General features: G+C 59.0%; 49 protein-coding genes and 1 tRNA gene (2 of these 50 cut by a window edge). 25 read left to right on the forward strand and 25 right to left on the reverse strand.

Features of this window, described 5'->3' with window-relative positions:
- Both coaD and GMO_RS08335 read left to right on the forward strand, forming a co-directional pair.
- Positions 1-350: the 3' portion of a pantetheine-phosphate adenylyltransferase gene (gene coaD, locus GMO_RS08330; protein WP_008851917.1), read on the forward strand. The gene continues 163 nt to the left of window position 1, outside the view; only the last 350 of its 513 coding nucleotides appear in the window; its start codon lies off the left edge, out of view; it ends in the stop codon at positions 348-350.
- Between the two features lie 34 nt (positions 351-384).
- Entirely contained in the window at positions 385-870 is a 486-nt protein-coding gene (locus GMO_RS08335) for a peptidylprolyl isomerase (protein WP_008851918.1), read from the forward strand.
- Positions 871-923: 53 nt separating this feature from the next.
- Here GMO_RS08335 and GMO_RS08340 read toward each other — a convergent pair whose 3' ends face one another.
- Complete coding sequence (locus tag GMO_RS08340) at positions 924-1,310, reverse strand: DUF6525 family protein (RefSeq protein ID WP_050801447.1); 387 nt, start codon at positions 1,308-1,310, stop codon at positions 924-926.
- 186 nt (positions 1,311-1,496) lie between these two features.
- On the opposite strand from GMO_RS08340, the gene GMO_RS08345 reads away from it, so the two are divergent.
- Positions 1,497-1,572 (forward strand) — tRNA-Lys (locus GMO_RS08345).
- 969 nt (positions 1,573-2,541) lie between these two features.
- On the opposite strand, the gene GMO_RS08350 is transcribed toward GMO_RS08345, so the two are convergent.
- The 5 genes from GMO_RS08350 to GMO_RS08370 all read right to left on the reverse strand — a co-directional run bounded on the left by GMO_RS08350 (position 2,542) and on the right by GMO_RS08370 (position 8,789).
- Complete coding sequence (locus tag GMO_RS08350; protein WP_008851920.1) at positions 2,542-3,885, reverse strand: discoidin domain-containing protein; 1,344 nt, start codon at positions 3,883-3,885, stop codon at positions 2,542-2,544.
- Positions 3,886-4,435: 550 nt separating this feature from the next.
- On the reverse strand, positions 4,436-4,687 hold the full coding sequence (locus GMO_RS14190) for a hypothetical protein (RefSeq protein WP_008851923.1): 252 nt from the start codon (positions 4,685-4,687) through the stop codon (positions 4,436-4,438).
- A 662-nt stretch (positions 4,688-5,349) separates the two neighbouring features.
- Positions 5,350-6,132: an aspartyl/asparaginyl beta-hydroxylase domain-containing protein gene (locus GMO_RS08360; protein WP_008851925.1), complete on the reverse strand. Its 783-nt coding sequence runs from the start codon at positions 6,130-6,132 to the stop codon at positions 5,350-5,352.
- A gap of 230 nt (positions 6,133-6,362) precedes the next feature.
- Positions 6,363-7,304 carry an oxygen-dependent tRNA uridine(34) hydroxylase TrhO gene (gene trhO / locus GMO_RS08365; protein ID WP_008851926.1) on the reverse strand — a complete coding sequence of 314 codons (942 nt, stop codon included), beginning with the start codon at positions 7,302-7,304 and terminating at the stop codon, positions 6,363-6,365.
- Between the two features lie 165 nt (positions 7,305-7,469).
- Positions 7,470-8,789, reverse strand: a complete 1,320-nt coding sequence (locus GMO_RS08370; protein WP_050801448.1) for an autotransporter strand-loop-strand O-heptosyltransferase — start codon at positions 8,787-8,789, stop codon at positions 7,470-7,472.
- A 235-nt stretch (positions 8,790-9,024) separates the two neighbouring features.
- Between GMO_RS08370 and guaD the strand changes: the two genes are divergently transcribed.
- Complete coding sequence (gene guaD / locus GMO_RS08375; protein WP_040508740.1) at positions 9,025-10,335, forward strand: guanine deaminase; 1,311 nt, start codon at positions 9,025-9,027, stop codon at positions 10,333-10,335.
- On the opposite strand, the gene GMO_RS08380 is transcribed toward guaD, so the two are convergent.
- The 5 genes from GMO_RS08380 to GMO_RS08400 are packed head-to-tail and all read right to left on the reverse strand — an operon-like array spanning position 10,243 to position 15,017.
- A complete protein-coding gene (locus GMO_RS08380) occupies positions 10,243-11,790 on the reverse strand; it encodes a nucleobase:cation symporter-2 family protein (protein ID WP_008851929.1) in 1,548 nt (515 codons plus the stop codon). The genes guaD and GMO_RS08380 overlap by 93 nt on opposite strands.
- Before the next feature lie 8 nt (positions 11,791-11,798).
- Complete coding sequence (gene uraH, locus GMO_RS08385; RefSeq protein ID WP_008851930.1) at positions 11,799-12,131, reverse strand: hydroxyisourate hydrolase; 333 nt, start codon at positions 12,129-12,131, stop codon at positions 11,799-11,801.
- Positions 12,128-12,655: a 2-oxo-4-hydroxy-4-carboxy-5-ureidoimidazoline decarboxylase gene (gene uraD / locus GMO_RS08390; RefSeq protein WP_008851931.1), complete on the reverse strand. Its 528-nt coding sequence runs from the start codon at positions 12,653-12,655 to the stop codon at positions 12,128-12,130. The genes uraH and uraD overlap by 4 nt, the downstream gene beginning before the upstream one ends.
- Positions 12,652-13,548, reverse strand: coding sequence for an allantoinase PuuE (puuE, locus tag GMO_RS08395; RefSeq protein ID WP_040508819.1), 897 nt, complete (start codon positions 13,546-13,548; stop codon positions 12,652-12,654). The genes uraD and puuE overlap by 4 nt, the downstream gene beginning before the upstream one ends.
- A gap of 23 nt (positions 13,549-13,571) precedes the next feature.
- Positions 13,572-15,017, reverse strand: coding sequence for a SidA/IucD/PvdA family monooxygenase (locus GMO_RS08400; protein WP_040508820.1), 1,446 nt, complete (start codon positions 15,015-15,017; stop codon positions 13,572-13,574).
- A gap of 175 nt (positions 15,018-15,192) precedes the next feature.
- Here GMO_RS08400 and GMO_RS08405 point away from each other — a divergent pair, with 175 nt between their 5' ends.
- The 3 genes from GMO_RS08405 to GMO_RS08415 all read left to right on the forward strand — a co-directional run bounded on the left by GMO_RS08405 (position 15,193) and on the right by GMO_RS08415 (position 19,252).
- Complete coding sequence (locus GMO_RS08405) at positions 15,193-16,098, forward strand: LysR family transcriptional regulator (protein WP_008851934.1); 906 nt, start codon at positions 15,193-15,195, stop codon at positions 16,096-16,098.
- A 172-nt stretch (positions 16,099-16,270) separates the two neighbouring features.
- On the forward strand, positions 16,271-18,607 hold the full coding sequence (locus tag GMO_RS08410) for a TonB-dependent receptor (protein WP_008851935.1): 2,337 nt from the start codon (positions 16,271-16,273) through the stop codon (positions 18,605-18,607).
- Positions 18,608-18,760: 153 nt separating this feature from the next.
- Positions 18,761-19,252 (forward strand): cupin domain-containing protein, encoded by a 492-nt coding sequence (locus GMO_RS08415; RefSeq protein ID WP_008851936.1) that lies wholly within the window; start codon positions 18,761-18,763, stop codon positions 19,250-19,252.
- 321 nt (positions 19,253-19,573) lie between these two features.
- Here GMO_RS08415 and GMO_RS08425 read toward each other — a convergent pair whose 3' ends face one another.
- Positions 19,574-21,712: a protein-disulfide reductase DsbD family protein gene (locus tag GMO_RS08425; protein ID WP_040508742.1), complete on the reverse strand. Its 2,139-nt coding sequence runs from the start codon at positions 21,710-21,712 to the stop codon at positions 19,574-19,576.
- Positions 21,713-22,035: 323 nt separating this feature from the next.
- Between GMO_RS08425 and GMO_RS08435 the strand changes: the two genes are divergently transcribed.
- On the forward strand, positions 22,036-24,573 hold the full coding sequence (locus GMO_RS08435; RefSeq protein ID WP_245528464.1) for a mechanosensitive ion channel domain-containing protein: 2,538 nt from the start codon (positions 22,036-22,038) through the stop codon (positions 24,571-24,573).
- A gap of 64 nt (positions 24,574-24,637) precedes the next feature.
- Here the strand turns inward: GMO_RS08435 and GMO_RS08440 are convergent, their stop codons facing one another.
- Complete coding sequence (locus tag GMO_RS08440) at positions 24,638-25,867, reverse strand: YncE family protein (RefSeq protein ID WP_008851941.1); 1,230 nt, start codon at positions 25,865-25,867, stop codon at positions 24,638-24,640.
- The gene (locus tag GMO_RS08445; protein ID WP_008851942.1) at positions 25,864-26,745 is read right to left on the reverse strand and encodes a creatininase family protein; all 882 of its coding nucleotides are present in this window, start codon (positions 26,743-26,745) and stop codon (positions 25,864-25,866) included. The genes GMO_RS08440 and GMO_RS08445 overlap by 4 nt, the downstream gene beginning before the upstream one ends.
- A 110-nt stretch (positions 26,746-26,855) precedes the next feature.
- Between GMO_RS08445 and GMO_RS08450 the strand changes: the two genes are divergently transcribed.
- Entirely contained in the window at positions 26,856-27,365 is a 510-nt protein-coding gene (locus GMO_RS08450) for a DUF2721 domain-containing protein (RefSeq protein WP_008851943.1), read from the forward strand.
- Positions 27,366-27,651: 286 nt separating this feature from the next.
- Positions 27,652-27,792, forward strand: a complete 141-nt coding sequence (locus GMO_RS14410) for a hypothetical protein (protein ID WP_008851944.1) — start codon at positions 27,652-27,654, stop codon at positions 27,790-27,792.
- Positions 27,793-27,851: 59 nt separating this feature from the next.
- Here the strand turns inward: GMO_RS14410 and GMO_RS08455 are convergent, their stop codons facing one another.
- On the reverse strand, positions 27,852-29,096 hold the full coding sequence (locus tag GMO_RS08455) for a multidrug effflux MFS transporter (protein WP_008851945.1): 1,245 nt from the start codon (positions 29,094-29,096) through the stop codon (positions 27,852-27,854).
- A 144-nt stretch (positions 29,097-29,240) separates the two neighbouring features.
- On the reverse strand, positions 29,241-30,257 hold the full coding sequence (gene pstS / locus GMO_RS08460; protein WP_008851946.1) for a phosphate ABC transporter substrate-binding protein PstS: 1,017 nt from the start codon (positions 30,255-30,257) through the stop codon (positions 29,241-29,243).
- Positions 30,258-30,592: 335 nt separating this feature from the next.
- Here pstS and GMO_RS08465 point away from each other — a divergent pair, with 335 nt between their 5' ends.
- From GMO_RS08465 to GMO_RS08475, 3 genes are all read left to right on the forward strand, one after another.
- A complete protein-coding gene (locus GMO_RS08465) occupies positions 30,593-32,191 on the forward strand; it encodes an OprO/OprP family phosphate-selective porin (RefSeq protein WP_245528468.1) in 1,599 nt (532 codons plus the stop codon).
- Between the two features lie 143 nt (positions 32,192-32,334).
- Positions 32,335-34,239, forward strand: coding sequence for an AsmA family protein (locus GMO_RS08470; protein ID WP_008851948.1), 1,905 nt, complete (start codon positions 32,335-32,337; stop codon positions 34,237-34,239).
- Between the two features lie 71 nt (positions 34,240-34,310).
- Positions 34,311-35,636 carry a UDP-glucose dehydrogenase family protein gene (locus tag GMO_RS08475; protein ID WP_008851949.1) on the forward strand — a complete coding sequence of 442 codons (1,326 nt, stop codon included), beginning with the start codon at positions 34,311-34,313 and terminating at the stop codon, positions 35,634-35,636.
- 45 nt (positions 35,637-35,681) lie between these two features.
- Here the strand turns inward: GMO_RS08475 and GMO_RS08480 are convergent, their stop codons facing one another.
- Together GMO_RS08480 and GMO_RS08485 are read right to left on the reverse strand one after the other, a co-directional pair.
- A complete protein-coding gene (locus GMO_RS08480) occupies positions 35,682-36,215 on the reverse strand; it encodes a hypothetical protein (RefSeq protein ID WP_008851951.1) in 534 nt (177 codons plus the stop codon).
- Between the two features lie 155 nt (positions 36,216-36,370).
- Complete coding sequence (locus GMO_RS08485; protein ID WP_008851952.1) at positions 36,371-37,777, reverse strand: sugar porter family MFS transporter; 1,407 nt, start codon at positions 37,775-37,777, stop codon at positions 36,371-36,373.
- A gap of 259 nt (positions 37,778-38,036) precedes the next feature.
- Here GMO_RS08485 and GMO_RS08490 point away from each other — a divergent pair, with 259 nt between their 5' ends.
- Both GMO_RS08490 and GMO_RS08495 read left to right on the forward strand, forming a co-directional pair.
- Positions 38,037-39,389: an anthranilate synthase component I family protein gene (locus tag GMO_RS08490; RefSeq protein WP_008851953.1), complete on the forward strand. Its 1,353-nt coding sequence runs from the start codon at positions 38,037-38,039 to the stop codon at positions 39,387-39,389.
- A complete protein-coding gene (locus GMO_RS08495) occupies positions 39,386-40,189 on the forward strand; it encodes an aminotransferase class IV (protein ID WP_008851954.1) in 804 nt (267 codons plus the stop codon). Before GMO_RS08490 ends, GMO_RS08495 begins: the two co-directional genes overlap by 4 nt.
- 79 nt (positions 40,190-40,268) lie before the next feature.
- Here GMO_RS08495 and cysC read toward each other — a convergent pair whose 3' ends face one another.
- The 5 genes from cysC to pspF all read right to left on the reverse strand — a co-directional run bounded on the left by cysC (position 40,269) and on the right by pspF (position 45,032).
- Complete coding sequence (gene cysC / locus GMO_RS08500) at positions 40,269-42,149, reverse strand: adenylyl-sulfate kinase (protein WP_008851955.1); 1,881 nt, start codon at positions 42,147-42,149, stop codon at positions 40,269-40,271.
- A 2-nt stretch (positions 42,150-42,151) separates the two neighbouring features.
- On the reverse strand, positions 42,152-42,946 hold the full coding sequence (gene cysD / locus GMO_RS08505; RefSeq protein WP_040508835.1) for a sulfate adenylyltransferase subunit CysD: 795 nt from the start codon (positions 42,944-42,946) through the stop codon (positions 42,152-42,154).
- A gap of 65 nt (positions 42,947-43,011) precedes the next feature.
- Entirely contained in the window at positions 43,012-43,692 is a 681-nt protein-coding gene (locus GMO_RS08510; RefSeq protein WP_040508746.1) for a phosphoadenylyl-sulfate reductase, read from the reverse strand.
- Between the two features lie 74 nt (positions 43,693-43,766).
- Positions 43,767-43,952 carry a hypothetical protein gene (locus GMO_RS14195; RefSeq protein ID WP_139064416.1) on the reverse strand — a complete coding sequence of 62 codons (186 nt, stop codon included), beginning with the start codon at positions 43,950-43,952 and terminating at the stop codon, positions 43,767-43,769.
- Between the two features lie 33 nt (positions 43,953-43,985).
- Positions 43,986-45,032, reverse strand: coding sequence for a phage shock protein operon transcriptional activator (pspF, locus tag GMO_RS08515; RefSeq protein WP_008851958.1), 1,047 nt, complete (start codon positions 45,030-45,032; stop codon positions 43,986-43,988).
- Positions 45,033-45,144: 112 nt separating this feature from the next.
- Here pspF and pspA point away from each other — a divergent pair, with 112 nt between their 5' ends.
- The 8 genes from pspA (at position 45,145) to radA (ending at position 52,174) form a co-directional block, all read left to right on the forward strand.
- The gene (pspA, locus tag GMO_RS08520; protein ID WP_008851959.1) at positions 45,145-45,828 is read left to right on the forward strand and encodes a phage shock protein PspA; all 684 of its coding nucleotides are present in this window, start codon (positions 45,145-45,147) and stop codon (positions 45,826-45,828) included.
- A 26-nt stretch (positions 45,829-45,854) separates the two neighbouring features.
- The gene (gene pspB, locus GMO_RS08525) at positions 45,855-46,091 is read left to right on the forward strand and encodes an envelope stress response membrane protein PspB (protein WP_008851960.1); all 237 of its coding nucleotides are present in this window, start codon (positions 45,855-45,857) and stop codon (positions 46,089-46,091) included.
- Positions 46,088-47,479, forward strand: a complete 1,392-nt coding sequence (locus GMO_RS08530) for a hypothetical protein (RefSeq protein WP_008851961.1) — start codon at positions 46,088-46,090, stop codon at positions 47,477-47,479. The genes pspB and GMO_RS08530 overlap by 4 nt, the downstream gene beginning before the upstream one ends.
- A gap of 2 nt (positions 47,480-47,481) precedes the next feature.
- Positions 47,482-48,825, forward strand: a complete 1,344-nt coding sequence (locus GMO_RS08535; RefSeq protein ID WP_008851962.1) for a DUF4097 family beta strand repeat-containing protein — start codon at positions 47,482-47,484, stop codon at positions 48,823-48,825.
- A gap of 45 nt (positions 48,826-48,870) precedes the next feature.
- Positions 48,871-49,656 carry an MlaE family ABC transporter permease gene (locus GMO_RS08540; protein WP_008851963.1) on the forward strand — a complete coding sequence of 262 codons (786 nt, stop codon included), beginning with the start codon at positions 48,871-48,873 and terminating at the stop codon, positions 49,654-49,656.
- On the forward strand, positions 49,653-50,492 hold the full coding sequence (locus GMO_RS08545) for an ABC transporter ATP-binding protein (RefSeq protein WP_008851964.1): 840 nt from the start codon (positions 49,653-49,655) through the stop codon (positions 50,490-50,492). Before GMO_RS08540 ends, GMO_RS08545 begins: the two co-directional genes overlap by 4 nt.
- On the forward strand, positions 50,489-50,692 hold the full coding sequence (locus tag GMO_RS08550) for a hypothetical protein (protein WP_008851965.1): 204 nt from the start codon (positions 50,489-50,491) through the stop codon (positions 50,690-50,692). Before GMO_RS08545 ends, GMO_RS08550 begins: the two co-directional genes overlap by 4 nt.
- 78 nt (positions 50,693-50,770) lie before the next feature.
- A complete protein-coding gene (gene radA, locus GMO_RS08555) occupies positions 50,771-52,174 on the forward strand; it encodes a DNA repair protein RadA (protein WP_008851966.1) in 1,404 nt (467 codons plus the stop codon).
- 49 nt (positions 52,175-52,223) lie between these two features.
- Here the strand turns inward: radA and GMO_RS08560 are convergent, their stop codons facing one another.
- Both GMO_RS08560 and GMO_RS08565 read right to left on the reverse strand, forming a co-directional pair.
- Positions 52,224-53,861, reverse strand: a complete 1,638-nt coding sequence (locus GMO_RS08560; RefSeq protein WP_245528465.1) for an alginate export family protein — start codon at positions 53,859-53,861, stop codon at positions 52,224-52,226.
- Between the two features lie 175 nt (positions 53,862-54,036).
- Positions 54,037-54,627, reverse strand: coding sequence for an IMPACT family protein (locus GMO_RS08565; RefSeq protein ID WP_040508748.1), 591 nt, complete (start codon positions 54,625-54,627; stop codon positions 54,037-54,039).
- 80 nt (positions 54,628-54,707) lie between these two features.
- Between GMO_RS08565 and GMO_RS08570 the strand changes: the two genes are divergently transcribed.
- Together GMO_RS08570 and GMO_RS08575 are read left to right on the forward strand one after the other, a co-directional pair.
- On the forward strand, positions 54,708-57,296 hold the full coding sequence (locus GMO_RS08570; protein ID WP_008851969.1) for an MMPL family transporter: 2,589 nt from the start codon (positions 54,708-54,710) through the stop codon (positions 57,294-57,296).
- A 102-nt stretch (positions 57,297-57,398) separates the two neighbouring features.
- Positions 57,399-57,671: the start of a VOC family protein gene (locus GMO_RS08575; RefSeq protein WP_008851970.1), read on the forward strand. The gene runs 279 nt beyond the window's last position; 273 of the gene's 552 nt are visible here — the first part of the coding sequence; its start codon is at positions 57,399-57,401; the stop codon falls past the right edge of the window.

The raw sequence follows: 57,671 nt of genomic DNA on the forward strand, positions 1-57,671 counted from the left end.
GGCTGGATGCCATGCGCCGCGAAGTGGCAAAGCTGCCTCATGCCTCACGGATCGAAGTCATCGGGTTCGATACGCTTCTGGTCACTGCCGTACGGCAGGCCGGAGCCGGCACCGTGATCCGTGGCCTGCGTTCGGCCGGAGACTTCGATTTCGAAAGCCAGCTCTCCGGCGTGTTACGTCGACTGGCGCCGGAAATCGAAACAGTTTTTCTGCTGGCATCGGAAACGAACCGTTCGACAGCAAGCCGTATCGTCAAGGAAATTGCCCGACTGGGAGGAGATATTTCTCCTTTTGTCAGCAAAGATGTTGAACGGATTGTCTTGTCGAAACTGGATCGGGAACCGACATAGAGTCCAAGATTATTTTCTGAAAGGTGTTTTCCGCATGTCCGATACCAAGGTACCCGAGGGCAACAAGATTGTTTTCGAACTCAAGAGCGGCAAGGTCGTCATTGAACTGCGTCCCGATCTAGCCCCGCTTGCCGTTGAACGACTGAAAAAACTGGCCAGCGAAGGTTTTTATGACGGGGTGAAGTTCCACCGCGTCATTGAAGGTTTTATGGCCCAGAGCGGTGACCCGACGGGCACAGGAACGGGCGGAAGCTCCTATCCAGACCTGAAGGCCGAATTCACGGACATGGCAAAGTTCGAACGCGGTACAGTAGGCATGGCCCGCACGATGGCACCCCATTCCGCCAACAGCCAGTTCTTCATCATGTTCGACGCCAGTCCGCATCTGAACGGCCAGTACACGATCGTCGGCAAGGTGATCGAAGGCATGGAGCATGTTGACCAGATCAAGCGCGGCTCTGGTGCTGGCGGTGTGGTCAAGGACCCTGACACGATCGTCAAAGCTTATGTCGAAGCCTGATTGCGGCTCCTGACAGACTGTTTTTCCGCTACGCGCCCTGACCGGATTTCCGGTCAGGGCGTTTCTGTTTGTGGTTCCTGACGCAGGATGGTGGCCCGCGCAGCATCATGGGGGTAAAGCGTACCGTACTGCTCCATATAACGTTCCGCAAAAGCCCTGCGTTCCAGTCGTTCGCAATAATCAAGGTACCGGATCAGCGCCCGCTCCGCGCGCGGCGAACGTCCGTGAACGCGTTTGTAATGCTTCCAGAGCATCAGAACATTGACTGACCACGCGTTATAAACATGCTCGTTCAGACGTTGTCGAACAGACAGAGGGAGTTGATCAAATGCTTCCCATTCATCTCCGGAAAAGCGTCGCCAGATCTCATGCCGGATTGTCTGGTCATTGGCCACAACCGCAACGACCGGTTTCCCACTCTGTTCATTCCGATGTGCCATAATGAAAGAAGAGGTGGACATGATGGCCTCCCGAAAAAGAGTATTCAAATTTAGTTATGTTATAACATAATATACAAAATTCTTGAAGCCATTCTCCCAAATCAGCATGACCGAACAAAAGGAGAGACATTTTAGTGGTTTGGAGGTTGACGCCTCCACGGATTGTGGGGTAGCCAGCGTGCGGATGAACCGGTAGCTCAGTTGGTAGAGCATTCGACTTTTAATCGAATGGTCCTGGGTTCGAGTCCCAGCCGGTTCACCAACAAGTCCTGACTTTCTCCAGAAAACAGTTATTTTTGAGAAAATTCTCTAGCCAACACACACTCAAACTTATGTTTGACGCTGAGTTATGGGAAAACATCCGAAAATTTCGATGACATCATCGGTAAAGCGTAATTATAAGAGCCATACTTCAAAAGAATTATTTACTGGAATTATCGTTTAATCTCTTCAGGTAGGACTTGACCCTCTGCTAATGCCTACTAGGCCTTGAATGACAGACTGGGCTGCATGGATGTTTGCAATTAGCATAATGCAGTCTGTTTTTTCTGATCGAAGAAGTCTGGCTAAAGGGAAAAATTCCACCAAAGACCCTTCGACTGATGATATTCGTGATTTTCTGGCACTAGGGGCTGTGTAGTTGTTGCAAACGGCCACAGCAGGGCATTGTCCTTCGTTGTCGTCCGGACAGGTGTACAAAGAACTGCCGTGTGCCCAGGTCCTGCTTGAATTTACTCTCTCCACCGACCTATCTCATCTGGAATTATAGATACGACTCGCACAAATTCCGTGAAGATCTCTGGAGCCGTAGATCTCGTCCTGTTATTCCCCCAAGACAAATGATCCAGAGGTCGCCTATCCGAAATGAGCTTACAGGCACCAGCATCTGGTCGAAAATCTTTGGGTAAGACTCAGGGATTGGAGGGCTATCGCAATACGAGAAGACAACCGCACCTTTCCTCTCCGTCACCCTCATCGCGACCACAGCAGACTATATCAAGACCTAACAGACCCTAGGACTCTATATATCGATAGATCGTTGAACGGACATTCGGCTGAATGATCAGCTTACGTCACTTTGTAAAGAACTACGAATAGCGGATCGACATCGCAGAGGCCATGATCCATATCGCTATGGAAAAACCTTATGCTATGACGAAACGCTTATCCGTAAATCTCCAAAAAATCTCTAATAAATTATAACTAATTATCCTAAATATTTAGTTTTCTTTTAATATATTTCCACACCCCTAAAGTGGAGAAAATTTTCTCCAACAACTTCTATTTTTAAGAATCGTGCATCTATTGGATTTTCCATAAGATTTACTAATAATATGTTTTCATCTCCCCAATTTATATCGGAGATGGAAATCTTGTTTCTCCATTCATCACCGAAATTTGAAAAATAAATAGCTATGTTTTTTATTCTCTCTGAGATTAATACTGAATCGTTTCTATTATATATTTTTATTTCTTTTATTTCTTTTATGGATTCGAGGTCTATCATCCACCAAGGGTTATCTTCGAGAGAGGTATGATTATTATACGCACTCTCTTTTACATCTTCCACTAAAAAAGTTGCATCTTCTTCTAACGAAGAACCTTTGGACCATTCTGATATCGAACTTTGAGTACATTTTTTACCTTTAGAAATAATTACACTTTTATCTCCAATAGTAATTTGAAATGCGCCGCTGGTCTTTTTTCTCCAAAAATCTCGTAGATAAGTATCTTTTACATTGGATAACTTAATTATCTCTTTGTATTTACCACTATCAAATGCATCTTTCCAAATCTTTTGATTGGAAAAAGTCTTGCTTACACTACGTTGCCAACGCCGGATAAAATCCTCATTTGATTTCATGAAATAGTGATTTACCACGGCGACAGATCGTATCTGGTTCGAATTGTTCGATAAATATTTAGCCTGATTTTCAATAAAATTATCGGCATCTCCACCAATTATATCATTTATACTTTTCCCAATAACATTAACGCATTTAAAATTAATTAAGTAATTGCTTATTCCGTGATGAATAGAATCACTTGGATTTTTTTCAATCCACTGATCTGAATATATTTTAGTTTTTGATATTACTTTTGTTAGAGGGTGAAGCGTTTCTTCTCTGTAAAAATAATTTAGCAGAACACTTCCCTCAGGCCTTTTTTCGAAAGAATTTGTCCCAAACATCGACCAATTGAAATAAACAGCATCATCCTCTTGGAATTTAGACATAAAATTCCCGACATTATCCACATTCCTCAGTAAAAAAAACTCATCAATGTCTAGAAAAGTAATCCATTCGGTTTCATTTTTAAATCTTTTCAGAAAATCTAATATCATTCCAGCTTGATTCCCTACCTCCGTGCAATGAATAAATGTCACGTATTTATTTTCTTCAGAAAGAAATGGAATACAATTTGTATATAAATCTCTTGGATCATCATCATTACAGTATATATAAATATGATTGAAACCCAATTCTTTATGGTATGATATCCATTCTGATATATTATTGTATTCCCAACGGCAGCATGTCATAATTGAGTACTTATATTTGTATTGTTCGGTCATTTTTTTCTCTTTTTGGTCCAAATTTGTATGTTTCTCTATTATTATACAACTTCAATGGCTTTCCTAGGGGCCATTTATCACTACAGTTGTGTTTTCAGGTAGGAGGCATAAGCAGTTGCCTAATATGGTCTTCAGAAGCATGGTCAGTGCAGGATGTGGCTGATGGAGATCTGACACTGAGTCAGTTTGAAGATAAGACGCTGAATTTCCTGAATGGACCACCGGATCAAGCTCGTGCCGGACTGGTTGCCTTTGTTTGGGAAGCCTCTCACCTGCGTGCTCCTGCCTGCATGCCAGCCATCAGGGCATAGGCCAGCATGATAAACAACACATGACAATACCAGCTGTGCACGAACCTAGTTTCATTGTGATCGAGGCCGCGTTCATTCTTGGCCTTTCTGAAATCGTCCTTGATCCGCCAACGCATCCCCTCAACCTGGACAAATTTTTCAAGTATTGTCTCTGAAAGGGCACCAGAGATTAAAACACGCGCGATCCCCGTCGGCCGGATTTCGCCGCACGAGCAGTCCTCTGGCCCCAAGCCCTTCTATCATCCGAGTATAGTCTGTCCTCTCGAGTTCGGCGAGCAGGCATCAAGCCAGTCATACTGGCACTCGCCTTTCGTTCCGTGTTCGGTCGACAGGAAGACCGAGACATTTTCCGGAGCGTCCCGAGTGATGTCACGAGCTTCTCCCGCGACCAGTCTTTTTCCCAGCCCCCAACAGTTGAACCAATGGTTTCCTACCACGCCCAGAACGTAACCCTTTGCAGCATGACGCAGACCCATCTCGATCTCACCCACGCCATAAACACTGTCAGCAGCAACCCATTATTTGATAAGGAAAGCCGGCCTGCAGACTGCGCTCGATCATCTGTCAGGCCAGAGTGGACTTAGTCGCAAACGTCACATCCACAGAAACAAAGACTGCGGACAACCGTACCGGATCCGAAGTTCAGGCTTTGGGAAGATACAGGGCGCGATCCACAAAAGCATGACCCCGCGATATGACCACATAGGCCGCAAACAGACTGATCTGACAGTTCGTGATCTTGCCAGCCTAACCCGTGTGATGACGTCCCACATCACAGAATGGCTTGCTTTTCCTGAGAAAGCCAGCCTCACCAATCACGAGAACCGCCTTCACATCACTCAAGGCGCTCCGAACATAACTGCGGACAATGTCGCGCAAACCGTCGACCTCCAGCCCGATAGAGCCTGTTAACGCCAGCGGTCCTCGTTGTCCGCTGCTTATGCATGCTACCAATCCGTCGTGCGTGGCAGATTACCCAGAAATGTCTTTAGATAATGCTCCGTCGAGCCCGCAACCCGCTCCGACAAGACCGCCTTATCCTTCTTAATCAAGGCAGGAGAAACAGAATCACAGAGCACTCCCTTCAGAACTAGTGGGTTTTCGAACGCTCCAGTTGGGTCAGATTATGCCCTGCAACAGTTGATCAGGAGTTTCAAACCGGTTTCTTCTGCCGATGCATTTCATCCAGCTTTTTTCTGATCCGCTGTACGAAGCGTGTATGACGCACGACAAACAGAAAAACCTTCTGGAGAAGTCTTGCTGGCCCCGTACAGGGCCGTTCCACCTGAATCAGCAGAATATACCGGTCTTCATCCGTGTTGTTCCAGACTTCATGAAAATACATGTCATCAAACAACAAGGACTTGCCATCTTCCCAGGACCAGACGATCCGCCTGTCTTTACCCTCGATCTGGATACAACAGTTTTCCCTGTCTTTCGGCACACGCAAGGGCAGATGATAGGTCAGCATCCCTTTGGTCATGCCGTAATGGCGGGGAATCCTTCCGCCCGCTTCCAGAACGGAGAACGTCGCTGTCACGCGATGCGGTATCTGAAGCAGAAGGCCGGTTGTCAGTGGGGCACAAGCGCAGTTTTCCAGCCGCTGATACCCGTAACCTTCAAGGAAAAAAGACTTCCAGCGATGATCGGCTGCAATACGCCCATGCTCCGGGGAAAGGTCTTTAAGCGAGGGAATATCATCACCGCGAAGACGAAGGGCCTCGTCCCGGATGACCTCCCAGTTGTTCTCCAGCATTTCCATCCAGGGAAAAGTAGACCGGTCAAAGACCGGCTGATCTGGCAACAGGGAATGACGCATGATGAAGCGGTCTATGGCCGGCCGCATGTCCTTGCCGATCTGAAAGAGCGTCTTGCCCGTAAAAGGGACCTTCCATCCCGATTGCGCGGCTTGATGGACGTCCCTGATCGTGGCCATGTTTCCCTCCTGCTTTGACCGGACACCGCAATCCGAAAACAGGCTCAGACCGGTATCACGTCTTCTGTATGCGGATATTCATCCAGTACTCCGGTCCAGTCTTATAATCTGTCCGAACCATCTGCAAGAAGAGGGCAGAAGACAGGAAGCATAACAATGCATACATGAAACGTTTTTACAGATAGTTCACCCCGAATATTAGCATATAGGGTCTCTTCAGGCAGACTGGTTCAGTCTTGTCTTTCGCCCAGATGACCCATCCCCCGTGCGAGAGCCAGTTCTTCCTGTCGTTCACGCTCGGCATATCTGTGGCGCTGCTGTTCGGTGCGTTCATCATGGCAATGCGGACAGGACACACCCTGCACATAAAGCGCAGACGCCTTGTCATCCTCGCTGATGGGACGGCGGCAGGCATGACAGATGTCATAACTGCCGATTTCCAGCCCGTGCCGCACCGATATCCTCTGGTCAAACACAAAGCATTCCCCTTCCCAGAGGCTTTCTTCTTCCGGCACTGTCTCCAGATATTTCAGGATACCACCCTTGAGATGGTACACCTCATCCAGCCCTTCCGCCTTGACGAAAGACGTTGATTTCTCACACCGGATACCGCCTGTGCAGAACATGGCAATTCTGGGCATGCGGCCCTGTGCTTCGAGTTCGCGCCGCCGGCTGCGAAACCACTCCGGAAATTCACGAAACGTCCGCGTTCCCGGATCCTCCGCGCCTCTGAATGTCCCGATAGCCACTTCGTAATCATTCCGGGTATCGATCACGATCGTATCCGGGTCGGAAATCAGGGCATTCCACTCCGCTGGCTCAATATACTGACCGACATCCTTGCGCGGATCGATACCCGGCTGCCCCATCGTCACAATTTCTTTCTTGATCCGGACTTTCAGGCGCCGGAACGGCATGGCGGGCGCACGGGATTCCTTGATGTCCAGATCCCCGCAGCCGGGAAGCGCACGGATATGCTCCAGAACACGCTCCATTCCCTCATCCGACCCCGCAATCGTTCCGTTGATCCCTTCCGGCGCAAGCAGAAGAATACCCCTGACGCCTTCACGCTCGCAGAGCGCCAGAAGCGGCTCCCGCAGGGAGGCGCAATCCTCAAAAGGCGTGAAGTTATAAAGCGCAACAATGCGGATCGGCTGGGAAACATCAGACATGGACAAGAACAACCACCAGCATGACAATTACGGCCCGGCAGAGCCGCGATCCTGTGGAACATATGGCCCCGCTATTACCAGAGCCGCACCTGCGATACCAGAAAACGCACTGTCCCGCCTTGATTCAGGGCAGACCGGATGGAATTTTCCGCTCCTTCCGTCTGTTTATTCCTGTTCCTGGGCCTTTGCCTTTTCCCCTTGTCCCGGCAATCCGCGAGTCTCCATCAGCCTGCGGATCACATAGATGACCTGCGTGCCGGTAATCAGGCGGGTACATTCGAATTGCCGCGGTGTATCTTTGTGACGGGGACACCAGAAGAAGTCCTTGTGGTCAAACTGATGTCTCGAGTCATTCCAGCAGGAATTGCAGGTGTGCCAGTTGATGACCCGGTAGGGCGTCGCAAATTCATTATCAGGATGCGTGAAGCCGGAAATCATCACGACCGGCGTTCCAGCTGCATGGGCCAGCCAGGCCAGCCCACTGGAAAGCCCGATAAAGAATGACGCGTGTTTCAGCCATCTGGCCCGTTCCGTCAGAGGCCGGTTTCCTGTTTCGTCCTCCACGCCATGTGGAATGTGATTGTACACATATCCCGTGCCATGAAACGGCTTCTGATCGATGCAGATCACCCGGTAACCCGCATCCTTCAGGAACGCGATGACCTCGCGCCAGCCTCCCGGATTGTTCCAGTACTTGCACTGCGTGCTGGCCTGAGTGGCGATGACGACATATGGTTCTTCGACCGGAGGGCTTGCAACGTCGGAAATGGTGATGGCCGGCGGGTCATCATGCCAGGGATCAATACCCAGGATATAAGCTGCCGTCCGGTGCAGCCCCACATGCCGGAAATCCGTCGGTTGGCGGGTAAAATCCGTATCCTTGAAAAACAGACCCAGATTGTAGGTGGCATAGAACCCCTTAGTAAAACCCGCATCCCGGCGTGCAATCTCGTGGCCGACAAGCGTGATGTCCGGATTGGCGTCCTTCACCAGCGGCAGGATCACATCCGCCACAGAACACGTCAACCGTGCACGACTCTCCCGTGCAAAACGGATGACCGCCGGAAGCCAGGCCAACGTGTCACCCAACGTCCCGACAGGCAGCTGAACCAGAACGGGGCGGTCCGCAAGATGTATGTCATGATGGACCACCGGTTCAGGGTCCGCATCCGGTTTTTCAAGCCAGACATCCACCGTAAACGGCACCCGGTACTTCTTGGTCGAACTGACGGCGCCACCTTTCAGCCGCGCATCAAACAGGATGTTGCCCGTGACATGATCAGACAGCCGGATATGCCACTGCCCCTCCCCGTCAGATAAGGCAGGAACCGTAACGCGCGCACCGTCATTGAAGTCAAAACGCACGCCATGAGGCGCCACAACAACCGGAAGCACTGGCGGTGGGAAATAGGGATGGTCATCCTGACTGCTGACAGGAGACGCCGATGTTCCGTCATCATCGGCACCCGTTCCGGAATCCGTCACAGCATCGACAGGACAGGCTGGCAATTCATCGCTTCCTGCACCGGAAAGGGGAGAAACCGTTCCTTCCGGCTCAATCAACGCCTTTGATACGGATGGCTCATCGCTGGACATCTTCTTCCTGGCCCTTTCCCGGCAAGGGGAACAGAATGATGGACTGTTTCCTAATTCTCAACCCCAGTTCCCATGGTTCCGGTGCCGCTTCCCCAATTCGCGGAACATGCGATAGGCTGTTGGCATGAGCCAGACCACTGCCATTCGTGGCCCTTTCCTGACCTTTCGCGCCGACCCGTTTGAAACCGATCCGATGGAGGCCATCCTTCATGAATCGGATGGCCTGATCCTTATCCGGGAAGGACGGATTGTCACCGCTGGCTCCTGGGACGACCTGCACCATCAGGTTCCGTCTTCCACAGCCGTCACGCACTATCCGGATAAACTGATCTCCGCCGGGATGGTGGACACACACGTCCATTACCCGCAGCTCCCGATCATCGCCTCCTATGGCGAACAGCTTCTGGAATGGCTGGAACAATACGTCTTTCCGGCAGAAGCCCGGTTCGGTGACCTGACCTATGCCCGGGCGGTCGCCCGCACATTCCTGAAGGAACTCCTGCGCGTCGGCACGACGACGGCTGCCGTGTACTGCACGGTCCATCCGCAGTCCGTCGAAGCCTTTTTCGAGGAATCCGAACGGCTCAATACCTGCATGATCGCCGGGAAAGTCCTGATGGACCGCAACGCGCCGGATAACCTGCGCGATACGGCCCAGAGCGGCTACGACCAGTCCGCCGCCCTGATCGAACGCTGGCACGGACGCGGACGACAGCTCTATGCCGTCACGCCCCGCTTTGCACCGACCAGCACACCCGAACAGCTGGATCTTGCCGGCGCGCTCCTTGCCTCGCACGATGACCTGTTCATGCAGACGCATCTTCTGGAAAATCACTCGGAAAACGCCTGGGTGCGCGAACTCTTTCCCGATCGCGCGTCCTATCTGGACGTCTATGACAAGGCCGGCCTGCTGCGCCCGCGCTCCATCCTCGCCCATGCGGTTCACGCACAGGAGGCGGACTTCCAGCGCTGCCACGATACAGGATGCACGATTGCCCATTGCCCGGGATCCAACCAGTTTCTTGGCAGCGGGTCGTTCCCCCTCTTCAGGGCCCTTGATCCGAAGCGGCGGGTCAGGACCGGCATTGGCAGTGACATCGGGGCAGGACCGGCGCTGTCACTGCTTCAGGTCCTCTCCGACGCATACAAGGTCGCGCAGGGGCTGGGAACGAAACTCCATCCGGCACAAGGGCTGTGGCTGGCAACGGCTGGTGGTGCGCAGGCACTGGGCCTTCAGGACAGGATCGGCACGATCGCTCCCGGCTTCCATGCCGATCTGTGCGTTTTCGACCCCGCCGCGACCCCGCTCGGAAAAATCCGCAACCAGACAGCGGAAAGCCTGTCAGATGTCCTTTTTGCCCTGACCATGCTCGGTGATGACCGAAGCATCGCCGCAACTTACGTCGCCGGACAAAGACTCCATACCCGCGACTGAATTACTGCGCGGGTGGTGGCGCCCCAGTCCCGCGCCCGGAGCGTCTTCCGTGCGCGTTCCGGTCAGGATGCTCTCATTCGGCAGGTCATCGGGCGACAGTTCAGCCTCGGACAGGTCCGTCAGCGTCCGGCGCACATTGAACAGCAGATGCAGGCCAATGGCCGCCAGTGATCCCAGCGTGATCCCGCTGCCAAATACGATTTTCGCCCACATCGGAAACGTATCGGCAATATGGGGCTGCGCCGTGGCCAGCATGCCCAGGCCCACACTGGTGCCTACGATGATGACATTGCTCTGACGGTCAAAATCCACCCGTGACAGGGTCTGGATCCCCACGACCGCTACGGTCGCGAACATTGCCAGGGCCGCACCGCCCAGAACGGGCAGCGGAACCGCCGCCACAAGAGCCCCGAGCCGGGGCAGACAGCCCAGCAGCATCATGATGACAGCCGCCGCCGCAACCACCCACCGGCTTTTCACACCCGTCATGCGGACAAGACCGACATTCTCCGCAAAGCAGGTATAAGGAAAGGAATTGAGAATGCCCCCCAGCGTGGTGGCAATACCATCCGCCCGCAGGGTCCGTGCCACATCCTCGGACGTGATCCGTTTTTCCACGATCTCCCCGGTCGCATACACATTCCCTATGGTTTCGATCATGGAGATGGTCATGACAATTACCATCGACAGGATCGAGACCGGATGAAAGCTTGGCATCCCGAAATAGAACGGCCTGGTGACCGAAAAAAGCGGCGCGGTCGCAATATCTCCAAACCGCGCATCCCCCAGGCACCATGCCACAACCGTCCCCAGCGCCAGTCCGATCAGAACGGCAATCGTGGCGATAAAACCCCGGAACAGCCTCTGGATGACGAGGATCGACGCCAGCGTTCCCAGCCCGTAGCAGATGCTTCTCAGAGGAACAGGGTCCTGAATGACAGTCGGCCCGGCGCCAGACACGATATCGTTGGCCGCCACGGGCAGAAGGGCCAGACCGATGATGAGAATGATCGATCCCGTCACGACCGGCGGGAAAAACCGTACCAGCCCGGCAAAATGCCGCGCCATGAGAAAGGTGATGATCCCCGCGACGATGACGGAACCATAAATGGACAGAAGTCCCGGCACCCCACCGCCGACAGCCGAACCAATGGCGATCATCGGGCCCACAGCCGTAAAGGTCACGCCCTGCAGCAGCGGCAGACGCACACCGACCGGACCAATCCCGACCGCCTGTAGCAGCGAAGCAATGCCGCAGGTGAACAGGTCCGCGTCAATCAGGTGAATCAGCGTCTCCCGCGAGAGGTGAAGGGCACCCGCCACAAGAATCGGGACAATGACCGCCGCCGAATAGAACGCCAGGACATGCTGGAAGCCATAGGCTCCCAGCCGCCAGAAGGGCAACTTCTCGTCAACGGGATGAACGGAAGACGGCGCAGAGCGGTCATCTGTCATCAGTTCTCTCAGCTTCCGCGATAGGTGGAATATCCATATGGCGCGGCCAGAAGCGGAACATGCGCGTGCGTGTCCTCCCCAAGACCGAACACGATCGGCACCACATCAAGGAAAGGCGGATCGGACAGCACCTGTCCTTTCGCGCGAAAATAATCCCCTATGGAAAATTCCAGCCGGTACGTCCCTTTGCCGAGCAGGACATTGCGCAACTCGGTGCAACGCCCATCTTCGTTCGTCCGCCCTTCAAACAGGACGGCATCGCCGGCGTAGAGGCGAAACGCCACATGCGCCGCCGGCGTGCCTGCAACGGTGTCAAGAACATGCGTGGAGAGAGAGCTCATGATTCAACCAGATCCTTCAGGCGCAGACCGGCAATGGCGTCAATCTGCAACAAAGCCTCATTCAGTTCGGCATCCGCGCCGCCATTCAGGCGCCGCTCCATTTCGTCCATAATGACCGTTTTGGGCGGACGCCCCTGTGCCGCCACGCGCCGCACACAGATAACGAACGGCATGGCAAATTTATCATGATACAGGTCATTCAGCGCCCGGAACCGCTCATATTCTGCCGGCGTCAGGCGGTCCAGGCCAGCAGATGCCTGTTCGGACGTGGATTCCGCCGTGAGGTCGGGGTCCACGCCAGCCCTGTGACCAAGTTCCGGATGCGACCGCACAAGCGCTTTCTGCGCGGTCGGACCTGCATCCCGCACGGCTTTCGACAGGGCCCGCAGCATAGCATCCACGTCGGCAAAGGGACGAGCCTGCGCAGCCGCTTCCGCTACCCAGGGAGAATGTTCGTAAAGCGCGCCGAACGTCCGGATGAAATCCTCCACAGACAGGGCATTCACATCTGCAATGGACATCATGCCGGATGGACTTTCTGCCAGTGCCGGGCAATGTCGAGGCGCGTGGCGACCCACACATCCTCATGCTTCCGCAGATGCTCGATGAACCGCATCAGCCCCGCCGCCCGGGCTGGCTTGCCCGCCAGACGGCAATGCAGCCCGATCGACAGCATCCGTCCTCCTTCGCGATACAGCACATCGAACGCATCCCGCAGATAGACGAAGAACTGCTCGCCTTCCGTGAAACCGTTGAGGGCCGCAAATTTCATGTCATTCGCATCGAGCGTATACGGCACGATCAGTTGCGGATGCCCACTGCTCCGGTCGTAATACGGCAGCTCATCGGCATAAGAATCGGCGTCATAAACGAAGCCGCCTTCCTCCGCGACCAGACGCGCCGTGTTCGGGCTGGTCCGCCCCTGATACCAGCCAAGCGGACGCTCTCCCACGACTTTCGTATGGATGGCGATCGCCTCGCGGATATGGTCGCGTTCCACGTCTTCCGGGAAATCCTGATAGTCGATCCAGCGCAGACCGTGAGAGGCAATTTCCCACACACTGTCCTTCATGGCCGCCACGGCATCTGGATTGCGTTCCAGCGCCTTTGCCACGCCAAACACCGTCAGCGGCAGTTTCGCTTCATCAAAGATCCGGCGCAGGCGCCAGAACCCGACACGACTGCCATATTCATACAGGCTTTCCATCTGCGCACAGCGCGCGCCAATGATGGATTTCGTACCAATCATTTCAGATAGGAACGCTTCCGATCCTGCATCACCATGCAGGATGGAGTTTTCGGCTCCTTCCTCATAGTTGATGACGAACTGGACGGCGATGCGAGCGCCATTGGGCCATTGCGGATCGGGTGGCGTTGCGCCGTAGCCGATCATGTCACGCGGGTAAGAGCTGCTCATGGGGTCTGCCTTTTCCTGCACTTTCATTCGGTCGGCGGATCAAGGCTGATCAGTTCTTCCGTATCGTAGGACAGAAGACTGTTCAGATGCTTTTCCCCATCCTCAACGAAGAGGTCGCGCGCGATGCCCCGTGTCAGCTTTTCCACACCGAAACGCATTCCGCTGATGGATGCCCCCGAAAGACCCATGCTCGGCATCGCTCCGAACGTGAAGTTGTAGATCGCCGCCAGCATGGGCGCCTTCGGGTCCGACGGATCTTTCGGAAGGAACTCGAAACGGCTGCCAAGATAGGGATGACTGGACAGAAGCTCGCTCTCCTCGCCCTCAGGCGGCGTGAAACAGTCCCGCCACAGAAGGACGGAACCTGCGAAATCCTTCGTTTCCGGACGCTGCGTCAGGTCAATGGAGAAACCCGTCCCGATGATGAGATAGTCGAAGCGCATCTCGCCCTGCGGCGTCGTGACGACAACCTCGTTCCCGTCCATGCGCGTCGCCGTCCAAGGCATACCTGGATGGAAAGCAAAATTCTCATGGCGGCGGCAGCGCCAGAACGTATCCTGCGGCGGAGGCTGGTTCAGGTTGTAGATGCAGCGCATGAAGCGCCAGCGCGTCAGATCCGGCAGTTCGGAGAAATGCGCGAGGAAACCGGCATTCTCCATCCAGCGATATGGGTTGATGGCCGGGATTTTCGCGCGGCGCAGACAGAGATCCACGCGCCCTGCCCCTTTTTCCAGTGCGGTTGCAGCATTGTCGAAGGCGGATGCTCCCGCACCGAGAACACCAATCCGCTTGCCTTTCAGGGCCTCGAAATCAATGTCTTCATGTGTATGGGCATAAACGGATTTCGGCAGCGAACCTGAGACAAAAGATGGAACGTGCCACGTGCCACCGCCCTCGATTCCGGTCGCCAGTACCATACGCCGCGCCCAGCGCCGTGTTTCCTTCCCTGCACTGTCACGGAAGGTCAGGCGCAGAAGACCGTCCTGCCAGTCGGTATGAACCAGTTCCTGATCGTTCGTGACGGGAATCTCCAGAACGTCCCGCAGCCAGTCGAGATAGGCCTGCCAGTCCTGACGGGAAATCTTGTCCAGTTTTTCCCAGGCTTCAGCACCATAACGCGCTTCGTACCAGGATTGCGGCGTCAGGCTGGGAATCCCCAGATCCGGCCCCGTGACATGCTTGGGCGTGCGCAGGGTGATCATACGCGCGAACGTCACCCACGGGCCTTCTCCGCCTCTTTTCGCTTTTTCGAAGACTTCCACATTCGTCACCCCGAGGCGACGCAGGCCGAAACAGGCCGTCTGGCCGCCCTGTCCCGCACCGATCACGGCGACATCGAGAACCTTTTCCCCTTCCCGCTCCAGCGGGACAGACCAGTTGCCGGTTGCATAACGGATCCTGGCCAGATCATCCCGCACACGCGCTGAAAGCGCAGCCAGGGCGTCAGCCGGGGAAGAAGCAGTTGTCATGGTGTCATATCCCAAAGAACCAGCACGGCGTCCCCTCTATCCTGATGGAAATCAAAGGAACTTCCCGTGTGTAAAAAGATCGCGGTGCGACCGGGCGGGATAGTTTCATAGAGCCCTTTCATCGTATATCCCATAAAAGCGTCTTTTCTGTTCGCAAAATAAGAGCGGATGACCCATGCCTGTCTTTTCGCGTTTTCTCCGGTACTTTCTCGCAGTGGCCCAGTACGGCTCGATCCGGAAAGCCTCCGAACATCTCCGGATCGCGGCATCCGCCATCGACCGGCAGATCCTTCACGGCGAGGAAGCCTTCGGCACACCTCTGTTCGAGCGCCTTCCCAGCGGGCTGCGCCTGACCGCCACAGGGGAGCTGCTCTATACCCACGGCAAACGGTGGCGGCAGGACTTCGGAAACCTGCGCACCCAGATCGAGGACATGCGCGGCCTGCGCCGGGGACAGGTAGACATCGCGGTCCCTGATGCACTGGCCCGGGGTTTTCTGCCGCGCCTGCTCAAGAATCTTCGCGGCACGCATCCCGGCATCAGCATCTGCACACATGTCCTGGAGAACAAGAACATCCTGCATGACCTCATCGCCGGAGATGTGGATGTGGCCCTGCTGCTGAATCCGACCCATGCGCGCGGACTGCTCGTGCGGGCCCATGCGGAATTTCCACTCGGCTTCGTCTGCCTGCCGGATCATCCGCTCGCAAAAAAAACCAGCGCACGCTTCAGCGCCTGCGTTGAATATCCGATGATCATGCCCTCCCCTCCACTGGCCCTGCACCGGCAGATCGAAATCCTCGAGATCGACAGCAACCTCAGCGTTCAGCCCGTGACGTCATCGGACAACATCCAGATGATCAAATCCCTCGTCTGTGAGGGAATCGGCGTTGCGATCCTCAGCAAACTGGACGTGATGGATGAGCTAACCCGCAAGGAACTGGCCTTCATTCCGATTTCCAATCGCGAACTGTCTCCCCTGACCCTGGCTCTCTGCGTCGATCATTCCCGACAGCTTTCCGGCGCGGCCCGCCTTGTCATTTCCGAAATCGAAAAGGAATTCCTGGCTCCTCGTTCCTGAAAAACCGCTTCTTTCCGCGATATGCGTACCCACAGGGAAAGGCCATTCTCAAAATAGCAACTCCTGGATGCTATTTTTATCTTTGGAGCGAATAGGCTCTAGCCATTAGATTTATGTTTCGAATAAATACCATTCCCTGAATGAACCTTTTGCGAAACAGGAACCGGGCAGCATGAAAGAAAACCGTTGGTACACGGGATATCGGCGTCGCCTTTTTGCAGTTTCATGTCTGGCAGGCAGTGTCTTTGCCGGCCTTTCCACCTCTGCCCGTGCCGACGACCACACCCGCCAGGCTTCTTCCCGCCATCACGCCAGACCCTCCCGCTCCGCAACGGCTCTTCCCTCTGCCCGCCCTGCTCTTCCACGGCCCGCTACCCGTCGCCCTCATGCCGTTGACAGCCAGGACGACGAGACGGTTTCCGTCCGCTCTTCACGCACCGCCCTGAATGGCGGCGGTGGCATGATGCGCATCGAAACCGCGCCACGCACCGTCCAGACCATCGGCAAGCAGTTCATCGACATGCGCAGCCCGACCAGCACGGCGCTTGACCTCGTCCAGAACCTGCCGAGCCTGAACGTTACCACTCCGGATTCTTCCGGCATGGAAGGCGGCCAGATCCAGTCCCGTGGCCTGACCGACCTTGACATGGGTCTAATGATGGATGGCGCGCCTGCTGCAGCGGCGAAATACCTGACCGAAAACGTCGATTCCGAGAACCTCGAAAACGTCAGCGTTACGCCCGGTTCCTCCGCCACGGACCTTCCGGTGATGTCCGCCGCCGGTGGCGTCATGATGGAAACGACACGCACGCCTTCGAAAAAATTCGGCGGCATGACGGATTTCTCCTACGGCACCAACAACCTGTCGCGTGAGTTCATCCGCCTTGACTCAGGTGAGATCGGCCATAGCGGCGTGCGCGGTTACTTCTCGTTCTCGAACAGCCATGCACGCTCATGGATGGGCGCGGGCATCAACCAGCGCAAACATATTGATTTCGGCCTTCAGAAAGACTGGCAGAACGGCTCGAACGCCAAGTTCTTCCTGTCCTGGAACTCCGAAGATTTCGTCATCGACAACTACCCGACATCCGACCAGTTCTTCCGCTACAAAGACACCGGTCAGGGCTATGGCCGCACCAATGACAAAACCAGCAACAACTACTGGAAAAACAACAACGACCATTGGAACCAGATCTTCCTGACGGCACCCGTCCATATTGTGCTGCCGGCAAAATTCTCTTTCGACATCCAGCCCTATTTCAACTTCGGGCAGGGCTGGGACGCTTCCCCGAACGGATACACGACCGACAGCACGGGCACGACGCGCGGCCTGACCAGTTACTTCCTGCAAAACGAATACCGGCAGGTGGGCGCGGTCACGAAGCTCAACTACCAGATCGATTCCCACAACCTGTTCTCGATCGGGTACTGGTACGAAAACACACGCACCATCCAGTCCTATCCGGAAAGCTACCAGATGGCGAATGGTGCGGCGGCGAGCCCGAACTGGGCACAGTATCTTATCACTGCGGGCGACCAGCAGAATGCCGGTTACGAGATTCACTCCCTTTTCGTGCATGACACCGCGAAATACCTGCACGACCATCTGACCGTGGACGCTGGCTTCAAGTTCGTCATGACAAATATCTGGAACAAGGATTATTACGGCCGTCAGGAAGCGAACAGGACGGCTCCCCTGCCCCAGCTTTCCATCGGCTACCGTTTCGACAACCATCATCAGATCTACCTGAACGTCGAGGGGGACTACCGCCAGCCCAGCGCCGTCGATCTCGGCTGGCTGTACACCAGCGTCGCCATCCCCAAGAACCAATATTCCATCAAGGAAGAACTCGGTTACCGCTATCATGACGACCACATCATCGCAGATGTCTCGTTCTTCAACTATAACGTCACGAACCGCATCGTGGATCAGTATGTCGGCATGAACAGCTACAAGCCGTTCAACATCGGCAACCAGCAGATGCGCGGCTTCGACGTCATGGTCGCCGCACGGCCGATCCATGGCTTCAGCCCCTATGCGTCGGTCGAGTACCTGCACGCAACCCAGGACAGCAACGTGTTCGATCCCTATCTGAACACAATGATCCACTCCAAGGGTACGCAGGCCATCATGGCCCCGCATGTCATCGCGAATTTCGGTCTGACCTATACCTACAAGGGCTTCTTCGCGAACGGCGCCGTCCACTATACCGGCCCGCAGTCAGTCAGCGTGGCAGGAGACCAGCGCATTCCGGGTTACGTCACGAACACACTCTCCCTCGGGTATCACTTCAAGCCGTTCATGTTCGCCAAGTCCCCGACCTTCAAGCTGAACTTCACGAACCTGACCGGCTCCATCGTGCGGACCGGTGCCATGGGCGCAGTTTACAGCGCGAAAGACCCGAGCACCGTCTACAGCGGGAACATGGCGTCCTACACGGGGTACGGAAACTCCTTCATGGTCGCCCCGCGCTTCACCATGACTGGCACGGTTTCCACCGCTTTCTAAGCACCCGGACCGATGGAGCGACCCTCCATCGGTCTCATCACTTTTTCCACATTCCCTCTTTATATGCAGGCCAGCGGGCCTATCCTTCCCTGTCAGACCTTCCGGGGATCAGGACCGGGGTCATAACGGCCTTCATGAAGAGGAATCCGCTGCATGTCTTTCCCGAAAATCCTTTCCGCCGTCACCCTTCTGTCCTGTTGCCTTGCAACGACAGCAGCCCTCGCCCAGACCACGGACAGCTTCGAAGCCTATACCTCTCCCGAAGCCGTAAGCTGGACGGCACCTCCTTCCATGTTCCCAAAAGGCACGCAGTTTTCCGTTCTAACAGGCGACCCCGCGAAACCGGGCCCTTTCGCCATCCGGGTCAGAATGGAACCCGGTGTCTACATCGCGCCCCATACACACAACATGGATGAAATGCTGACGGTCATCAGCGGAGACGTCCAGCATCTGGTGGGCAAGACCTTCAAAGCCTCGCGGGAGCGGGACCTGAAGGCCGGCGGCTTCGTACACCTTCCCGAGGGCGTTCCCCACTCCCTCAAAGCCGGAGCGGAAGGCGCCGTCATTCAGGTGACGGGCGTCGGACCATTCAGCATGACCTACGTCAACCCGGCAGATAATCCGGCCAGTATCAACCGGCACTGACCCACAACGCTTTTTCCATGACGGAGCCCCTGCGATGGGCCTCCGTCATGCCGGGCCGCCTTCCGTGCAGACACCAGCCCCGCTTCAGGACTGCATTGTCCCGGCCCCCATGATCGACGGGCCTGTGCCTGCCAGACATCACCCGGCTCTCTACAAAACCTTCGGCAGACGATCTGATCATGACAGACGCTGCCAGTGCCGGACCTTGGTCTTTCCGGATGTACGTCTTCACCCGGACGAAGCAGAACAGCACAACCATCCGGTAAAGCCTTGCTGCCGATCCGCGCCAGACTCCAGAACCTGTCGCGGATCAGCCTGTCCTCACTGTCCGATAGTCGAAAGAACCAGACCGGGCGTCAGGATCTGAGGCAGGACCTGTTCCGCACCGTTATCGGATGGGTAATACACATACAAAGGAACACCATCCCGGCCATGCGCCTTGAGATAGGCGGCAATGGCAGCGTTGCGGTTTGTCCAGTCCCCTTTCAGATAAGCCACATGCCGGGCACTGAAAGCCGCTTTCACGGACGATACGTCCAGCGCAACGCGCTCATTGACCATGCAGGTGATGCACCAGGATGCCGTCATGTCCACGAAGACGGGGCGGCCCTGACCGCGCAGTTCCGCCAGCCGGGCCTCGGAAAAGGGCTCGATTCCCGCCTCTGCCGTCTGCGCTGTGGTTTCCGGCTCAGGCAGGGACTGGACGTTATGGGCCAGCGCCACGCCGCAGCTGACAACACAGAGCGCCGCCACGAAACGGCAGAACAGGACTTCCCCGAAACCACCGTCACGCATGGCGCGATGCTGGCTGACACCGAAGATCCATGCCGCAAAACCCAATAGAACCAGTCCCCCGGCCGTGATCAGAACCAGATCCGCACCACGCTGAATGGCGGCCACCCACAGCAGCCAGACGCAGGTTGCGAATAGCGGAAACGCCAGAATCTGCTTGAGCATGCCCATCCAGGCGCCCGGCCGCGGCATCCGCGCCGCCAGTCCCGGAATGCCAGCCACCAAAAGATAGGGGGCCGCCAGTCCAAGCCCCATGCACAGAAAGACCAGCATCCCCACGACGGGCGGACCGCCCAGCGCTCCGGCGATCGCCACACCCATAAACGGCGCGGTGCAGGGGGTAGCCACGATCACAGCCAACAGGCCCGTCATCATGTCCCCCAGATGGCCGGTGCCGGTCTGGACCTGTCCCAGCCGTCCGGGCGTGACCTCGAAAACACCCAGCAGATTGAGCCCCATCAGGAACAGCAGCCAGCAGACGGACACGACAAATCCCGGGGACTGGAACTGGAAACCCCAGCCGGCAGCCGAACCCGCCATCCGCAGCCCGATCATGAGAAGCCCCAGAACGGCGAATGCTCCCACTACCCCCAGCGTATAGAACAGGGCACTCTGGATCTGCCGCTGCCGTCCGCTGCCGCCCATTTTCGCCAGAGACAGGGCCTTCATGGCCAGCACGGGAAACACACAGGGCATCAGGTTCAGGATCAGACCACCGATGAAGGCAAAAGCCAGAACCCTCAGCCACCCGGCCATCCCGGCAGGGACGTCAGAATTCTGCGGCACGCTGGCGGGTACTGCCTCCGGTCCTGCCTGTGAAGCGGGAACGGCCGCCGTACCTCCGACCGGTGGCTTCGCCTCGATCTGAAGAGGGCTTTCCTGCCCGGCGGCATCCCGCAGTACGACTATGCCCTTCAGGGGGGCGTCCCGATGGGCCGTTTTCAGGAATTTCAGTCCAAGAGCAACCCGCCCCTCCGAAACCCGCAACGGCTGATGCGCCACCTGATCGATCACGCCCCCATCCTGCGGCAGGAACCAGGCATCCTTCACGGCTGACGGCGACAGTCCCTGCCCCTCCAGTGTCAGGGTTCCATCACCTGCGACACTGGCCGCGAAAGGCGAAGGCAGCGGCATGGCGGCATCCGCCCGGTGAAACAGCTCCGCCTGTGCGCCAGGCGGCGCATCCCCAGAGGACGCAGGGAGCGTCAGGGTGAAGTCCCCGCTTTCAGGAATGCAGACCTGCGCACAGACGAGCCACTCCGCATGGGCTTTCAGCGTCGTCCCGCCGGAACCCTGACCCGTACTTTTCAGCGCCAGATCCTCGGGGAGCAGGACATCGTTGACATAGGCATACGACATCAGCCCGCCCTCGCTGATACGCACCGGCACCGGCCAGTGAATGGCGGAGCCCCTGCCCGTCGCCCCGTCCTGCGCCGTCACGTCCAGCGTCGGCGCATCGCCAGCATCGCCCGGGTTGATCCAGTATGTATGCCAGCCGGGTCTGAGCTGAAGATGCAGGCCGACACGAAGATGCTGGTCAGGCCCCACGGCGTCACGATCCGTGACGAGGGTGGCCGTATCGTTGGCAGACGTGACGGGGGCGCTTTCCGCTGCATGGGCGGAGACGGAACCCAGACCGACAAGCCCTGTCAGAAACAGGGCGGACATGCTGAACACTCGACGCAAGACAGTCTCATTCCGCTAATTCAGGACAGAACTGCTCCCATACCATCCTCCGCTGCGGAAGACAGGGGGTTTTTCCTTCCCGCACGGAGGGATGATCGTGTCCGGCCTTCCCGCCGGACCACTCCCCTGTGGCCTGCCAGACCTTTTCCGATGCCGAAGAAGGCGGGACACATCCATCCCCATGTGGCATGTTCAGGAGACAGGACCTGTTAGGTCCGGCCTTCAACTGCTCCTCCAGAACCGACAGGGAGGAAACAGGACGGTTCCTGTTCTCCCCCCGAAGCACATAAGGACTCATCAGGAAGATGTACCCTCCCGCCCTGCCCAGCCGTCCGGTGAACCGGCCGCGATGGATGTGGCATTCCTGCCTGACAGTTCTCCTGTTCCTGACGCCGGCTCTGCTGGCTTTCCCCGGACAGGCCACCGCAGACGCCTCCTCCTCCAGTGCGGCCAGCACGACACCAAAACTGGAAAAGCCCCTTTCACGGCAGGAAGCGCAGCAGCTCCTGAATGTGCTCAACAATCCGAAGGAGCGGGAGTCGTTCACCCATACGCTGTCCCTGATGGCGCGTGGGCTTCCCGTAGAGACGTCATCACCACAACCGGCCGCGACAGTGGCCGTCACTCCGGCCCCCAAGCCGCCCGCCGCATCCCCGAAGAAGGTTGTGGATGTGGCGCAGGTCTCGCCTGACATCCATAGCGGCCTGTCCAGCATCCGGTCACAGACCCTGACCTATGTGAACAATTTCCTGGGTCTTTTCAGCGACCTGCGCTTTGTCGGACATGAAGCCCGCAACCAGCTCAGCAACCCCCAGACTCGCAAGATCATCTTCAATGCCTTTTCCGCTGCACTGGCGGTCATGATCTGTGGGCTGGTTCTTGAGCGTGTTCTGGTCCTGACCCTTCGGCCCCATGTGGTCCAACTGACGGCGAGCGCCCAGAAGCGGGAACAGAAACCCCGTTCCGATCCAGGCAAGCTCCCCGCCGGTGCGCCGGCAGACGACACCAGCAAGACCCGCGCGGCCGATCAGAGGCGACAGGTGGAAACGCTGCGCTTTCTCGTGCGGATTCCCTATGCCCTGGGCCATTTTGCCCTCAAGGCCCTGCCGGTTCTGGCCTTTTACCTGCTGGCATGGCTCTCAACACTGATCTTCCCGTGGAGCCAGAAAACGGATGACGTCATCCTGACACTGGCCAACTGCTATGCCGGTGCGCGCTGTCTTTATCTATTCGTCGAGACAGGCTTCGCCCCCCACTCTCCCACGATCCGCCTGCTGCCTGCGAGCGACCAGACCGCTCTTCTCCTGACACGGTGGTGGAACTTCCTTGTCGCAGCACCTGCGATCATCTTCTGCCTGTCCAATCTCGGCTCGCAGTTCAACATCTCGCCCCGCGGCACGGACGCCATGATCCGCGCCATCGTGCTGGTCGAGCATATCATGATCGCCGTCTTCATCTGGCGTATCCGGCATATCGTCACGCGGGCACTCCTGCCCAACCGGAATGGCAAGACCACTGCCATGTGGGCCTTTATCGCAGCCGTGGCACGGTTGTGGTGGGTTCCGGCGATGTTCCTCGACATCTCGCTCTGGGTTGTCTGGGCCGCGCATCTGCCAGGCGGTTATCGCTGGATTCTCAGCACGACCGGCATGACAATCGGCATTCTGGTCGTTTCCCGTCTGATCGCCATTCTGGCTTACGGCCTTCAGGACCGTTTCTTCCGCGTCAATCCGGCATTGGTGGAACGCTTCCCTGAAATCCAGGAACGTGCAGACCGTTACTATCCGGTCGCCCGCGCCGTCCTGACCGGCATCATCGTTTTCCTGACCCTGCTGGCCATGACGGAAGCCTGGGGCCTGCCAACGATCAACTTCTTCCTGCACAACGCCATCGGTACCCACCTGCTGGACGCCGTTATCACCATGCTGATCGCCGTGACGGTGGCCGTGGCGATCTGGGAGACGGTCAACGCCCTGCTGGGCCAGCAGCTGACGCGCTTCGAGAAATCGGGACTGAACTCACGCGCCACGCGGCTGCGAACGGTCCTGCCCATCATCCGCACGGTGCTGCTGGCTATCATCAGCATCATCGTGACGGTCACGACCCTCTCGCAGATCGGCATCAACGTCACACCGCTGCTGACCGGTGCGGGCATCATGGGCGCCGCCATCGCCTTCGGTTCGCAGAGTCTGGTGAAAGACTTCATCACCGGGTTCTTCATGCTGGTCGAAGATGCCATTCAGGTGGGCGACTGGGTGACGACGGGCGGCGTGTCCGGAACCGTGGAAAACCTGTCCATCCGTACGGTCAAGGTCCGCGACATCAACGGGGACCTGCATATCATCCCGTTCTCGTCCGTTTCGTCCATTGCCAACACGGCGCGCGGTTACAATCAGGTGATCGTCAAGCAGCAGCTTGACCTCTCTGAAGACCTGCCGCGCGTTTCCGCCATCATGGCCAAGGTCGTCAAGGAGCTGCGGGACGACACCGTCTTCGGGCCCATGATCCTCTCCGATTACAACGACCTTGGAGTGGATAACAGCGACAGCGGCGGCGCCACGCTCCTTGGCAGCATCCGCACAGCCCCCATGATGAAATGGAAGGTCAAGCGGGAGTTCTATCGCCGCGTGGCCAACCGCTTCGCGGAGGCCAACGTCAAATTCTACACCGGCACGTCCTACTTCACGACGCCGCCGGGCGTGGCAATGCACCTTGTCAACGACAGTGCGCCCGTGCCGCCGGCCCCTGCCAATGACGTGGACGCTGCTGCACCGCCCGCCGGGAAACCGGATACGAAAAAACCGGATGGAGACTCCCATCCGGATGACAGCAAACCATCCTGATCACACCCGGCCCTGAAAGGCCGGAAAACCGGGAGGCTCCGCAAGGAACCTCCCGGTCAGCGCCTTACCGCAGGATACCGGTATGGCCCACGCTGTAACGGCCCGGCTGCGGCCAGACAGTCAGGCCATGCGGCTCGGCACCCACCGGAATCTTCCGCATCGCGCCCGTCGTGGTATCGATGGCATAGACCACATCGTCAAACCGCCCTGACAGCCAGAGCAGCTTTCCGTCCGCACTGACATTGCCCATGTCCGGGCTGCCACCACCAGGAACCAGCCAGGTCTTGATGACCTTGTCCGTCGCGAAATCGATGATGGAGACGCTGCCCGGACTGTGACGGGGGCCATGGATCCGGTGTGATCCACGGTTGGCGACATACATCACCTTGCCATCGCGGCTTGGATAGAGCCCATGTGTGCCGATACCGGTCGGGATGAAGGCGGTTTCCTTGAAGGAATCTCCATCCACCACGAATACGCCATCCGCCATCATGTCCGCGATATAGAATTTGTGTCCGTCCGGTGCGGTCAGGATGTCCTGCGGCATGCCACCCTTGGACAGGCGCAGCATGTCGAGCAGCTTCAGATTGACCGTGTCGACCTTGGCCAGATAACCGCCAAACTCACAGGTGAAGATAGCGTATCTTCCGTCGATCGAGAAATCGGCGTGGTTGACGCCCTTGCACTGCGGCGTCTCGACGGAGCCTTTCAGTTCCATCGTATGCGGATCACGGAAGTCGAGACGCTTGTGGGCCTCCGCCACCGTGATCGCGTATTTTCCGTCCGGCGTGAAATACATGTTGTAGGGATCGTCCACCTTGATGGGCGGCCCCGGCTTGGCCGTTGCCGGATCAATCGGGGTCAGGGACCCATCGGGGCGGCCTTCACTGTTGTTCGTCACCCACAGCATCCGCAGATCCCAGGACGGAACGACATGCTGCGGCGAACGTCCAACTGGGAAGGTATCCACCACCATGAAGGAGGCCGGGTCAATGACGGAAACGCTGTTTCCACGCAGGTTCGGCACGTAGATCCGGGCCGGATCATGCGCGATGGCTGGCGAAATATGGGACGGCGTCGTCTCACTGTAGATGTTGTGCGGGTCAATGACCGGCGGCATGCCCGGGATCGTCTGAATGGCTCCGGCGGAAGCTGGCGCCGCTGCGGGCTGCGTTGCATCCGCCGCGATGGGAACCATCGGAGGGGCGGGTGCGGCTTCCTGAGGCTCATCCGCCCATGCGGTGGAAAGCCCCAGCAGCGCCACGGCGGCCAGAAGAGGAGTCTTGAAGGTCATGGATGGCTCCTGTTGAAAGACTGGATGGCCGCGACGGCGGCGCGGATCTGAAGATCCGTTCCGATCTGGCCCAGTTCGGCAGTGGCATGCCGCGGGTCGCCGCCATAGACGCCCTCCGACGTGCCGGGTTTCGGGGCTTTGCGCAGCGCATCCTGACGGACCATTGACGGATCAACGGCCAGCATCAGGGACGTATCGCTCAGCTCCGCATGAAGCCCCACTTCGCTGCCATGTCCCTGCGCACACAGGGTATCGGCATACTGATGGGGAATGACGGTATAGTAATCGTGTAGCCACAGGGCGGCGGCCTGCCCTTTCCAGCTCCGGTTCAGGTCCTGCACCACCTTGCCCATGAACGTCTGGTATCCGCCGTGATCACCCAGCAGCACGATATGCCGGAACCCCTGGACACGGAAGCTCTCCGCCGCCCCGCGAAGCAGCCCCTCAAAAACGGCAGGCGGAATGGAAATCGTACCCGGAAAGCGCATGTGGGAGGTGCGCGGCGTGGTCGAGCCTTCCGGCACATAGGCTATGACGGGCGCCACCAGCGTATGGCCAATCTGTGCGGCAATGATATCGGCCAGAACCTGCGCCCGGACATCATGCTTGCCAACGGCCATATAAGGCCCGCTCTGCTCTGTGCCGCCGACAGGGATGATGATGGTTGTGGTGCCCTCCCGAATGGCGTTTGCGACCTCCACCCAGCTCTGGCATGCGAACTCGACCTGTCCCGCCAGCCCCGTGCAGTGCGGCGGCACCTGGGAAGACAGTTGACGATCAACCGGCTTCTGGGCGTGCGCCTGTGAAAACAGGCAGAGCGCCGCGACCGTAACCGCCAGAACAGCCCTCACACGGCCGGGATGGAACAGACAGGACATAATGTTCAGGTCACCCGCTACGAAACGAGCCTCTCCCTACTCTATAAGAGGCAGTCTTTTCCAGAGTGCGCGGCTTTTCCGACTCTTCCGATCCGGTATAGAAGACTTCCATGTCTCTGCCGTTTCCCATTCCAACCGATGCTGACGCTGTCGATAGCGCGGCTCACCTGATCCAGATTGCCCTCACGCCGGTTTTCATGCTGTCCGGCATTGGCACGCTCATCAATGTCTTCAACACACGTCTGGCGCGTGTGGCCGATCATCTGGAAAGCGTGAACCAGAAACTCGCCACGCCACCCGATCCGGACAGCAAGCCCGACCCGCTTACCGACCCGATCCGCCTCCAGCACCAGCAGCTCCGGCTGCATCGGCGAATCTTCGTCCTGGATGCCGCCATCATGCTCAACGCCGTTGGCGGGGCGTCGACCTGCGGCGCCGCAATGGCGCTTTTTGTCGGATCACTGCGCGATGCAAGCACATCCACATGGCTGCTAGTCCTTTTCGGCATAGCACTGGCCTGCACGATCGGGGCGCTTTCCTTCTTCCTCGCGGATACACTTCTGAGCTGGCATGGCCTGAAACGGGACAGTTATGACCTGCTCGAGCTCGCGGCGGAGTGAGCGGAAAGGTAATTTTATTCCAAAAAAAGACCGGGAAAGCCCATTTTCCATCAGGAAATAGCAAGAAAGCCGTCCCATGTATTCTTTCGGGATCAAAGTGTAATCATCATTCCAGAAGAACAAAAAACACGCCCGACACAGGATCAAAAAGTTTTACCAAAGATTTATGCAGAAAATGCAGACCTGACCCTGCAACTGCATTTGTTGCTTTCGACACTGATTCTGGAGTTTCTCCCCTCAACACGCCGCAAATGGCATCCAGAACAGAAAAAACGGAGAAACTCCCATGACGTCCATGACCCTGATCCACCTCATCGGTCTGCCCACCAGCCTTCTGGCCCAGTTCTCGATGATTGCTTTCATCCCGGTGATCGGTGCGCTGATGATCGCAACGGTCGCTGCTGACCGCGCCTCTTCCGAAGGCTGAAACCGGCGAGGCCGGGATTGGCCCGGTCACTGCACCGGGTATCCCGCCTCCCCGGCCTGTCAGTTCCTGACAGACAGATAAGATTCAGGATCAAGGCGACGACGCCACAGATCGCTGATCCAGCACCCTGTAATTCCGATCATCATCCCCACTGACGTTGATCCCACCCAGTGGACCGGCAACAGGGACATGATGACGCCGGCCATTCCCGCGACCGTCCAGTTCAGCGTTCCCATGAGCGCCGAGGCCGAGCCCGCCTGATGGCCATGATGCGTCAGCGCCAGAATTCCGGCATTCGGGCCGATGAATCCCAGCGAAAACGTCGTGCACCAGATCATCGCGCACAACAGCCACGGGTCCGCCGGCCCGGCCAGCCCTGCGATACAGATCAGCAGACCAAGCGTGCTGAATACCAGAACCGCCAGCATTCCGCTTTCCATGAGACGCGTGAACAGGACCCGGTGCGCCAGCCGTGCATTGACCTGGGAGCCGATGATAAAGCCGATCCCGTTCAGCCCGAAGAAAATGGCGAACAGATGCGGCGAAAAATGCAGAATTCCCTCGAATAGCGCAGGTGCATTGGAAAGATAGGCGAACATCGTGAAGGTCCCGAAACTCACGACCATGGCAGATGAACAGAACAGCGGTTCCGAAATCAGATCCCGGTAACGGGCCACAATCCCGCTGAACGGCAGGGCAAACCTGCGATCCTGCGGCAACGTATCAGGCAGGAGCATGAGCGTCCCGAAGAACAGCAGAACGCCAAACCCGGCATTGGACCAGAAGATCAGACGCCAGTGCCCAAGATCCAGCAGGAAACTGCCGATGGAGGGCGCCAGAAGCGGCCCCAGCCCGAAGATCAGCATCAGCTGGGACATCAGCTTCACGCCGGCGGTCCCCGTCGCCACGTCACGCACCATCGCACGGGGCGCTACCGAGCTGGCCGCTCCACCCAGCGCCGCAATGAAACGCAGCAGACAGAACAGATGGAAATTCGTCGTGACAGCCAGTAGGGCAGACACGATGCTGTAGACCACCAGCCCCAGCAGCAGGGGCAGCCTCCGCCCGAACCGGTCACAGAATGGCCCCAGCGCGAACTGCCCGATCGCCAGTCCCGCCAGCCAGCACGTCAGGGTCAACTGTGCCGAACCCGGGCCGTGCCCCAGATCATGCTCCAGCATGGGAAAGGCGGGCAGATACATGTCCGTGGAAACAGGACCGAGAATGAAGATCAGGCCGATCAGCAGCCGATGAACGGCATTCAGTTCAAACCGGGGTGTCTCAGAGGGAGGCGGAACAGGCACACGGATACCATGTCTGACAGGTCAAAAACACAAAAAGGCCCCCTCGTCTGCAAAGCGGCCCTCGCCCGCACTCAACGCCTTTTTGCCTGACCTGACCAGCCCTGAGGGACAGGAATATTTTCCCTTGCGGGAAAAATGAGACGTTTACCGTGGCCAGTGCGTCAGAATATCGTTCTTCACCGTTTCGGGTAGCCCCACGTAATCGAGGCGCGCATTATCCGCGTCTCCGTGTGCGAATCCCCATGCGAAGAAGTCATGGACGGCACGGGCAGTTGTCGCGTCGTGCGTATCCGTCGGGACAAGGACAAATGTTGCAGTGACGATCGGCCATGAGGCTGGACCATTCATGTCCAGCAGACTGATCCCGTAATGATCCGCTTTCTGCCAGTCCGCGGCTTGAGCCGCTGCCGCGAACCCCGACAGGCTGGGCCTGACAAACGCGCCGGAGCGGTTTTTCAGCTGGACAATGTCGAGATGATTCTGCGCAGCGTATGAATATTCAACATATCCCAGGCCACCTGTCGTCTGTTTCACCATCGCGGCGATTCCGTCATTGCCGCGTGCGCCGGCGCCTCCTGTCCAGGCCACGGCCGTCCCGGCGCCAAACCTGCGTTTCCAGTCCGGAGAAACCTGCGCGAGGTAGGAAGTGAATACGAAAGTCGTCCCGGAGCCATCAGCACGGTGGACAGGTGCCACTTCCGCATCCGCCAGCGTCAGGCCCGGGTTCAGGGCCTGGATGCGCGGATCATTCCATGACGTGATGCTGCCGTCATACAGCGCGGCCAGTACAGGCCCATCAAGCCGCAGCTGTCCCGGCGCCAGCCCGGGAACATTCGCCACCACAACGATCCCGCTCATCACCGTCGGAAACTGATAAAGATGCTCCGCCTCCAGACGTGATCCCGTCAGAGGCTTGTCCGACGCGCCGAAATCGACCGTGCGGGCCATGACCTGATCCTGCCCTGCACCGGAACCCACTGTTTGGTAATTGACGGCAATGCCGGTCGCTGCTTTCGCTCCCAGCCCCCAGGCGCCGTAAATGGGAGCGGCAAAGCTTGAGCCGGCGCCCGTGATGTCCTGTGCCCGTGCGGCCTGTGGCGCCGCCGGGAGAAGAATCCCCATCATCAGAAATCCGAAAAGCGCCAGTCTGCTCATGGTCATGCTGATCCCTCACGGGCTTGGTCAGAAAACTGCCCCTTAGTAGCGGGAGCATGATCGCGGAAACAGGGGAAGAATACAGAATAGTTTTCCTGACCGGATCAGGAACTCTTCGGCAAGGCCGGAGCAGTGTCACGAAACTGCAATCATCCTGTCATGAAACCTTCCCGTTCATTCTGGAACAGACTGGGATAACTCACCTGCCGAACCCCTTCCCGTCCTCCGAAGGATGCGACCCGGCAATGTCCCCTCCGTTTCCCCGGCTTTCCCTTTTCTCAAGCACGTTTCTCGTGGCTTCCTTCCTGCTGCTTCCGCACAGCGCGCAGGCCGCGGACCAGATGGAAATCATGGAACGCCAGATCAGGGCCATGCAGTCCCAGCTGGCCGCCATGAAAAAAGAACATGCGGAGGAGGTCCGGCAGGCTCGGGCCATTCTGGTCAAGCAGCGCGAAGAAGCCGAGAACGCCCCCTATCGCCAGCGCGCGCAGTATCTCGCCCACTCACAGCCCGCCACCAACACGCCGCTGATAACTGTCCGCCACGGGACGGGTGGCCCGGAGACTGAGCGTCCGCCATCTGACCGCGGCGACATTTCCTCCTGGGCCGATTTCCAGCGTGCCTCCGCGCAGGATGAGGAAGTCTCGGTCGGTGGCATGAAGATCGGTTTCCCGCACGGACGCCCCACGATCCAGTCTGCTGACGGGGCCTATGCCCTCTCAATCGGGCTTGCCTTCCATGAGGACTTTGGTGGCTTCTTCAATTCCGGTCCACGGTCAGGGGAAACACGCGGCGCCTTCAACAGCTTCACGTCCAACATGCGGCGCCTGCGCATTCCGTTCACCTTCCGCTACAAGAACTGGGTCGCGGCCATCACTCCGGATTTCGGAGCCAACCACAATGACGGTTATGTCGGACTCTATGAAGGCAACCTCAACTATACCGGACTGCACAACACGATCCTGACGGTCGGATACTTCCAGCCCCGCGTGACGGAAGAAGACTCCGAAAGCTCGAACGACTTCTTCACGCTGGAGCGCCCGAGCATCACGGACATGGTGCGCAACATCTCTGCCGGTGACGCACGCTTCAGCGTCGGCGGACTGCATTATGACAAGCGCTGGTGGATCGCCGGGTACTTCACCGGACAGGAATGGGGTCATCGCAACCCCTCCGACAATGGCTCAACCTATTATGGTGGCGGCAGCGGCAACACCGTCGACAGTCAGACAGGCGCAACCTTCCGTGTTGCCGGACGGCCGGTGGTCACGAAAGATGTTGACCTGCATGTCGGCGCCTCCGCCGTCTCCGCCTTCAGGGTCGCCTGCAATACGGGCACCGATGCGAATCACTGCTCCCGTTCCACATCCTTCGGCCAGCGTCCTGAATTCGATATCGGGGAAGCCAATCTGGCCGCCACAGGCACTATCAGCAACGCGGCCCAGGTCTGGGCAGCCGGTCCGGAACTCGGCGTCCGGTGGCGTCGCCTTCTCATCAAGGGCGAGTATTATCACGTCGGCGTCCAGCGTTCCGGCGTAGGTCTGAAATCTGCCGGGTTCCAAGGCTGGTACGGCTCTGCCGCCTATACGATCTTTGGTGATCCGCGCATGTACAACATCAAGGAAGGCGCATTCAGCGCGCCGGGCGTGAAGGCAGACGAGGAATTCAATCCGGCCCTGAACCACTGGGGTGCGCTTGAAGTCGTCGGGCATTACAGCGTGCTCGATCTCAACAGCGGCCTGAACGATGCCAATTCCAAGAACGTCATCCGGGGTGGCCAGCAGACGGTCTGGACCGGCGGCCTGAACTGGTATCCGAACCGCCATTTCCGTTTCATGCTGGATTACAGCCACTTCATCGTGTCACGCAGTACCCAGGCCACAAACATCAATGGCCGCACCGGCAATTCCATCGCAGCCCGCGTCCAAGCGGCCTTCTAGGGTTCAGCGTTTCTTCAGAAACCGCCGCAACAGAAACGGAGGTTCCGGTCGGAACCTCCGTTTCTGTTTATTTACCCTCCCGAAAACAAACACTTCCCGGTATGGTCCGCCAGTTCTGCGGGCAGCTGGAAAGACAAGACAACGTGTTACGCTGGTTTTCTGGTGCACTCTTTGGCGCCATAGTCCTGACAGCCCTTGCCCTGTGGGGCGGCTGGACATGGGTCGGTCATCACGATTTCTCCGCGCTGGTCGTGCAGAAACTCTCGAAAGCCACGGGACGTGCTGTCCGGGTCAGGGCTGTCCATGTGCAGCCGGGTTTGTGGATGGACGTAACGATGGATGACCTCCACATTGCCAACATCCCCGGGGGCACGCGCCCGGACATGATGTCCCTGGGTCATCTTCATGCCAAGCTGCGCCTGATGAGTCTGCTGCACGGACCGGCGGAAGTGCGCAACGTCACGATCTCCCGGTATTCCGGCCTGTTCGAACGCACCCCCGAACATCTTCCGAACTGGCGTTTCGGCGCCACCATGGAAGAACTGCACCACCCGGCCCCTGCCCGCCATCCCGCCCCGAAACCGGACATACACTGGATGCCCGGGCTGCGGGACGCCACGATTGACGACAGTGACGTCACCTATCGCACGGCAGGCGGCGCCTCATACCGGGTCGGGCTCCAGCACGTTACGTTTGCGTCCACCAGTGACAGCGCTCCCCTCATCATGCGCCTCTCTGGCTCCTACAACGACGTACCGGTCGCCATAACGGCCGACATGCAGTCCATCCGGCATCTGCGGCGTATCCCCGAGCCTTACGGGACGAAAGCGCATGTCACGTCCGGCGACATGACGTCCGATTTTGATGGCACCCTGACTGATCCCATGAATTTTGACGGCGTTCAGGGTCACGTGACTGTCGCCACGCCGACCTCCGCCACGCTCTTCGCCGTTGCTGGCATGACGGCTCATGCTCCGATGAAACTAACGATGACGGGTGACTTCATCCATCAGGGTAATGACTGGCATTTCGCCAACACCCGCGGAACCGTTCAGGACAGCCCCATCCAGAGTGGAATCTTCGATCTTCTCGAAGGTATGCATGGACATCCCGACATCATCACGGCCGATCTCGGCTTCACGACACTGGACATCAACAGCCTGATGCCGGTTCTGTCGGGCAGCGGAACGCCCCGGAAAGCCGAGGCATCCCTCAGACCGGAAACCGACCTGCCACTTCTGGCGCCGCTTCATCCCGATCCGATCCTGCACGCCACCCTGACGACGGAACAGCTTCTCTATAACAGACTGATTTTTTCCAACCTGAAAATTGAAGCTTCCCAGACACCGGGGCGTGTCGAAATCCCGCTGCTCCGGCTTGAATATGTCGGCGCCACGCTGAACGCGAAGGGACGTATTGACGCTGATGGAAATGCAGCCAGCATCAACGCGGAAGTCGCCCTGGCCCATGGTGACATTGACCACCTCCGCCGGGTGGCGGAGCTTGCTCCGGTTCCGGTCAACGGCACTCTTGGACTTCGCGTCATCGCGCAGGCCGCTCATGTCCGCACACTGAACGAAGCCTCTCGCAAGGCGGATGTCATTGCTGCCGTCAGCATGGAGAAGGGTGAGATTGCCCGCGAGATCGTCGAGGCGGCATCCATGGATCTGCGTCTTCTGGTCCGTCATGCGAAAGGTGTAACACCCATCACCTGCATGCTGGGTGTTCTGCAACTGCATCAGGGCGTTGGTACTGTGGCGCCACTCCGGATCCGGACAGGTGAGGGTATCGTGGCCGCCAAGGCGGATTTCGACCTCAACAGGCGCTGGCTGGATCTCGTTTTCGCCAGCCGCCCCTTCTCAACCAGTTTCTTTGCCCTTGATGTTCCCGTCCGGGTCAGCGGGCGGTTCGACAATCCGGGCCTTTCCCTGGCGTCATGGTCGAAGGAAGGACGCAACCTGCTGGCGGATTCCAATGCCCTGACCCGCCTGCCTCCCGCCCTGCGGGGTTTCGCTGCGTCCAACGCCTGCGCGCGGCCCACGCGCTGAGCGCTTCATTTGCTCCTCTCTTCGCCCCCGGCTATTCACAGCAGGATCGGCAGGAGAGAGTGCTTTAGCTTATGCGTATCGCGATGATTGGTGGCGGCTATGTCGGGCTGGTGTCCGGCGCCTGCTTTGCCGAATTCGGCAGTGATGTCTCCATCGTCGAGCGGGACCCGGCAAAGCTCGCGGCCCTGCGGGAAGGCCGCATCCCCATTTACGAACCCGGGCTGGACGCCATTGTCGCCAGCAACACCCAGGCCGGACGTCTGACGTTTGGGGACGATCTGGCAGCCGCCATCGCGGGAGCTGACGCGGTGTTCATTGCGGTCGGGACACCGACACGGCGCGGCGAAGGTCACGCCGACCTCACCTATGTCTATGCCGCGACCAAAGAGATCGCCCGCGCGGCCAGCAGGGATCTCGTCGTGGTCACGAAATCCACCGTTCCCGTCGGGACAGGACGGGAAGTGGCGCGAATCCTGCGTGAGACCCGCCCGGACCTGACTTTTGACGTGGCTTCCAATCCCGAATTCCTGCGCGAAGGCAGCGCGATCAGCGATTTCATGCGCCCTGACCGCGTCATCATCGGGATCGACACATCCGGCCCTGATGGCGGAGAGCGCGCCCGGGACATCATGAAGCAGCTTTACCGTCCGCTTTACCTGATCGAGGCCCCGATCGTCCTGACCGATCTGGAAACGGCGGAGCTGGCCAAATATGCGGCCAACGCCTTCCTTGCGATGAAGGTCACATTCATCAACGAGATGGCCGATCTGTGCGAAAAAGTGGGCGGCAACATCCATGACGTTGCCCGTGGCATGGGCCTGGACCAGCGGATCGGGCGGCGGTTCCTACACCCGGGGCCGGGTTATGGCGGTTCCTGCTTCCCCAAGGACACGCGGGCCCTGACCGCCATCGCGCGGGATGCCGGAGCACCGTGCCGTCTCGTGGAAGCCACGGTGGCGGTCAACGAAGCCCGCAAGACCCATATGGCCGAGCGGATCATCGCTCAGGCGGGCGGAGACGTCCAGGGCAAGGTCATCGCCATCCTCGGGCTGACCTTCAAGCCCGATACGGACGACATGCGCGAAGCAGCCTCCCTGCCGATCCTGACGCGTCTGTACGAGGCCGGTGCGGAACTTCAGGTTTTCGACCCCGAAGGCATGACCAGCGCCCGCCCGCTCCTGCCCGGAAACATCCGCTACTGCGATGACGCACTGGATGCCGCCCAGAATGCCGATATGCTTGTGGTTCTGACGGAGTGGAACATGTTCCGCGCCCTTGATCCGCAACGCCTGCGCGACGCCATGCGCGGCAACGCCATCGCGGATCTGCGCAATATCTGGAGTCCGGATATCATGCGCGAGGCAGGCTTTGACTACCGCTCCATCGGGAGACCCTGATAGCGCCGGATCCGGCCATATCCAGATCCCGAGAATGGCTGACCGTTATCCGGACGTACAAAGCCAGAAATGGCCAATGACACGTCTTCGATCAATGGCGCAGTAATCCGCCTGTGCATGGATGTCGCCATGTCCCATTCGCGGCAGGGCATCCCGGGTCCGGGCGCCACGGACCCAGTTCCCGGTTTCATCGAAAATCACACGCTCTTCCGGGGGAGCTAGGCATGACCCACATGTCACATCCCAGACAGCGAAACGCTTTCCCGGTGGACCAGAGACCGCGATGTCATGCCAGATCGCTTTGTAATTCCAAGCAATATAGAGTGGCCAGTGAAGCCCGGCCGTCCCCAGAAAAAGCATCGTTCCCAGAGCACCCACTCCCACATATCCGGCCCAGACCAGACGTCCGGGCTGCTTCCAGGTCATGACCACACCGGACAGAACCCACGCGGCAAATCCCCCAACCGTCATGACCAGGAAAACCAGAACGCCCGCGCCGGTTGCGCCGATATTCCGGGCCAGAATGGGCCAGATCACGCCCAGAAGAATGGCCCAAACCAACACCAGCGCAGTTTTCATCCCGTCTGTCCCGTAATGCTTCCACGACCGTCAAGGCCATGTCTGTACCGGCATTCTTTTACAGGCCGCGGAACGGAACCAGAAACGGGGTGCCATAAAAAAACCCGGCCGCCATGAGGCGACCGGGCCGTAAAAGCGCTGCTGTGGCAGAAAAATCAGGAACGCGCGATGGGCGCGAACGTACCGTTGCGCAGGCGGCGTTCCAGTTCTTCAAGAGACTGCCCCTTGGTCTCTGGCACATAACGCAGGACGAACCAGAAGGCGAATGCGTTGATCACGGCAAACAGCCAGAACGTCTTGCCCGCGCCCAGCGCCTCCACGAGCGAGAGGGTGGTCAGGGAAATCAGCAGATCAGCCCCCCAGTGACTGCCCGCGACGAGGCTCATGCCCTTGCCACGGCAGGACAGGGGATAGACTTCCGCGCCCACCAGCCAGATCGCCACGGACAGGCTTCCGGTATTGAAAATCGTATATGCCATGATGGCGATGACCGTGATCCACGCGCCTGCACCGCTCGTCAGATGAAGCGAGAACATGGTGCCCAGGACCGCAAGAGAGATCACCGCTCCGGGTAGCAGACGCAGCATCAGCGTGCGGCGCCCCCAGTTATCGACGGCCCATCCTCCGAAAATCGTGGCGCAGATCATGCCCAGCCCGACAGCCACGGAAGTGAGAAGGGCTGAATCCTGACCGAACCCTGCGTCAGCAAAAATGGACGGAGCATAGTACAGAACGGCATTGATGCCGGTCAACTGACACAGTAGGGCGATCCCCACGGACGACACCAGTGCCGGACGGACCCATGGCTTTGCCAGTTCCGACCAAGGCGCCTGCTGGTCATGGTTTTCGAGAATGGCGTCCAGTTCCGCGCAGGCTTCTTCTTCCGAAGAGCGTACGCGCCGCAGCACGGACAGCGCCTCTTCCTTTTTGTTTTTCAGCGCCAGCCAGCGGGGGCTGTTGGGCAGGAAGGCCATACCAATGAACAGGATCAGCGCAGGCAGCATGCCGATGCCGAACATGATGCGCCAGCTGCTCTCCCTCAGGAAATACCCGGCAAAGAAGGAAACCGTGATGCCCGAGACAACGGCCAGCTGGAACCCGACAACGAGACGTCCCCGCCGCGCCGGAGGCGAGATCTCAGCGATATAGATCGGCACGATCTGGGACGCTGCACCGATCGCCAGCCCCAGCACCAGGCGCGCCAGGACGAGCATGACAACACTCTGCGCAAAGGACGCCACCAGTGTGCCGCCCAGAAAAAGGGCAGCAGCGATCATGACCGTCCGGCGACGTCCGAATCTGTCGGATATTCCGCCTGCGCCAAGACAGCCGACCAGAGCACCAAAAATAATGGCGGACGTGACGATCTCCGATCCCATCGTGGTCAGATGGAACTGCTCGCGCAGCTGGAGCAGCGCTGCGGAGATGATGCCGGTGTCATAACCGAAGAGCAGCCCTCCTGTCGCAGAGATAGCCGCAATGAAATTGGTCAGAGCATGTCCGCTCAGCTTGCGGGAAATGTCGAGGGAATTGCTGTCCACGGGGAGGGTCATGTCCTGCATCGGGGTACCTTCTTGCGATGCCGCAGGGCGTATTCAGACGTAACTTCTTTCTTTAACGCTACAGCTTTTAGAAAATCACATCACAAAAGTGAAGGTTTTCTTTTTTTGTGTGAAAATTTAGTGAGGAAAAATTTCAGGAATGTGAAAATACTAGTTTCCCGCTTCGACCGGCGTACTTTGCGGGGAGCATGAGCTTTCTGGATGCACGGCAAAAGCCGCGATAAACACCCGTTGCGTCTTGGATGTTTCACGTCACATTTTGATCCCAGATCAGGAGCCTTTCCCCCTGCCCGTTACCGAAATTCCGTGGAGCGCGTCCGATGATCTCCTCCTCCTGCTGGCACAGCAGCCTTGGGGCGTCTGCCTTGATAGCGGCGGCGAGGAAACAGACGCGCGGGCGCGATGGTCTTTTCTTTGCCTGGATCCGGACGAAACCCTGACAGCTCGGGGGAAAACGTTTCTTCGCAACGGTCGCACCGTTCAGGGAGACCTGTGGTGGCACCTGCGGGACATGGCCCGACTGGCCTCGCAGTCCTCTTGGCAGACAGCAGCCAGTGCCATCCCGTTTACCGGAGGCATCGTCGGACTGTTTTCTTATGAAGCCGGGCTGGCGCTGGAACAGATTTCGTCCCGTCATATTCCTGCAGCGCCGACCCTGCTGGCAGCCTCCTTCAGCACGGTCCTGGCGTTTGACAGGCTGGAAAGACGCTGCTGGTGGATCTGCGGGGAGGAAAAACCCGCTCCAGCCATTCCACTACGCGGTCATGCCTTATCGGGTCCGTCCGTTCGTTTCCAGCCAGACCAGTCCCGTGACGCATGGATGGAAGCCGTACGACAGGTCAGAGCATTCATCGCAGCAGGAGACATCTTTCAGGCCAACCTGACCATGCGCTGGACAGCACCCTGTCCGCCGGACTTTGACGAACTGACGGCCTATCAGACCCTGCGGATGTGCTCACCCGCACCCTTCGGAGCCTATTTCCGCACACCGGATTTTTCTCTTCTGAGCGCATCGGTCGAACGCTTCATTTCCCTGTCGGCGCCAGGTCGGATCGAGACACGCCCCATCAAGGGAACCGCCCCTCTCGGCCAGACGGCGATGGAACAGGCCCGGAATGCCGCGCTTCTGGCGGCCGATGACAAAGAACTGGCCGAGAACCTGATGATCACGGATCTGATGCGCAATGACATCGGACGCGTTTCCTGCCTCGATTCCGTCACGGTTCCGCAGCTTTCGACCGTAGAGCGATTCGCCCATGTCCTGCATCTGGTATCCAGCGTGGAGGGGCAGCTTCGTCCCGGGCTGGATGCTTTTGACCTTTTGCGGGCCACCCTGCCGCCCGGCTCGGTCACGGGCGCGCCCAAGAAGAGAGCCATGGAAATCATCGATCAGCTTGAAGCCTCCAGTCGGGGAGCCTATTGCGGAAGCCTGTTCCGGATCGGGCATGATGGAGCGATGGACAGTTCCGTCATAATCCGCAGCCTTGAACGACAGGGCAAACGGCTCTCCATCGGGGCAGGAGGCGGCATTACGTGGCTGTCCGATCCGGCACGGGAGTATGACGAGATGTGCCTCAAAGCAGCACCGCTTCTGAAAGTCTTTGGCTCATGACCTCTCCCATCTGGCTGAATGGTCAGATCCTGAATCCGGATGATGCCCGGATCTCTCCGATGGACCGCGGTTTTCAGCTTGGAGACGGACTGTTTGAAACCATTCGGGTTTCCGAAGGCGCACTCCCCCATTATGACCGCCATCTGGCACGGCTGGAGAAAGGCTGTGCGGTTCTGATGTTTCTACCCCCGGACCTTCCAGCCCTGCGACAGGCAGCCCTTGATCTGCTGGCAGCCACGGATCTGCGCGAAGGCGTTCTGCGGTTGACCGTCACGCGAGGACCGGGAACACGTGGCATCCTGCCTCCTGTCACACCCCGACCGACGGTTCTTCTTCAGACAGCGACCGGACGACCTGCCCCGCCTTCCGTCCGCCTGGGAATCAGCCGTTATCGCCGGGAGGGTGACTCACCTCTGGGATGTGTCAAATCGCTGGCTTACCTACCCGCCATCATGGCCCGGATGGAGGCGGTTGCCGCCGGATGGGAGGATGCGCTCCTGCTGGGAACAACGGGCGCCATTGCGGAAACCACCGCTGCCAACCTGCTTTACCGTCAGAAAGGCGCGCTCTTTACGCCTCCCCTGAAAGACGGTCCACTTCCCGGCACATCCCGGGCGCGGTTGCTGGAATGCGGCTTCTGCCACGAAAAATCCATCCGTCCGGAAGAGCTCTCGGACGTAACGGAGATGTGGCTGGTCAATGCCCTGTCCCTGATCCCAGTTCGGGCGATCGAGGAAAGGGCGTTTTCCTTGTGCCCGGAAGAGGATCAGCGCCTGCGCCGGTTCCTGTTCGGAGGCTGACGCTCAGTCCGGAAGGCCCCACATGAAAAAAGCCCCCTTTCCGTCAGGAAAGAGGGCTTTCTCAGTAAACGGCGAAACCTTACGGCTGAACCACGCGCAGGATGAAGCCTGTCAGTTCACTGACGGAATTCTTCTCGGACCGGTCAGCCCCAAGCCGCAGTTCCGGAGACAGAGGCGCTTCATAGGGTGCCGAAACCCCCGTGAATTCCGCGATCTTTCCCGAACGGGCAGCGGCATACAGTCCCTTCGGATCCCGCTTCTCACAGGTTTCCAGCGGCGTATCGACATAGACTTCATGGAACGTCTCGCCGATGATCTGGCGCGCCAGATCACGGTCCGCCTGAAGCGGGGACACCAGCGCCACGATCACAGCCTGACCGCTCTCGACGAGGATCTTCGCGACATGGGCGGCCCGACGGATGTTTTCACGCCGGTCTTCCGGCGAGAAACCCAGATCACTGCACAGACCCGCCCGAAGCGTGTCCCCGTCCAGCACCGTTGCCTTTACGCCCTGTTCGGCCAGCGCCACCTCGACGGACCGCGACACCGTGCTCTTGCCAGACCCCGGAAGGCCCGTCAGCCAGAACACCGCGCTCTTATGGCCACGGCTCTGCGCCTGCTGCGCCACGGATACACGGCTTGCCGTCGGGTGAATGGCATGGACGCCATCATCCAGTTCCGCCGGTCCCAGCAGCGGCGCGCCCCCCACGATGCGCTGGTGCCGATCCACCAGAACCCCGCGACCGTCGCCCAGTCCCGGGACGAACGGGTCAAACAGCACGGCATGGGAGGCCGCCAGCGTGATTTCCGCAAATCCGTCAGGCGGCACGCTGTCCCCGGCCCGCAGCGTCAGGTCATCCAGATCAACCACTGCATCGATGGAGGCAACCGTCACGTCATGCTCGGCCGTCGTCAGCCGCAGCGTGAAGCTCTCACCGACACGCAGCGGTTCGGCGCGCAGCCAGAACAGGCGCGTGCGGATACGTGCCGAACGCTCGGGCGCAGCTGCCTGGTCATCGGCGGGAAAGAGCAGATCGCCACGATCGGGCACGAGGTCCGGCTCCAGACGCAGGGCGATGGACTCGCCCGCACCGGCAACCGGCAGTTCCGGCGCATGCCAGCGGCAGACTTCCGCCACGGTTGCAACCTGCCCCTGCGCGCCAATCACCAAGCGATCACCCGCCCGGACAGTGCCACGCTCGATCCGGCCCGCAACATAGCGCACGCCGTCAAAACGATAGACATCCTGTACCGGCATCCGGAACGGCAACGCCAGACGAGGAGATGGCGGCGGAACGTTGGACAGCGCTTCCAGCAGGGTTGGGCCCTTGTACCAGCCGGACCGTTCCGACCGGCTGGCAATGTTGTCCCCGTCGCGGGCGGAAGCCGGGATGACAGCTTCGACCTCGATTTCCAGACGCCCGAGAAGCTGACGAACGTCCGACTCGACCTTCACAATCTTCGCTTCGTCAAAATCGACGATATCGGCCTTGTTCAGCAGCACGATGACGTGACGGATTCCGATCAGACGCAGCAGCATGGCATGGCGGCGCGTCTGTTCCTGCGCACCTTCCTTGGCGTCCACCACCAGAACGGCAGCTTCAGCATCGGCAGCGCCGGTGATCATGTTGCGCAGGAACTGACGATGACCGGGCGCATCAACGATCACGAACTCACGGGAGCCCAGGCGGAAGGGAATCCGCGTGGAGTCCACCGTAACACCCTGATCGCGTTCGATCTGGAGGGAATCGAGCAGGAAGCTCCATTCCACGGCCAAGCCACGCTTGCGGCTGCTTTCGACGATCTGGGCCAGCTTTCCGTCCTGAAGGCTGTCCGTATCATACAGCAGACGCCCGATCAGGGTGGATTTTCCATGATCTACATGGCCGACGATAACGATCGGCGTCGCGGCGGCGCGATGGGCCGCGGAAAGGGTCTCGCTCACAGTAATATCGCCCATTTTTACAGGTACCCCGCCACGCGCAGACGCTCGAACGCATCTTCGGATTCATGATCCATGGCCCGGCCGGCGCGTTCGGAGGTTTTGCTGTTTTCCAGTTCGGCAATGACTTCCGCTACGGTGGCAGCGTTGCTCTCGATGGGGCTGGTGATGTCCTTGTCGCCCAGCGAGCGGTAGCGCTTGCCATCTTTCGCGAAATACAGGTCCACCAGCGGAATGCCCTCGCGCTCGATGTAGCGCCAGATGTCAATCTCACGCCAGGCCAGGAGCGGATGGACACGAATATGCATGCCGTCCTCATAAGGCGTGGCGTACTGATCCCAGAATTCGGGCGGCTGGTTACGGACATCCCAGCGATGACCGGCGCCACGCGGGCTGAAAACACGCTCCTTGGCGCGCGTCGCCTGCTCGTCACGGCGGATACCCGCAATGACGCCACGAAACTTGTGTTCGTCAATCAGCTTGGCCAGACCTGCCGTCTTGCGCGCGGCAGAGCGGGCAGCCGATGGAAGGGAAGGATCGATTTCCTCAACCGGCGGGCAGTATCCCAGCAGCAGGTCGAGGTTCCATTTTTTCGTGTATTCATCCCGGAACGCATACATTTCCGGGAATTTCTTCTCGGTATCGACATGCATGACAGGGAACGGCACGCGCCCCATGAACGCCTTGCGCGCCAGCCAGACCATGACATTGCTGTCCTTGCCAAGCGACCACAGCAGGGCCAGGGGTTTCAGTTTCCGGTAGGCTTCACGCAGGATGAAGATGCTCTGTGCTTCGAGCTGGTCAAGATCATCCATGACGCGCGGTTCCGCCAGGGTTTGTGTCCGCGTCATTTTCCGCTCCATAGTCATGTCGGTTCCGTTCATGCAGGCCGATGGATACCGCATTCCGTCTTGGAAAGACCGGCCCAGCGACCAGCCCGTCCGTCTTCCCCATCCTTGACGACCCTTGTACAGGGGGCGCAACCGATGGAGATGTAACCTTTTGCAACCAGAGGATGCCGGGGCAGCGCCCGCTTTCTCATGGCTGCTTCAACCTTTTCCGGCCCCCAGCCTGCAAGCGGGTTCAGTTTGACCGTCCCGTCCGGCTGCGGGTCCACGACCGGCAGGGCCGCGCGGGTACTGGCCTGACTGCGCTTGCGCCCCGTGATCCAGACGTCAAATTCCGGCAGCACGAGGTCCAGCGGCTCCACTTTACGCAGGGCACAGCAGGCATCCGGATCGAACGCCGCGAGCTGATCCTGCGGATCGCGCTCTGTCAGTTCTTTCGGAGACGGCGCGAGAGTCCGTGCATCCGTCAGCCCCAGAAAACGCACCAGTTCGTCACGATACGCCAGGGTCTCCGGGAAGTGCCGCTTCGTATCGAGAAAGAAGACCGGCACGGATGGTGAAATCTGCGCCACGAGGTCCAGCAGGACCGCCGATTCCGCACCAAAGGAAGAAATCACGGCCACACGCCCGGGACACAGATCGAGTGTTTCCCGCAGGACGAGGTCTTCGGGGACATGCTGAAGAAATTTCAGTTCCGCTGGTGAAAGAGGCATTCCCTGCATCCGTATCCACATCAGGCGTGCCAGTGTACGACACGCCAGACACATAGGGAGAGAGAACGAAACATTCAACGAATATATTTTGTTGAACTATATTTTATCGTTAATTTCCACTGACCAGACATTGAGAAAAAACGCCATTTTTCATCTTCATATTGTGGTGTTTTAGACCATTCACTCCAGTCCTCGGCCCCAGAAAAGCCGCACAAACTTCCTTTTTCTTTCCAGGATGCCCTGAAAATATCGTTTGGCATGGTTTCTGCATCCTGATTGGCATGACACAGACTTCACTTCTTGCCGAGCGCTTTCCGGGCTTCCTTATCCGAAAGACCATGCACACGCAGGTGATGCCGGAACTGGTAGTAGGTCAGACCCAGCAGCTCCGCCGCCCGCCTCTGGCTGAACTGTGCGTCACGCAGGGCCCCTTCCAGAAGCAGGCGCTCCTGACCGCGGATCCTGTCCGTGAAATCCAGCGGGAAGGTCAGCGCGACCTCGCTGTTCGTGACGGTCCTCACGGAAGAAGCGGGGGGGGCGCTGGTCCAGTCCGGCGTGACAAACGGGTCAAGCACGATGTCGTCCAGCGGACGGTCAGACCGATCCATGCGGTAAACGCTGCGCTCCACCACGTTCCGCAGTTCGCGGACATTGCCCGGCCAGTCATAGTCCCGGAGCCGTTGCAGGGCATGATCTGTAAAGCCTGCAAAGAGGTCTCGTCCGAGTTCGGAACTCATGCGCGTTGCGAAATGCCCGGCCAGCAGGGGAATATCCTCCGGTCGCGCTCGAAGAGGCGGGATGGTGATGACGTCGAACGCCAGACGGTCCAGCAGGTCGGGACGGAACCGCCCCTCACGCGCCATGGCGGGAAGATCGGCGTTCGTGGCGCCAATCAGACGCACATCCACACGGATCGTCTCATTCCCGCCGACACGCTCGAAACTGCCATATTCGATGACCCGCAGCAGTTTTTCCTGCACGGAGAGCGAAGCCGTTCCGATCTCGTCCAGAAAGAGCGTACCGCCATCCGCCCGCTCGAAACGGGACTGCCGGCGTTTCTGCGCGCCTGTGAAGGCCCCCGCCTCATGACCGAACAGTTCACTGTCCAGCAGGGCCTCAGGCAGGGCGGCGCAGTTGAGTTTCACCAGCGGCCGGTCCCACCGGTCCGACAGCAGGGCGAGACGGGCCGCCACAAGTTCCTTGCCCGTCCCCCGCTCCCCGATCACCAGAACCGGACGGCGCAGCGGTGCCAGACGGGAAACGTGATCCAGCATGGCCAGAAAGGCCGGATCCTGCCCCAGCGGGGTCGGAACGTCATCCAGTTCAGTCGATCGCACCATTTACTGGTCTCTTTCGCCACACAATCCTGTCGAAACCATAACAGTACCAAAACAGCTCTACTGACAAGACAGCCAGATCTGTCCTAGACCCGAAATCAGGAAGGAAAGCGTCATGGGTATTTTTTCTCGCCTCGCCGACATCGTGAACTCCAATCTGAATGCGATCCTCGCCAATGCCGAGGATCCGCAGAAAATGATCCGTCTCGTCATCCAGGAAATGGAAGACACGCTCGTCGAGGTCCGCAGTCAGGCAGTCCGCACCATTGCCGAGCGCAAGCAGCTCGAGCGGCGTGCCCGCACCATGAGCCATGAGGAAGACGAATGGCATCGCAAGGCTGCCCTCGCGATCGAGCGGAACAGGGACGATCTTGCCAGGGCAGCCCTCGCCGCCCGCCATACGGTCGGACAGTCGCGCGAAACGCTGGAACAGCAGATCGCGCTGATTTCCGAAGGGCTGGACCACCAGAATGACGATATCGCCAAGCTTCAGGCCAAGCTGGCCGACGCCAAATCACGGGAAAAAGCCCTCTCCATCCGGACCCGCACGGCGCAGGGCCGCCTGAAAACCCGCGAGACGCTCCATGACAGCCGCATTGACGACACACTGGGCCGTTTCGCTCAGGTAGAGCGTGCACTGGACGAACTGGAAGGCAGGGCGGAAGCTTATGATCTCGGGCGGCGTTCAGATCGCCCATCCCTGCATGCCGAACTGGCGGAACTGGAAACGGACGCGGCGGTGGAAAGCGAGTTCGAGGCTCTCAAACGCAAACTGGCCGGGCAGCCGCGGGAAGCCTGACGACGCCATGACAGGAGACATCTCTCATGCATGACGATGCGATTCCCCTTGTGGCGATCGTCCTCTTCTTCGGGACCACCATGTATATCGTGCGCATGATCGCGTATGCTGTCCGTGGCAAACCGCGATCAGATGACCCTGTCCTTCAGGGTGCCCTGACACAGGCTGAGGCCCATGCGGCCCGTCTCGAAGAAAGGATCGACCAGCTCGAACGGATCCTTGATGAGGATATCCCGGGCTGGAGAGCAAGGAGTTCTCGATGAAGTCCCGCACCGTCTTTCGTTCCGCACTCCTGGCTTCGCTGGCCGGGATGGCGTTGATGCATCCCGCACGCGCAGCGCGCGTCACCCTCTCGGGGGAGGAGCTCGACCTGTCCCTTCCCTGCACGGGAATGGTCAAGGTCATCGTGGATCCGCACATGCAGGACGGTGCGACCCTCGACAGCAGCAACGCAACGCAGGTGACCATGCACGCCGCGCGGGAGGAAGCGTCCAGCCGCATCACGATCGGCAGCAAGTCTTGCTCGCCGAACGGAAAGGTGACGGTCAGCATTTCCCCCAATACCGGCCTGTCCATTCATGACAGTCATGACACCCATTTCATCGTGACCGGGGCTCTGGCGTCCCTAGATGCGTCCCTCGATTCGAACACGATGGAGATCGACGACACCCAGTCCCTCGATCTGAGCATGCGTGGATCTTCCAACGTCTATATCAAGTCGCTTCAGCGGGCCGGGCAGGTCGTGGCGTCGGGAACATCAAGCTTGACAGCCGATACGGTGCAGCTTGCAGCCTTCTCAGCGCAGCTTTCGCAGAATTCCTCGCTCAGCCTCGGGGGCGGCACGATCGACGCCCTCACGCTCATCACCACCAACGAGGCCACCGCCACAATTCTTGGAACGGCCACCGTCGCCACGGTGACGGCCAATGGCAGCGGTGACGTCAATATCGACAAGGTCACGGGGCCGATCGTGCGCTCGGGAAGCGGCACCATTCATGTCGGCGCCCAGAACGGCGTGGTGTATCGTCCGACGCCAACCCCGTCGTCCGCACAGCCACCGGCCGCAACGGCCCCACAGACCACCCCTGTCGCGCCCACGACGCCGGTTCCGGCCGCGCCGTCCCTTCCCGTGCCAACAACCGGAAGCGCCTCACAGACAGGTCAGGCCCCGGCAGGTCAGCCCCCGGCTTCGCAGGCTCCGGTCACTCCGGCGCCTCCAGCCACGCCAGCAGCTCCGGACGAAAACGGAAAAGGCACTACAACATCCGTCACGGCCCCTCCCGCCGAGACGGCACCGACCAGAACGGAACAGGCCCAAACGGGTCAGGCGAGTGCAGGAAATACCGGGCCGCAGGCGACCCAGGCCGCTCCATCCACAACTTCGCCAGCGACTCCATCAGCGGCCGTCCCAGACACCACGTCCCGCCCCACCACGCCGGCTGGGCAGTCCACGGAAACCGGGACAAACGGGAACAGGACCAGCGAATCGTCATCGCCGTCACAGGCGCCATCCGCAGAGCAGGCTCCTGAAACGGCTGCGCCGCTCCCCGGCCAGACCGCGACACCCCCGGCACAGACGCAGACCACCATCCAGCCGGATGGAACCGCTCCTTCCACGCCCCGATCAAGCGCTCCACAGCAAGGGAACTGACAATGATCCCCCGCAGGTTTCTGCCCGCAACGCTGCTTGCCGCAGCCGGCCTTCTGTCTTTCCATCCGGCCGGTGCGGACACGCTGACACTCGGGCCGACCTGCCTGTCCCGTCTGACCGTTCTTGGGGGTGAGGTGCCACGCGTTATTAGTGGCCCGGAGGACCTGCTCCGGAGCAGGGGGAAAACCACGTCCTTTCATCTACCGGTTCATGACTGCGGAGATCTGGACAGCGCCACGATCCAGATCCGCCGGGGGACCGACATTCACCTCGCTTCGGGACATGGCCGGACCGATTACACCATCAATGGCGTGGATGGAGATCTGAGCGGCACCACGGCAAATGGCGAAGTCGAGGCCGATTCCGTTCGAACGCTGAACCTGAACATTCATGGATCGGGGGATATATCCCTCGGCTCTGCAACGGGGCCGGTCACGATCCGGAGTTTTTCTTCGGGAAATTTGACCCTCTCCAGCCTTTCAACGCCCAGTGCCAGCATCATGGCCATGGGAACCGGGCATATCCGGCTGCTCGGAGGGAATATCGGCAATCTGCGTATCCGGACCTATGGCTCCACAACCATCACCGCTCATGTCACCGCGCAGGACGCCGATCTCGAAACACTCGGCAGCGGTAATATCATTCTTGATCGCGTGACCGACAACCTGCGAACGGGCGTGTTCGGTTCCGGCAGCCTGCACGTCCGGAATCAGGAGGGCGCCAGGGCCACAACCACTGCCGCCCCAGAAAAATCGTCGATGTTCTCCGACATCGTTTCGGATGTGATGGACGCCTTTCAGCCGGATTGGGACGCCACCACCGTCTCCGCGCATGACAGCACACTGCCCGCACCACCAGCGCCGCCTGCCCCGCCCTCTCCTCCCCGTCCCGTCACGGTCACCCTGACGGCTTCGGACGACTCCCATCATCCGGTGCTGAAAATTATCCTGGAAGTTCTGCTGATCATCTGGGCGGTCAAGGCATGGCGTCGTTACCGGGCGACGGGCGAATACCCTTTCACGAATGCCACCGACCGACTGGCGCGGGGATACGCGCTTTTCCGGCAGCAGTTTCACCAGCAGGGCAGCGAACCCCGGTCTGTCGGACAGCAGGTCGGCCTCTTCTGGCAGACTCTCCGCACGGCCCTGCGGGAAGACAGGCAATACCGCCAGGCCCAGACAGCAGGCGCTCCCCTTCCGGCCGGGCATCCGCTGGCGCGCCTCCAGGACCGCCTGAACCGCATGGAGCCACGGATATCACGGATCGAACATTTCGTGACGTCACCCGAATTCGCGCTGGAACGCCAGTTTCACGACCTTGAGCACCCGCAAAGCCGTCACGGCTGAGACAATGTTTTGACGTGGGAAGGCAGCACGGCTAGGGACTGAAGGGTGAATGCCGTTCTTGATCCCATTGCAGCCCTTGGCCGCACCGTTCTCAATCTCATCCGGCAGTCGGGGTCCATCGCCCTGTTCGCGCTGGAAGCGGTGTCACATCTTGTGCGGCCGCCGTTCTACGGACGCATCTTCCTTGGCAGCCTGATCGAGATCGGTTTTTTCTCCCTGCCGGTCGTGGCGCTGACGGCCCTGTTCTCCGGCGCGGTCATCGCACTTCAGTCCTATGTCGGGTTCGGCCAGTATCATGCCCAGAGCGCCATCGCCGGGATCGTGGTGCTGGCTGTCACGCGTGAACTGGGGCCCGTTCTGGCCGGTCTGATGGTGGCCGGGCGCGTGGGAGCGGCCATGTCCGCGCAGATCGGCACCATGCGCGTGACGGATCAGATCGATGCCCTGACCACGCTCTCCACCAATCCGATGAAATATCTGGTCACGCCCCGTCTTCTGGCCGGGACGCTGGCGCTGCCGTTCCTCGTCATGATCGCGGACATCCTTGGCGTTCTGGGCGGGTTTACGGTCTCGGTTTCCAAGCTCGGCTTCTCTCCGGGGACTTACATCACCGCAACATTCAGTTCGCTGAAAACGATGGATGTGACGGTGGGGCTCGTCAAAGCGGCCGTTTTCGGTTTCCTGATCGCCCTTCTGGGCTGTTATAACGGTTACAACAGTCGGGGCGGCGCGGAAGGCGTGGGTGCGGCAACGACATCGGCCGTTGTGGGAGCTTCCATCCTGCTTCTGCTGTTTGATTATCTCCTGACGGACCTGTTCTTTTCGCAATGACTCCTTCCCCGAACAGTATCCCCGCCAGCGGCGCAGGCACCCCGGCCGACAGGCCTCCGAAAATCCGCATCCGTGGCCTGCACAAGGCGTTCGGGCGCAAGCTGGTGCTGGACAGCATTGACCTGGACGTCGAAACCGGCACGTCCATGGTCATCATCGGCGGGTCCGGGTCCGGAAAATCGGTTCTGCTGCGCTGTATTCTCGGCCTGATCGAACCCGATGCGGGCACCATTGAGATCGACGGCGAAAACCTCCTGACGGCGCCGCGCGCCCGACAGGATGCCCTGCGCAAGCAGATCGGCATGCTGTTCCAGAATGCGGCCCTGTTCGACAGCATGAGCGTGGGAGACAACGTGGCCTTCGGTGTCCGCGCCAAGCATTCCAGCCGCAATGGTCCGGCTCCAACTCGCCGGCAGGCGCTGGAACTGGCAGGCGGTCTTCTGGAACAGGTCGGTCTGGACCCGTCCGTGGGAGATCTCAGCCCCTCGGAGCTTTCCGGCGGCATGCAGAAGCGCGTCGGACTGGCACGGGCCATCGCCGGAAATCCGGACATCATGTTCTTCGATGAACCCACGACCGGCCTTGATCCGATCATGGGCGCTGTCATTGACGGGCTGATCGTGGACTGTGTGCAGAAACTGGGCTCCACCGCCATCGCCATCACCCATGACATGGCCTCCGCACAGCGGATCGGGAACCAGGCAGCCATGCTTTATCAGGGCAGGCTGATCTGGCAGGGCCCTGCGACCGATCTCATGCATTCCGGCAATGCGATGGTGGACCAGTTCACGCATGGCCGCCGCGAAGGACCGATCAAGATGGAACTGCGGAAATGATTCCCCGCCAGCGCCCTGCAATCTCGAAGCGGGTCTGGCAGCGGCTGGGCCTGACCTATCTCATCGCCCTGCCGATGGTGTTCCTGCTGTTCAGCCATCCGCCAAAAACGCACAACCTGCTGCTTCAGGCGCTTTTCCTGCTGCTGATCGTCACAATTTCCCGCGTGATGGCACGCCTCATCATCCGGAGTGACGATTGATCTCCCAATGACTGGATCATAACGGGAACACTTCCTATATCGGAAGCAGCCGGATCCGTACAAAGAGAGAACACAGCCTTGGCCAGAAAGCCGACCACGCGATTTGTATGCCAGAACTGTGGCGCTACCTATCCGAAATGGGCAGGCCGCTGCGAAGCATGCGGGGAATGGAACACGCTGGTCGAGGAAACGGTCGAGCCGACCGCCCGCAAAACGGGCAAGCTGGCTGCAGGTCGCCTTCAGACCGTCCGGCTGGATGGTGAAGCTAAGCCCCCGCCCCGCATCAATACCAGCATTGCCGAACTGGACCGCGTTCTGGGCGGCGGCCTTGTTCCGGCCTCCGTGGTACTGGTCGGGGGTGATCCGGGGATCGGCAAATCAACCCTCATGCTCCAGACGACATGCGCCCTCGCGCGGAGCGGACATCGTGTCCTGTATGTCTCGGGGGAAGAGGCCGTGGACCAAATCCGCATTCGCGCCCAGCGCCTTGGGCTGGACCGGGACAGCAAGACGCTGGATTCGCTCGATCTCGCGGCGTCCATCAATGTGGGTGAAATCGTCGGATCGCTGGAACATGACCGGGCGCATACGGTCGTGGTCATCGATTCAATCCAGACAATGTGGCTGGAAAGCGTGGAAAGTTCGCCCGGCTCCATCGCGCAGGTCCGGGCCAGCGCTTTTGAACTGATCCGTCTGGCAAAAACGCTGGGTTTCGCGCTGATCCTGATCGGCCATGTCACGAAGGAAGGCTCTCTCGCCGGGCCGCGCGTGCTGGAACACATGGTCGATGCGGTCATGTATTTCGAAGGTGATCGCGGGCATCAGTTCCGGATTCTGCGCGCCGCCAAGAACCGCTTCGGCGCAACGGACGAGATCGGCGTTTTCGCCATGACCGACACCGGCCTGACGGAAGTTCCCAACCCCTCTGCCCTCTTTCTCGCCGAGCGACGGGGCAACATCGCGGGATCAGCGGTCTTTGCCGGAATGGAAGGCACGCGCCCTGTCCTGCTGGAAATCCAGGCTCTGCTTTCGCCAAAAGCGGGAGATGGCGCGCCCCGCCGGGCCGTCGTGGGGTGGGATACGTCCCGGCTGAACATGCTGCTGGCGGTTCTGGATGCCCGGTGTGGACTGAAACTCGCGAATATGGACGTGCATCTCAATATTGCCGGTGGCCTTCGGGTGAATGAACCGGCAGCGGACCTGGCCGTGGCAGCAGCCCTGGTTTCCGCTGCGACCGGCCATCCGACCTCACCCAGCGCCGCGTATTTCGGTGAAGTCGGGCTTTCGGGAGAAATCCGGCAGGTCAGTCAGGCTGACCTGCGGCTCAAGGAAGTCGCCAAGCTGGGCTTTGGAGAAGCCATCCTGCCACGTCGCGTCTCGGCCGGATCGGCGCGGGTCAAGCCGCCGCCAGGATTGAAGATGACGGAAATCGGACATCTCACGGATCTGGTCGGCCTGTTCGCGGAACCGGAAAAAGGTTGATGCCGCAGCGGGGACAACAACCGCTCCCCGCTCGCCGGAAAAGGCTGCGTCAGAAACGGAACACTACGTTGGACTGAGCGTAACTCCCGCTTTTTGCGCCCGCTGCGCGAAGACTGTCCGAAGCGAAGAACCGCGCGCCATAGATCTGCCAGGTCAGATGCCGCTGAAGCTGGATCGTCAGGGATGCCTGCGGTACGACGCCGATATAGCCCCCACGATACGTTTTCGCGAAGCTGTAGGGGCCGGATGAACTCCAGATCGCGCCATCACCGTTCTCACGCCACATGAACGGCGCCTTCAACTGAAGAGACGCAAACCCTTTCCAAGGCGTCAGGCGGAGCACAGGCGAGATGCTGACGAGATTGGACGGCTGGATATATGTCGTGGTGTCGAGATAGTTCGTCTGGGGATTGAACGGCGCCATGTAGGTACCGATTGTTCCGTTCTTACCATCCGGCCCTCCGGAATAGATGTCCGTCTGAAGCCCGATGAAAGGGTGAAGGGGAGACGGCGTGTGCCGGTAGCCGGCAATTGCATTGACAGCATAGGCATTCACCCGATTGCTGCCCGCATTCTTCGCCGCCTGAAAACCGCCATACTGATATAGTCCGCCGACGGAATATTCGAGATCTGCCGCCGTGCCATACCAGCGGAAGCCTACATTCTCGCGCGAACTGACGCCCTTCACACTACCCGTCGCCGTGGCAATGACTGAAAGGCCGCTATTGTAATGGTATCCGTAGTAAAACAGGTCCAGAAATGAATGGACCGCCTGGCTCCCGACTGAAAATTTCGGCACGACCATGGTGATATCAGCGCCGTAAAGCCGCGTATCGTAATCTTCCTTGTCATGGAACATCCGGTTGTCATTGATGTTCGTGCCAACGAAATCAAACACGTCGAAGCGGATATTTTTCCAGATGGCATAGGCACGACCGCCGTTCCAGGCCAGTGGCACGTTCGGCGTCTCGCGATTGTAGAGAATATAGGACGGGGCATCGAGAAACTGCTGCCGCCCGAACATGAAACCTGTTTTCGCGCCAAGCAGGTTTCCCTTCAACTCGATAAAGGCCTGCTGAAGATCGAGCCGTTTGCGAAAGGTCGAACCGTAGCTGAAACCTTTCCATCCCCCTGCATCCGCATTGATGAGCTGACCGAAAAGACGGACATGCTCCCCGAGATGCAGATCGGCGCCATACAGGTTTCTGACCCCGAAACGCCCTGAATGAACACGCCCGCTCGTGCCGAGAAAAGCGGCCTCGTCATACCAGTTGCGAAGGCGCGTCTCGCCGGAGAAGGACAGCCAGATCGTTTTGGAACGGTTCAGAGGAATGAATTTCAGGATGTCGAACGGATCATCCCGCAGTTTTGGATCCTTCAGATAGCTCCAGTCCTCCGCCCAGGGCGCAACGCCATACCGTCCGACCGGCCCGAACCCGGCTTCCTCGCCGTTTCCGTAATTGAAGGCGCCCCAGTCGCTCTGATGCCCCTTAGGTGAACGGTTCTGCTTCGCCGTCACCCGTCGCGGCTGCCCGACGAAACCGGCATGAGGATAGTTCTGGACCGGAGGGCGATCTGTTGAAGGGACGGTGATCCATTCCTCCTGACTGCTGGAAACCGACGTGGAGGATTGGGCGGAGGATGGTCCATCCGCTGCATGGGCTCCCCCTTTCAGGACAGCCATCATGCAGCAGGACATCAAGACCGTGAATCTTACGGAAGATCGCCTTCTGGTACGCGGGAGAAATGGCTGGAACACGGAGTCCGGTCTTTCAAAAGAGATGTCACGAGAATCACTACCGATTCCACAAAAAACATCAATTCAGAAAGTTTATATTATTAAATAACTTTTTTATTTAGTGTTAAATATCCATGACCTGTACCGCCATCTGTCCACGCGTCATATCCCGCAGGGCATCAAGGACAGTTTCCAGATTTTCAACCGGCACAGCCAGCGTCATCCAGGCTCCCGTTGCATCAAAATCACATTCGGTCCTGCTGGCGCCCCAACCCGGATATCGCGCCTCGACCAGTGAATAATCCGAAAACGCACAATGGAATCTGATGCTGCGTGTCTCCACCAGTTCCAGGCGTGCCGCTTCCCGCAGGCAGGCGCTCGCCGCGCCGCCATAGGCACGCACCAGTCCGCCGGCGCCAAGCTTCACGCCTCCGAACCAGCGGGTGACCACCACCATCACATTGTCGAAATCCTGTCCGTCGATTGCTGACAGAATCGGTCGTCCTGCCGTGCCGGAAGGTTCACCATCGTCGCTGGTACGAAAACGCTGTCCTGTCCTGAATGCCCAGCAGTTATGTGTTGCATCTGCAACGGTCACCTCCTCCAGGAAGGCGAGAGCGGCAGTTTCGTCAGGGACAGGCGCCGCACGAACACAAAAAACACTGTTACGAATCACACTTTCATGCTCGGCAAAGCCATCCAAAGTCCAGGTCATGGCTTCACTTCTGCCGCAGGATAGCTGAAATGTCAGGATGGGGTAGGGAAACGCTGCCCGTTCTGTTAAGGGTAAGCCCCATGTTTTCGGATCTGATCGGCCGGCTGAACGCCCTGTGCGCCCGGCGTGCGCCCCTCGTTGTCGCCCTGTTCGTACTTTTATGCGCAGGCTGCATTGCCCTGAGTGCCAAACGTCTGAGCGTGACAACCGACACCGGCAAGATGTTCGCGTCCAGTCTGCCGTGGAAAAAGCGCAGCGCGGAACTGACGCGCCTTTTCCCGCAGGATTCCAATCAGCTCGTCGCCATCATCGACAGCAACCTCCCCGAACAGGGTCGCGACGCCGCGCGGCAGCTCGCCTCCGTTCTGAGCCGGGATCATACCCATTTCAAAACCGTCAGCCTCCCCGGTGACAACGCCTTCTACAACAGTCACGGCTTTCTGTTCCTCGACAAGAAAGACCTTGAACCCCTGCTGGACTCCATCGTCTCCGCCCAGCCTTTCCTCGGGACGCTGGCCGCCGATCCGTCAGCTCGGGGCCTGTTCAATGCCCTGGGCCTGATCGAGGAAGGGATCAAGGCCGGCCAGGGTATTCCCAGCGGCTTCAGTGGAACGCTGGACGGGTTTGCCTCTTCCCTGCAGGACGCAGCAAACGGCCATCCCCATGATCTGTCATGGCAGAACCTTCTGGTCGGAAAACTGGCCGAGATGGGCAGCCATTACGATTTCGTCGTGACGCAGCCGAACCTTGACTACAGTTCCCTGCAGCCCGGCGAAGGCGCCACGACCGCCATGCGCACCGCCATCAACAACCTGTCCTTCGTCAAATCGAAGGAAGCCTCCGGCATCATCACGGGTGAGGTCAAGCTGGCGGATGAGGAGTTTTCCACCGTCGCGCACGGCATGGTCCTCGGTCTCGTCATTTCCCTCGCCCTCGTGGCCTTGTGGCTGTGTCTGGCGGTTCATTCTCCGCGCGTCATCGTTCCCATCCTGATCACGCTCGTGACCGGCCTGATCCTGACCACCGGCTTTGCAGCCCTCGCCGTGCAGGAACTGAACCTGATTTCCATCGCTTTCGCCATCCTCTTCGTCGGCATCGCGGTGGACTTCGCCATCCAGTACAGCGTGCGTCTGCGCGGACAGCGCAACCCGGACGGTTCCCATCCCTCCCTGCATGACGCCATTGTCGAGACGGGACGGGAAAGCGGCGCTCAGATCCTTGTCGCCGCACTGGCCACTGCGGCCGGCTTTCTCGCGTTCTACCCGACCAGCTTCATCGGTGTTGCACAGCTCGGCCTGATTGCCGGCTTCGGCATGCTGATCGCCTTCTTCTGCACCATGACACTTCTGCCGGCCATGCTGGCGCTGTGTCATGCGAAACTGGGCAATGGCTCACCGGGCTTCGCCTTCATGGCACCGGCAGATCACTTCCTGCGTCACAAGCGCCGGAAAGTCATCGGCATCTTCGCACTGCTGGGTATCGTCGGCATTGCCCTGATGCCGCTGCTGAAATTCGATGCGGATCCGCTGCACACCAAGGACCCGCACACGGAAGGCATGCGCGCGCTTCACCTGCTGGAAGCCAACCCGCTGACCACACCCTATAACGCGCAGGTTCTCGTTCCGAACCTGACGGAAGCCGCGAAGGAAGCCGCCGCCTTCTCGAAGCTGCCGAGCGTGCATGACGTGCTGTGGCTGGGTGCGCTGGTGCCTGATGACCAGAAAACCAAACTGGACATGATCGCCGACACCGCTTCGATCCTGCTGCCGACCATCACTGTTCCCAACCCTCTCCCCGCCCCGGACGCAGCGGCCATCCGCGCCGCCACGGTCGCCGCGGCCCAGAAGCTGGACAGTGTGAAGGATCAGCTTCCGCCTTCCCTGAACCACATCCGCGAGGCGCTGGAAAAGCTGGCCAAGGCACCGGATCAGACACTGCTGGACACCAGTCGCGCCTTGACGCGATTCCTGCCGGATGAGCTGTCCATGCTGAAGGCGGCTCTTCAGCCGTCTCCCATCACCCTCGACAGCATCCCGCAGGACATCCGGCGCGACTATGTCCTGCCGGACGGACGCGCGCGCCTGACGATTCATCCCAATGGCCAGATGTCCGAGACACCGGTCCTGCACCGTTTCGTCAGCCAGCTTCGCTCCGTCAATCCGGATGTAGCCGGTCCGGCCATGGAGATCACGGAAAGCGCCAACACGATCGTCCATGCCTTCACGGTGGCGGCCATTTCGGCTCTCATCATGATCGCTATCATCCTCCTGGTGGTTCTGCGCCGCCTGCTGGATGCGGCCCTGGTCATGGCGCCGCTGCTGATGTCCGCTCTCCTGACGGTGATCCTGATCGTCACAGTCCCGGAAACTCTGAATTACGCCAACATCATCGCCCTGCCGCTGCTTCTGGGCGTGGGTGTCTCGTTCAATATCTATTTCGTGATGAACTGGCGTGAAGGTGTCAAAGGTCCCCTGACGTCTCCGACGGCCCGCGCCGTCCTGTTCTCCGCACTGACCACCGCAACGGCCTTCGGATCTCTCGCCCGTTCCGGTCATCCCGGTACGGCCAGCATGGGCCGGCTGCTCCTGATGTCGCTCGGCTGCACGCTGGTCTGCACCTTGATCTTCGTGCCGGCCCTCCTGCCGAAACGCCCGATCGACGACGCCTGATCCCCCCTGATCGGACGTAATCTGCCGGAATGTGAATGACCATTCCGGCAACCGTCCTTTTCCTCAAGGGTTGAACTCTCCAGCCAAAGGAGGATTCAACCCTTGAGTACGGATCATTCGGGACTCCCGCGCGGCATTGATCATGTCGGCGTCACGGTCCCTGACATCAATGCCGCCATCCGCTTCCTCGAAGTCGCTTTCGGCGGCATTCCCCTCTACCGCAACGTAACGCACGCCGCTCCCCAGCAGGGCCCGGAGACCGAGAAGATCCTCGGGCTGCCCGTAGGGACGGTCGTGCGGGAAATGTGCATGGTCGCGCTCGGTCATGGGCCGGGAATCGAACTTTTCGAAATGCATGGCCCCGACCAGCGGGAT

Source organism: Gluconobacter morbifer G707 (assembly GCF_000234355.1).
GTDB classification, from domain to species: Bacteria; Pseudomonadota; Alphaproteobacteria; order Acetobacterales; family Acetobacteraceae; genus Gluconobacter; species Gluconobacter morbifer.

Excerpts from the sequence above, each read along its gene's own strand:
- GMO_RS14410 (WP_008851944.1), top strand. The coding sequence starts at position 27,652 with ATGACGTCCATGACCCTGATCCACCTCATCGGTCTGCCCACCAGCCTT.
- GMO_RS08350 (WP_008851920.1), bottom strand. The coding sequence starts at position 3,885 with ATGACCGAACAATACAAATATAAGTACTCAATTATGACATGCTGCCGT.
- GMO_RS08425 (WP_040508742.1), bottom strand. The coding sequence starts at position 21,712 with ATGTCCGCCCTGTTTCTGACAGGGCTTGTCGGTCTGGGTTCCGTCTCC.
- GMO_RS08565 (WP_040508748.1), bottom strand. The coding sequence starts at position 54,627 with ATGACCTGGACTTTGGATGGCTTTGCCGAGCATGAAAGTGTGATTCGT.
- GMO_RS08530 (WP_008851961.1), top strand. The coding sequence starts at position 46,088 with ATGAAGTCCCGCACCGTCTTTCGTTCCGCACTCCTGGCTTCGCTGGCC.
- GMO_RS08560 (WP_245528465.1), bottom strand. The coding sequence starts at position 53,861 with ATGATGGCTGTCCTGAAAGGGGGAGCCCATGCAGCGGATGGACCATCC.
- GMO_RS08440 (WP_008851941.1), bottom strand. The coding sequence starts at position 25,867 with ATGACCTTCAAGACTCCTCTTCTGGCCGCCGTGGCGCTGCTGGGGCTT.
- uraH (WP_008851930.1), bottom strand. The coding sequence starts at position 12,131 with ATGAGCTCTCTCTCCACGCATGTTCTTGACACCGTTGCAGGCACGCCG.
- GMO_RS08405 (WP_008851934.1), top strand. The coding sequence starts at position 15,193 with ATGCCTGTCTTTTCGCGTTTTCTCCGGTACTTTCTCGCAGTGGCCCAG.
- GMO_RS08450 (WP_008851943.1), top strand. The coding sequence starts at position 26,856 with ATGTCTCTGCCGTTTCCCATTCCAACCGATGCTGACGCTGTCGATAGC.
- GMO_RS08570 (WP_008851969.1), top strand. The coding sequence starts at position 54,708 with ATGTTTTCGGATCTGATCGGCCGGCTGAACGCCCTGTGCGCCCGGCGT.
- pspB (WP_008851960.1), top strand. The coding sequence starts at position 45,855 with ATGCATGACGATGCGATTCCCCTTGTGGCGATCGTCCTCTTCTTCGGG.
- GMO_RS08545 (WP_008851964.1), top strand. The coding sequence starts at position 49,653 with ATGACTCCTTCCCCGAACAGTATCCCCGCCAGCGGCGCAGGCACCCCG.
- GMO_RS08340 (WP_050801447.1), bottom strand. The coding sequence starts at position 1,310 with ATGGCACATCGGAATGAACAGAGTGGGAAACCGGTCGTTGCGGTTGTG.
- GMO_RS08510 (WP_040508746.1), bottom strand. The coding sequence starts at position 43,692 with ATGCCTCTTTCACCAGCGGAACTGAAATTTCTTCAGCATGTCCCCGAA.
- puuE (WP_040508819.1), bottom strand. The coding sequence starts at position 13,548 with ATGAGCAGCTCTTACCCGCGTGACATGATCGGCTACGGCGCAACGCCA.
- GMO_RS08480 (WP_008851951.1), bottom strand. The coding sequence starts at position 36,215 with ATGAAAACTGCGCTGGTGTTGGTTTGGGCCATTCTTCTGGGCGTGATC.
- GMO_RS08360 (WP_008851925.1), bottom strand. The coding sequence starts at position 6,132 with ATGGCCACGATCAGGGACGTCCATCAAGCCGCGCAATCGGGATGGAAG.
- GMO_RS14195 (WP_139064416.1), bottom strand. The coding sequence starts at position 43,952 with ATGCCAAACGATATTTTCAGGGCATCCTGGAAAGAAAAAGGAAGTTTG.
- trhO (WP_008851926.1), bottom strand. The coding sequence starts at position 7,304 with ATGTCTGATGTTTCCCAGCCGATCCGCATTGTTGCGCTTTATAACTTC.
- GMO_RS08335 (WP_008851918.1), top strand. The coding sequence starts at position 385 with ATGTCCGATACCAAGGTACCCGAGGGCAACAAGATTGTTTTCGAACTC.
- guaD (WP_040508740.1), top strand. The coding sequence starts at position 9,025 with ATGAGCCAGACCACTGCCATTCGTGGCCCTTTCCTGACCTTTCGCGCC.
- GMO_RS08495 (WP_008851954.1), top strand. The coding sequence starts at position 39,386 with ATGACCTCTCCCATCTGGCTGAATGGTCAGATCCTGAATCCGGATGAT.
- GMO_RS08550 (WP_008851965.1), top strand. The coding sequence starts at position 50,489 with ATGATTCCCCGCCAGCGCCCTGCAATCTCGAAGCGGGTCTGGCAGCGG.
- cysD (WP_040508835.1), bottom strand. The coding sequence starts at position 42,946 with ATGGATGATCTTGACCAGCTCGAAGCACAGAGCATCTTCATCCTGCGT.
- GMO_RS08535 (WP_008851962.1), top strand. The coding sequence starts at position 47,482 with ATGATCCCCCGCAGGTTTCTGCCCGCAACGCTGCTTGCCGCAGCCGGC.
- GMO_RS08400 (WP_040508820.1), bottom strand. The coding sequence starts at position 15,017 with ATGACAACTGCTTCTTCCCCGGCTGACGCCCTGGCTGCGCTTTCAGCG.
- GMO_RS08475 (WP_008851949.1), top strand. The coding sequence starts at position 34,311 with ATGCGTATCGCGATGATTGGTGGCGGCTATGTCGGGCTGGTGTCCGGC.
- GMO_RS08380 (WP_008851929.1), bottom strand. The coding sequence starts at position 11,790 with ATGACAGATGACCGCTCTGCGCCGTCTTCCGTTCATCCCGTTGACGAG.
- pspA (WP_008851959.1), top strand. The coding sequence starts at position 45,145 with ATGGGTATTTTTTCTCGCCTCGCCGACATCGTGAACTCCAATCTGAAT.
- GMO_RS08410 (WP_008851935.1), top strand. The coding sequence starts at position 16,271 with ATGAAAGAAAACCGTTGGTACACGGGATATCGGCGTCGCCTTTTTGCA.
- GMO_RS08445 (WP_008851942.1), bottom strand. The coding sequence starts at position 26,745 with ATGTCCTGTCTGTTCCATCCCGGCCGTGTGAGGGCTGTTCTGGCGGTT.
- GMO_RS08415 (WP_008851936.1), top strand. The coding sequence starts at position 18,761 with ATGTCTTTCCCGAAAATCCTTTCCGCCGTCACCCTTCTGTCCTGTTGC.
- cysC (WP_008851955.1), bottom strand. The coding sequence starts at position 42,149 with ATGGGCGATATTACTGTGAGCGAGACCCTTTCCGCGGCCCATCGCGCC.
- uraD (WP_008851931.1), bottom strand. The coding sequence starts at position 12,655 with ATGATGTCCATTGCAGATGTGAATGCCCTGTCTGTGGAGGATTTCATC.
- pstS (WP_008851946.1), bottom strand. The coding sequence starts at position 30,257 with ATGACCATGAGCAGACTGGCGCTTTTCGGATTTCTGATGATGGGGATT.
- GMO_RS08485 (WP_008851952.1), bottom strand. The coding sequence starts at position 37,777 with ATGCAGGACATGACCCTCCCCGTGGACAGCAATTCCCTCGACATTTCC.
- GMO_RS08435 (WP_245528464.1), top strand. The coding sequence starts at position 22,036 with ATGTACCCTCCCGCCCTGCCCAGCCGTCCGGTGAACCGGCCGCGATGG.
- GMO_RS08465 (WP_245528468.1), top strand. The coding sequence starts at position 30,593 with ATGGAAATCATGGAACGCCAGATCAGGGCCATGCAGTCCCAGCTGGCC.
- pspF (WP_008851958.1), bottom strand. The coding sequence starts at position 45,032 with ATGGTGCGATCGACTGAACTGGATGACGTTCCGACCCCGCTGGGGCAG.